Annotated in this window: 71 protein-coding genes and 1 pseudogene (2 of these 72 only partly in view); 42 read left to right on the top strand and 30 right to left on the bottom strand. The window is 47.0% G+C overall.

Annotated features, from left to right (window positions below):
- From V6C93_RS14725 to V6C93_RS14710, 4 genes are all read left to right on the top strand, one after another.
- Positions 1–242 carry the 3' portion of a hypothetical protein gene (locus tag V6C93_RS14725; protein ID WP_333477416.1) on the top strand. It extends 274 nt beyond the left edge of the window, so only the last 242 of its 516 coding nucleotides appear in the window; the start codon falls outside the window, past its left edge; its stop codon occupies positions 240–242.
- 50 nt (positions 243–292) lie between these two features.
- Positions 293–1810 (top strand): hypothetical protein, encoded by a 1518-nt coding sequence (locus tag V6C93_RS14720; RefSeq protein ID WP_333477415.1) that lies wholly within the window; start codon positions 293–295, stop codon positions 1808–1810.
- 109 nt (positions 1811–1919) lie between these two features.
- A complete protein-coding gene (locus V6C93_RS14715) occupies positions 1920–2066 on the top strand; it encodes a hypothetical protein (RefSeq protein WP_333477414.1) in 147 nt (48 codons plus the stop codon).
- Positions 2067–2120: 54 nt separating this feature from the next.
- The gene (locus V6C93_RS14710) at positions 2121–2513 is read left to right on the top strand and encodes a hypothetical protein (protein WP_333477413.1); all 393 of its coding nucleotides are present in this window, start codon (positions 2121–2123) and stop codon (positions 2511–2513) included.
- Between the two features lie 52 nt (positions 2514–2565).
- Here V6C93_RS14710 and V6C93_RS14705 read toward each other — a convergent pair whose 3' ends face one another.
- The 19 genes from V6C93_RS14705 to V6C93_RS14615 all read right to left on the bottom strand — a co-directional run bounded on the left by V6C93_RS14705 (position 2566) and on the right by V6C93_RS14615 (position 14708).
- Positions 2566–3171: a hypothetical protein gene (locus V6C93_RS14705; RefSeq protein WP_333477412.1), complete on the bottom strand. Its 606-nt coding sequence runs from the start codon at positions 3169–3171 to the stop codon at positions 2566–2568.
- Positions 3172–3420: 249 nt separating this feature from the next.
- On the bottom strand, positions 3421–3981 hold the full coding sequence (locus V6C93_RS14700; protein WP_333477411.1) for a hypothetical protein: 561 nt from the start codon (positions 3979–3981) through the stop codon (positions 3421–3423).
- Between the two features lie 19 nt (positions 3982–4000).
- On the bottom strand, positions 4001–4228 hold the full coding sequence (locus V6C93_RS14695; RefSeq protein ID WP_333477410.1) for a hypothetical protein: 228 nt from the start codon (positions 4226–4228) through the stop codon (positions 4001–4003).
- Positions 4229–4262: 34 nt separating this feature from the next.
- On the bottom strand, positions 4263–5063 hold the full coding sequence (locus V6C93_RS14690) for a hypothetical protein (protein WP_333477409.1): 801 nt from the start codon (positions 5061–5063) through the stop codon (positions 4263–4265).
- Entirely contained in the window at positions 5060–5338 is a 279-nt protein-coding gene (locus V6C93_RS14685) for a hypothetical protein (RefSeq protein WP_333477408.1), read from the bottom strand. Before V6C93_RS14685 ends, V6C93_RS14690 begins: the two co-directional genes overlap by 4 nt.
- Before the next feature lie 2 nt (positions 5339–5340).
- Entirely contained in the window at positions 5341–5904 is a 564-nt protein-coding gene (locus V6C93_RS14680; RefSeq protein ID WP_333477407.1) for a hypothetical protein, read from the bottom strand.
- A complete protein-coding gene (locus V6C93_RS14675; protein WP_333477406.1) occupies positions 5901–6272 on the bottom strand; it encodes a hypothetical protein in 372 nt (123 codons plus the stop codon). Before V6C93_RS14675 ends, V6C93_RS14680 begins: the two co-directional genes overlap by 4 nt.
- The gene (locus tag V6C93_RS14670; protein WP_333477405.1) at positions 6259–6762 is read right to left on the bottom strand and encodes a hypothetical protein; all 504 of its coding nucleotides are present in this window, start codon (positions 6760–6762) and stop codon (positions 6259–6261) included. Before V6C93_RS14670 ends, V6C93_RS14675 begins: the two co-directional genes overlap by 14 nt.
- Entirely contained in the window at positions 6762–7328 is a 567-nt protein-coding gene (locus V6C93_RS14665) for a hypothetical protein (RefSeq protein ID WP_333477404.1), read from the bottom strand. The genes V6C93_RS14670 and V6C93_RS14665 overlap by 1 nt, the downstream gene beginning before the upstream one ends.
- Positions 7329–7450: 122 nt before the next feature.
- A complete protein-coding gene (locus V6C93_RS14660; RefSeq protein ID WP_333477403.1) occupies positions 7451–8044 on the bottom strand; it encodes a hypothetical protein in 594 nt (197 codons plus the stop codon).
- 65 nt (positions 8045–8109) lie between these two features.
- The gene (locus V6C93_RS14655) at positions 8110–8736 is read right to left on the bottom strand and encodes a hypothetical protein (protein ID WP_333477402.1); all 627 of its coding nucleotides are present in this window, start codon (positions 8734–8736) and stop codon (positions 8110–8112) included.
- Positions 8733–9215: a hypothetical protein gene (locus V6C93_RS14650; RefSeq protein WP_333477401.1), complete on the bottom strand. Its 483-nt coding sequence runs from the start codon at positions 9213–9215 to the stop codon at positions 8733–8735. The genes V6C93_RS14655 and V6C93_RS14650 overlap by 4 nt, the downstream gene beginning before the upstream one ends.
- A gap of 3 nt (positions 9216–9218) precedes the next feature.
- Positions 9219–9638: a hypothetical protein gene (locus tag V6C93_RS14645; RefSeq protein WP_333477400.1), complete on the bottom strand. Its 420-nt coding sequence runs from the start codon at positions 9636–9638 to the stop codon at positions 9219–9221.
- 21 nt (positions 9639–9659) lie between these two features.
- Complete coding sequence (locus V6C93_RS14640) at positions 9660–9923, bottom strand: hypothetical protein (protein ID WP_333477399.1); 264 nt, start codon at positions 9921–9923, stop codon at positions 9660–9662.
- 1 nt (position 9924) lies between these two features.
- Positions 9925–11133: a hypothetical protein gene (locus V6C93_RS14635; RefSeq protein ID WP_333477398.1), complete on the bottom strand. Its 1209-nt coding sequence runs from the start codon at positions 11131–11133 to the stop codon at positions 9925–9927.
- A 74-nt stretch (positions 11134–11207) separates the two neighbouring features.
- Entirely contained in the window at positions 11208–12080 is an 873-nt protein-coding gene (locus tag V6C93_RS14630) for a hypothetical protein (RefSeq protein WP_333477397.1), read from the bottom strand.
- Between the two features lie 34 nt (positions 12081–12114).
- Positions 12115–13272 carry a hypothetical protein gene (locus tag V6C93_RS14625; protein ID WP_333477396.1) on the bottom strand — a complete coding sequence of 386 codons (1158 nt, stop codon included), beginning with the start codon at positions 13270–13272 and terminating at the stop codon, positions 12115–12117.
- A 9-nt stretch (positions 13273–13281) separates the two neighbouring features.
- Entirely contained in the window at positions 13282–13692 is a 411-nt protein-coding gene (locus V6C93_RS14620; protein WP_333477395.1) for a hypothetical protein, read from the bottom strand.
- Complete coding sequence (locus V6C93_RS14615) at positions 13683–14708, bottom strand: hypothetical protein (RefSeq protein WP_333477394.1); 1026 nt, start codon at positions 14706–14708, stop codon at positions 13683–13685. Before V6C93_RS14615 ends, V6C93_RS14620 begins: the two co-directional genes overlap by 10 nt.
- Positions 14709–14806: 98 nt before the next feature.
- Between V6C93_RS14615 and V6C93_RS14610 the strand changes: the two genes are divergently transcribed.
- From V6C93_RS14610 to V6C93_RS14555, 12 genes are all read left to right on the top strand, one after another.
- On the top strand, positions 14807–15058 hold the full coding sequence (locus V6C93_RS14610; RefSeq protein WP_333477393.1) for a helix-turn-helix transcriptional regulator: 252 nt from the start codon (positions 14807–14809) through the stop codon (positions 15056–15058).
- A gap of 382 nt (positions 15059–15440) precedes the next feature.
- Entirely contained in the window at positions 15441–15815 is a 375-nt protein-coding gene (locus tag V6C93_RS14605; protein WP_333477392.1) for a hypothetical protein, read from the top strand.
- Entirely contained in the window at positions 15812–17284 is a 1473-nt protein-coding gene (locus V6C93_RS14600) for a phage portal protein family protein (protein ID WP_333477391.1), read from the top strand. Before V6C93_RS14605 ends, V6C93_RS14600 begins: the two co-directional genes overlap by 4 nt.
- A gap of 30 nt (positions 17285–17314) precedes the next feature.
- A complete protein-coding gene (locus tag V6C93_RS14595) occupies positions 17315–17854 on the top strand; it encodes a hypothetical protein (protein ID WP_333477390.1) in 540 nt (179 codons plus the stop codon).
- Between the two features lie 3 nt (positions 17855–17857).
- On the top strand, positions 17858–18163 hold the full coding sequence (locus V6C93_RS14590; RefSeq protein WP_333477389.1) for a hypothetical protein: 306 nt from the start codon (positions 17858–17860) through the stop codon (positions 18161–18163).
- A 14-nt stretch (positions 18164–18177) separates the two neighbouring features.
- On the top strand, positions 18178–18387 hold the full coding sequence (locus V6C93_RS14585) for a hypothetical protein (RefSeq protein ID WP_333477388.1): 210 nt from the start codon (positions 18178–18180) through the stop codon (positions 18385–18387).
- Positions 18388–18570: 183 nt separating this feature from the next.
- On the top strand, positions 18571–19035 hold the full coding sequence (locus V6C93_RS14580) for a hypothetical protein (protein WP_333477387.1): 465 nt from the start codon (positions 18571–18573) through the stop codon (positions 19033–19035).
- A 13-nt stretch (positions 19036–19048) separates the two neighbouring features.
- Entirely contained in the window at positions 19049–19300 is a 252-nt protein-coding gene (locus V6C93_RS14575) for a hypothetical protein (protein WP_333477386.1), read from the top strand.
- The gene (locus V6C93_RS14570; protein ID WP_333477385.1) at positions 19293–20021 is read left to right on the top strand and encodes a hypothetical protein; all 729 of its coding nucleotides are present in this window, start codon (positions 19293–19295) and stop codon (positions 20019–20021) included. Before V6C93_RS14575 ends, V6C93_RS14570 begins: the two co-directional genes overlap by 8 nt.
- Positions 20014–20382 carry a hypothetical protein gene (locus V6C93_RS14565; RefSeq protein WP_333477384.1) on the top strand — a complete coding sequence of 123 codons (369 nt, stop codon included), beginning with the start codon at positions 20014–20016 and terminating at the stop codon, positions 20380–20382. Before V6C93_RS14570 ends, V6C93_RS14565 begins: the two co-directional genes overlap by 8 nt.
- Complete coding sequence (locus V6C93_RS14560) at positions 20379–20798, top strand: hypothetical protein (RefSeq protein ID WP_333477383.1); 420 nt, start codon at positions 20379–20381, stop codon at positions 20796–20798. The genes V6C93_RS14565 and V6C93_RS14560 overlap by 4 nt, the downstream gene beginning before the upstream one ends.
- Positions 20799–20929: 131 nt before the next feature.
- Positions 20930–21199 (top strand): hypothetical protein, encoded by a 270-nt coding sequence (locus V6C93_RS14555; protein WP_333477382.1) that lies wholly within the window; start codon positions 20930–20932, stop codon positions 21197–21199.
- On the opposite strand, the gene V6C93_RS14550 is transcribed toward V6C93_RS14555, so the two are convergent.
- Genes V6C93_RS14550 through V6C93_RS14535 form a run of 4 tightly spaced genes read right to left on the bottom strand, consistent with a single transcriptional unit; the run spans position 21171 to position 23095 of the window.
- Positions 21171–21938, bottom strand: coding sequence for an endo-1,4-beta-xylanase (locus V6C93_RS14550; protein WP_333477381.1), 768 nt, complete (start codon positions 21936–21938; stop codon positions 21171–21173). The two genes, V6C93_RS14555 and V6C93_RS14550, sit on opposite strands and share 29 nt — an antisense overlap.
- A gap of 55 nt (positions 21939–21993) precedes the next feature.
- Positions 21994–22386: a hypothetical protein gene (locus V6C93_RS14545; protein ID WP_333477380.1), complete on the bottom strand. Its 393-nt coding sequence runs from the start codon at positions 22384–22386 to the stop codon at positions 21994–21996.
- Positions 22371–22721 (bottom strand): hypothetical protein, encoded by a 351-nt coding sequence (locus V6C93_RS14540; protein WP_333477379.1) that lies wholly within the window; start codon positions 22719–22721, stop codon positions 22371–22373. Before V6C93_RS14540 ends, V6C93_RS14545 begins: the two co-directional genes overlap by 16 nt.
- Positions 22721–23095: a hypothetical protein gene (locus tag V6C93_RS14535; RefSeq protein ID WP_333477378.1), complete on the bottom strand. Its 375-nt coding sequence runs from the start codon at positions 23093–23095 to the stop codon at positions 22721–22723. Before V6C93_RS14535 ends, V6C93_RS14540 begins: the two co-directional genes overlap by 1 nt.
- A 363-nt stretch (positions 23096–23458) precedes the next feature.
- On the opposite strand from V6C93_RS14535, the gene V6C93_RS14530 reads away from it, so the two are divergent.
- The 9 genes from V6C93_RS14530 (at position 23459) to V6C93_RS14490 (ending at position 32519) form a co-directional block, all read left to right on the top strand.
- Complete coding sequence (locus tag V6C93_RS14530; protein WP_333477377.1) at positions 23459–24046, top strand: hypothetical protein; 588 nt, start codon at positions 23459–23461, stop codon at positions 24044–24046.
- A complete protein-coding gene (locus V6C93_RS14525) occupies positions 24043–24228 on the top strand; it encodes a hypothetical protein (RefSeq protein WP_333477376.1) in 186 nt (61 codons plus the stop codon). The genes V6C93_RS14530 and V6C93_RS14525 overlap by 4 nt, the downstream gene beginning before the upstream one ends.
- A gap of 8 nt (positions 24229–24236) precedes the next feature.
- Positions 24237–24728, top strand: a complete 492-nt coding sequence (locus tag V6C93_RS14520; RefSeq protein WP_333477375.1) for a hypothetical protein — start codon at positions 24237–24239, stop codon at positions 24726–24728.
- A 183-nt stretch (positions 24729–24911) separates the two neighbouring features.
- Positions 24912–25310: a hypothetical protein gene (locus V6C93_RS14515; RefSeq protein ID WP_333477374.1), complete on the top strand. Its 399-nt coding sequence runs from the start codon at positions 24912–24914 to the stop codon at positions 25308–25310.
- Positions 25311–25722: 412 nt separating this feature from the next.
- Entirely contained in the window at positions 25723–28446 is a 2724-nt protein-coding gene (locus V6C93_RS14510) for a hypothetical protein (RefSeq protein WP_333477373.1), read from the top strand.
- A 117-nt stretch (positions 28447–28563) separates the two neighbouring features.
- Positions 28564–29394, top strand: a complete 831-nt coding sequence (locus V6C93_RS14505; protein WP_333477372.1) for a hypothetical protein — start codon at positions 28564–28566, stop codon at positions 29392–29394.
- Positions 29394–31313 (top strand): hypothetical protein, encoded by a 1920-nt coding sequence (locus V6C93_RS14500; RefSeq protein ID WP_333477371.1) that lies wholly within the window; start codon positions 29394–29396, stop codon positions 31311–31313. The genes V6C93_RS14505 and V6C93_RS14500 overlap by 1 nt, the downstream gene beginning before the upstream one ends.
- A 28-nt stretch (positions 31314–31341) precedes the next feature.
- Positions 31342–32139 (top strand): hypothetical protein, encoded by a 798-nt coding sequence (locus V6C93_RS14495; protein ID WP_333477370.1) that lies wholly within the window; start codon positions 31342–31344, stop codon positions 32137–32139.
- Between the two features lie 5 nt (positions 32140–32144).
- Positions 32145–32519: a hypothetical protein gene (locus V6C93_RS14490; protein ID WP_333477369.1), complete on the top strand. Its 375-nt coding sequence runs from the start codon at positions 32145–32147 to the stop codon at positions 32517–32519.
- A gap of 58 nt (positions 32520–32577) precedes the next feature.
- Here the strand turns inward: V6C93_RS14490 and V6C93_RS14485 are convergent, their stop codons facing one another.
- Together V6C93_RS14485 and V6C93_RS38740 are read right to left on the bottom strand one after the other, a co-directional pair.
- Positions 32578–33315: a hypothetical protein gene (locus V6C93_RS14485; protein WP_333477368.1), complete on the bottom strand. Its 738-nt coding sequence runs from the start codon at positions 33313–33315 to the stop codon at positions 32578–32580.
- A 95-nt stretch (positions 33316–33410) separates the two neighbouring features.
- A complete protein-coding gene (locus tag V6C93_RS38740) occupies positions 33411–33650 on the bottom strand; it encodes a helix-turn-helix domain-containing protein (protein ID WP_414644178.1) in 240 nt (79 codons plus the stop codon).
- 63 nt (positions 33651–33713) lie between these two features.
- Here V6C93_RS38740 and V6C93_RS14480 point away from each other — a divergent pair, with 63 nt between their 5' ends.
- From V6C93_RS14480 to holA, 4 genes are read left to right on the top strand one after another with little or no spacing between them, the layout of a single operon-like run.
- A complete protein-coding gene (locus tag V6C93_RS14480) occupies positions 33714–33857 on the top strand; it encodes a hypothetical protein (protein ID WP_333477367.1) in 144 nt (47 codons plus the stop codon).
- The gene (locus tag V6C93_RS14475) at positions 33836–34012 is read left to right on the top strand and encodes a hypothetical protein (protein ID WP_333477366.1); all 177 of its coding nucleotides are present in this window, start codon (positions 33836–33838) and stop codon (positions 34010–34012) included. The genes V6C93_RS14480 and V6C93_RS14475 overlap by 22 nt, the downstream gene beginning before the upstream one ends.
- Before the next feature lie 3 nt (positions 34013–34015).
- The gene (dnaX, locus tag V6C93_RS14470) at positions 34016–35119 is read left to right on the top strand and encodes a DNA polymerase III subunit gamma/tau (protein WP_333477365.1); all 1104 of its coding nucleotides are present in this window, start codon (positions 34016–34018) and stop codon (positions 35117–35119) included.
- Positions 35119–36042: a DNA polymerase III subunit delta gene (gene holA / locus V6C93_RS14465; protein WP_333477364.1), complete on the top strand. Its 924-nt coding sequence runs from the start codon at positions 35119–35121 to the stop codon at positions 36040–36042. The genes dnaX and holA overlap by 1 nt, the downstream gene beginning before the upstream one ends.
- Before the next feature lie 52 nt (positions 36043–36094).
- Here the strand turns inward: holA and V6C93_RS14460 are convergent, their stop codons facing one another.
- The gene (locus tag V6C93_RS14460) at positions 36095–36682 is read right to left on the bottom strand and encodes a response regulator transcription factor (protein WP_333477363.1); all 588 of its coding nucleotides are present in this window, start codon (positions 36680–36682) and stop codon (positions 36095–36097) included.
- Positions 36683–36703: 21 nt separating this feature from the next.
- Positions 36704–37144 carry a toll/interleukin-1 receptor domain-containing protein gene (locus V6C93_RS14455; RefSeq protein WP_333477362.1) on the bottom strand — a complete coding sequence of 147 codons (441 nt, stop codon included), beginning with the start codon at positions 37142–37144 and terminating at the stop codon, positions 36704–36706.
- A gap of 123 nt (positions 37145–37267) precedes the next feature.
- Between V6C93_RS14455 and V6C93_RS14450 the strand changes: the two genes are divergently transcribed.
- From V6C93_RS14450 to V6C93_RS14440, 3 genes are read left to right on the top strand one after another with little or no spacing between them, the layout of a single operon-like run.
- Positions 37268–38050: a response regulator gene (locus V6C93_RS14450; RefSeq protein WP_333477361.1), complete on the top strand. Its 783-nt coding sequence runs from the start codon at positions 37268–37270 to the stop codon at positions 38048–38050.
- Entirely contained in the window at positions 38025–38453 is a 429-nt protein-coding gene (locus V6C93_RS14445; RefSeq protein WP_333477360.1) for a hypothetical protein, read from the top strand. The genes V6C93_RS14450 and V6C93_RS14445 overlap by 26 nt, the downstream gene beginning before the upstream one ends.
- Positions 38454–38467: 14 nt before the next feature.
- Positions 38468–39508 carry a hypothetical protein gene (locus tag V6C93_RS14440; protein ID WP_333477359.1) on the top strand — a complete coding sequence of 347 codons (1041 nt, stop codon included), beginning with the start codon at positions 38468–38470 and terminating at the stop codon, positions 39506–39508.
- A gap of 55 nt (positions 39509–39563) precedes the next feature.
- Here V6C93_RS14440 and V6C93_RS14435 read toward each other — a convergent pair whose 3' ends face one another.
- Positions 39564–39977 carry a hypothetical protein gene (locus V6C93_RS14435; protein ID WP_333477358.1) on the bottom strand — a complete coding sequence of 138 codons (414 nt, stop codon included), beginning with the start codon at positions 39975–39977 and terminating at the stop codon, positions 39564–39566.
- Complete coding sequence (locus V6C93_RS14430; protein ID WP_333477357.1) at positions 39961–40290, bottom strand: hypothetical protein; 330 nt, start codon at positions 40288–40290, stop codon at positions 39961–39963. The genes V6C93_RS14435 and V6C93_RS14430 overlap by 17 nt, the downstream gene beginning before the upstream one ends.
- 61 nt (positions 40291–40351) lie before the next feature.
- On the opposite strand from V6C93_RS14430, the gene V6C93_RS14425 reads away from it, so the two are divergent.
- The 5 genes from V6C93_RS14425 to V6C93_RS14410 all read left to right on the top strand — a co-directional run bounded on the left by V6C93_RS14425 (position 40352) and on the right by V6C93_RS14410 (position 43264).
- Positions 40352–40567, top strand: coding sequence for a helix-turn-helix transcriptional regulator (locus V6C93_RS14425; RefSeq protein WP_333477356.1), 216 nt, complete (start codon positions 40352–40354; stop codon positions 40565–40567).
- Positions 40564–41088, top strand: a complete 525-nt coding sequence (locus tag V6C93_RS38255) for a helix-turn-helix domain-containing protein (RefSeq protein WP_414644176.1) — start codon at positions 40564–40566, stop codon at positions 41086–41088. The genes V6C93_RS14425 and V6C93_RS38255 overlap by 4 nt, the downstream gene beginning before the upstream one ends.
- Positions 41089–41174: 86 nt before the next feature.
- The gene (locus tag V6C93_RS14420; protein WP_333477355.1) at positions 41175–42056 is read left to right on the top strand and encodes a hypothetical protein; all 882 of its coding nucleotides are present in this window, start codon (positions 41175–41177) and stop codon (positions 42054–42056) included.
- Between the two features lie 161 nt (positions 42057–42217).
- Positions 42218–42664: a hypothetical protein gene (locus tag V6C93_RS14415; RefSeq protein WP_333477354.1), complete on the top strand. Its 447-nt coding sequence runs from the start codon at positions 42218–42220 to the stop codon at positions 42662–42664.
- A 48-nt stretch (positions 42665–42712) separates the two neighbouring features.
- Positions 42713–43264 carry a hypothetical protein gene (locus V6C93_RS14410; protein WP_333477353.1) on the top strand — a complete coding sequence of 184 codons (552 nt, stop codon included), beginning with the start codon at positions 42713–42715 and terminating at the stop codon, positions 43262–43264.
- 13 nt (positions 43265–43277) lie between these two features.
- Here V6C93_RS14410 and V6C93_RS14405 read toward each other — a convergent pair whose 3' ends face one another.
- Positions 43278–43745, bottom strand: a complete 468-nt coding sequence (locus tag V6C93_RS14405; protein ID WP_333477352.1) for a helix-turn-helix transcriptional regulator — start codon at positions 43743–43745, stop codon at positions 43278–43280.
- 49 nt (positions 43746–43794) lie between these two features.
- Between V6C93_RS14405 and V6C93_RS14400 the strand changes: the two genes are divergently transcribed.
- From V6C93_RS14400 to V6C93_RS14380, 5 genes and pseudogenes are all read left to right on the top strand, one after another.
- Positions 43795–45930 carry a hypothetical protein gene (locus V6C93_RS14400; protein ID WP_333477351.1) on the top strand — a complete coding sequence of 712 codons (2136 nt, stop codon included), beginning with the start codon at positions 43795–43797 and terminating at the stop codon, positions 45928–45930.
- An 89-nt stretch (positions 45931–46019) separates the two neighbouring features.
- Positions 46020–46637, top strand: a pseudogene (locus tag V6C93_RS14395) (family 16 glycosylhydrolase); the annotation flags it as partial.
- 24 nt (positions 46638–46661) lie between these two features.
- Entirely contained in the window at positions 46662–47126 is a 465-nt protein-coding gene (locus V6C93_RS14390; RefSeq protein ID WP_333477350.1) for a hypothetical protein, read from the top strand.
- A 14-nt stretch (positions 47127–47140) separates the two neighbouring features.
- Complete coding sequence (locus V6C93_RS14385) at positions 47141–47743, top strand: SGNH/GDSL hydrolase family protein (protein ID WP_333477451.1); 603 nt, start codon at positions 47141–47143, stop codon at positions 47741–47743.
- A gap of 65 nt (positions 47744–47808) precedes the next feature.
- Positions 47809–54311, top strand: partial view of a hypothetical protein gene (locus V6C93_RS14380; RefSeq protein ID WP_333477349.1) — the 5' portion only. Its footprint extends 1987 nt past the window's final position; only the first 6503 of its 8490 coding nucleotides appear in the window; the start codon lies at positions 47809–47811; its stop codon lies off the right edge, out of view.

The following is a 54311-nucleotide window of genomic DNA, read 5'->3' as shown; positions in this document are numbered from 1 at the left end:
GGGCTTTAACCCAATACCTAGAAATGGCAGACATTGAATGGATTAAAAAGAGACGACCCATCATTTACGCTTGGGAGTTTTCTATTATATTCCTACATTTTCCTCCCTATGAAGGAGGTTACACAGCCCTAGCAGAAGACTTCCCCTACTGGAGTCCAGACTCAGTGCTGTGGTGGAATTTAGTCCTTTCAGTCATTACCGCTTTTGCGTTTGAGTTTATCTACAAAATACTCAAGAAGTGATTACTTCAACTGTTGTTTAGCCGCCCCTTAATAGGGGCTTTTTACTACTTATGTCTAACCTACAAAAGATGGATGATTTGCTGAACAATCTGGAATTTGAGAATGATTTTGGAGAATCTCCAATCCTGCTGGGGAGGCTGACACAGGATAAGGCGTTCATCACAGTTGCCTCCCTTGGTCTGGGATTTGCGGCTTGGGCGATCGCGCAAGCACCACTGGCGATTGTGGTAGGACTAATAGCCTGGAACGACCTGGTGAGCTTGGGTGAGGGGAAAACTAAAACCAAGAAGACTCCTCCCGTTGTAGACACGCAGGCAGAAACCGTCTACAACGACGAGGAAAGAGAGGGATACGAGTACGAGGAAGAAGTACCTGTCAGACACTCGCAGAAGCCTCCTAGACAGGAGGAAACCAAGGTTCAAAGCAAATCATCAAGAACAACTAGACAAGAGCCTCCAGAAGCTGTTTATCCCCCTAAAGAGACAGAAGATGAGCAGTCTACTGGATGGACATTCTATGGCGACAGACAACCCACTGGAGATGAGGATATGCTTCGACAACGTAGCCCCCGCACAACCAAGAGTGAATCGAAGCAACAGTCTGGTTTTACCCCACAGCTTCCCCAGGTGACCAACCGAGCCAAGCGGGATTTGATCGACAAGCTTAAAGGGGAATGCCCAGGAATGCTTCGACTAGTGAAGAGTCATCCAGCTCGGTTGGTGGGGAAACAGCGAACCGGGAAAAGCACAATGGCAAAACTTATGTGTCTGCTTAGGATGGTTTTAATCGATGACCATCGCGTCATTGCCAGCACGCCGCACTACGAACCCGCAAACCCCTACCCAGACGTTTTCAAAGTTGTAGGAGTTACTCCCACAGGACAGCGCGATTACGATGCTATCTACCGAGAGTGGAGAGGATTAGCAGATAGAGTTCATGCTTGCCGGATTAATTCCAACACTACTGTCTGGGATGAGTTTGGATTATTCGATCAGGTGATGCCCGAAGATGAAATTAAATCTGTTTTGACGAGCTGCCTAAGAGAAACAATGAAGTTCGGAGAATATCCGATTTTTATTGTTCATGGTGAAACCGCAGCTTTTCTCCCTGGTTCTAAAGGACTCGTAACGGTATTTCTAAACGGCACAGTGCGAGTTGAAACAATTGGTGAATTAGTAGAGGACGAAGATGGATTAGAAACAATCCGTCCCACTGGGAAATTCCATATTACCTGGCTAGATGGCTCTCAAGAAGAAGGTCAAATTCCTGAGTGGTTAACCGAGAAGTACTTGCTAGATTTGTTGGGCAATCCTGTTGTTACTCATTCAGAATCTGAACCAGAGGAAGAATGCAGATTACAAGAACCACTTAAAACCATTTACCTCTACGCCAAGAAGCAAAATGAATGGGTAACGGTGCGAGAGGTGCAGCGAAAAGACTTTACTGTCCTCAAAGGGAAAGGAGCCAAAAACATCCGCCAATATTTTGGTTTGTTGGCAGATACAGGATTAGGAGAAATCGAGGAAGAAGGCAAATCTGACTCTGCTGTCAGTTTTCTCGCTAAGTGAAGACGCATTCGTCAGGAGTCGAGCTGACAAGGCTTCTGGCTCCTGACTGACATCCAGACACCAGACAAATCTGACAGACTGACACACAAACGTTATCACAGGAGAAAGTATGGATAGCTTTTACGAGTGGGCAAAAAAGGTTAATGAATTAATGCTGGAAGCTGATTATGACTGTCTATTTTCTGATGAGGAGTTTGAGGAACTTAAAAAAGGGAACGAAGTGAAACAACAACTTTTACTCAAGAAGATGCCTTGAACTGGTTTATGTGCGGAGAACCTCCAGAAGAATTCGTTTATTCGCTAATCTAAAATGAAAGTTAATTACAGTCACTACATTCAATCTAATGAATGGTACAGAAAACACAAGCACTGGCTACTAGAGTCCAACTATCGCTGTTCAATGTTCCCTTGGATTCAGTGTGGCAAAGGCAAGCCTTACCGAGTGCATCATAAAACTTACGACAACGTAGGTGATGAAGAGTTATGGAAAGACGTAATTGTTCTGAGTCCTTTTGCCCATGACTTCATCATTCACGGCATCCTTTCAGGATTCAAGAGCGCTGGGAAACAGAAAGGGAAATATCCTAATAGATACCAAAAATTTGCACACCACTGGTGTTGTCTGCCAATGATGTGCAAGCTACTTATAATTGCGGTAATTAGTTTTGTGGCTGCTTATTTTGCCGTAAGTTGCATTCGCTAAGGTACTGCTGATGTGCGATCGCGCATAACAATACGCTGACAACTAACAGTTGTCAAACGGCAATAATCTTCCCCGCCATCCCCAACAGCACCAGCGCCAAAATGTACTTGGTTTGTCCGGTTAGCTGCTGGGGATTTTCCAATTCAGGAAAACATCGCGCGATCGCGTCACACAACACCGCCACAGCTTTCTCGTCGCTGTGCATGTGAAACGAGAGTGCTTCCTGTTCCTCGTAGTCTTGATCAATGGCGTACTCTAAATCTGTAATTAAAGTCGCCATGCGATCGCGCAACACCAACAGCTCCGAATTCTTCACCCCACCCACTTCTTCCAAAACGCTAGCCGTTCGCTGCTGTAGTGCCACTTTCTTGATATAGGCGCTTAGGGAGACAAACTTCGCTTTCCCCAGTTCCAACAGTTCTTCATCCGTTAACTTTGTCGGCGCAAGGGTGGCACGAGTGACGTGGATGATGTAGCTATCCAATGCGGCTTTTACCTCATCATCCGGCTCTACAAAATCCAACTCAATATCTAGCCCTAACTGTGGGGATTGAATGGGCAGGGACTTGGGTTTTGGTTTCTGGTACAGCCCCGATAAATCTTTCTTAGGCTTTCCGTTAGTGGATGCTGACTTCGGTGGTTTCTGGGCTACTGGCATAATTTCGTTTCCATTTACTGGGGTCAAACCCTAATTCCGCTATTTCGTTAGCAAATAAATCTTCAACCAATTCAGGATTCTCGGTAACAAACTTCTCGTGGTCTTCCTGAATAGCTTCCGCCTCACGCTGCTTAGTAGACTTCCGCCATTCTACGGTTTCCTCTACGCAATCATCTATTGTTTGCTGGTCAAACGTTTCCCATAAAAATTTAGCTCCATCCGCCCCATAGATTTCAATAAGCTGGGTAATTAAGACGGCATCGGGGTTGCCAGTTCTACCGATTCCGGTTCTTTGACTTTTCCGTTGGTTTCCAGCTTCTTTTCTTCTATCTTGTCCTCCTCCCGCACCCAGTTGTTCGCCATCTCCAGACCGATGCCGTATATCCCCCGGCATTTCTGGTGATAGTCTAAAAAATTGAATCCATGGAGTGCCGTAATCTTCCCTGGCTTAAATCGCTTCACACCTTCCTCGTCAGGTTGCTCCTCCACCCGCCCCCGAACTTCTACCACATCATCAGTGAAGAAGATTTCTAGGATTTGGATGTCGTCAATTCTGTCCAAGTCCAACGCCCCACCCCCATCTAAAGGCAGCATTTCTGCCACCTTTCTAATGTCACTCCAGACACGATCATTAGAAGCATCGCACAATTCTCCACGAGAGCATCCAAAATACAAGAAATTTGCCATCAATTTAGATAGCAAACCTTTCAACTCTGAGTAACGCGATCGCGCAACACGACGAACAATCACCGACTCTTGGCGATCGGCATTTGGTTTATCTTTGTCGTAAAATACTTCAAAACAATCCATGTCAATTTGGGATTAGGCGTTAGTCTACTTGCTCCAAAGTCATTTTGTAAGTTTTACCTGGCTCGAATTGACTAAAAGCCGCAGCGTTCAATATCCCCATTTGTAAGCTAGCGAAAGGAGTATGAACAAAGTATTCTTTACCTATTTCGCTTTCGCTAGTAACTCCTCTTAGACCCACTTGACCTTGGTTTGGTGTTTGTGAATCATGTTCCTTGTTTTCGCAAATAAGCATTGCTATGACAGTCATAACTTTCTCCGATATTTAGCTCAATTCCAAATTCTTAGCACGCCACCTTCTGCATAGACCTCTTGAGTTTGTAACTGTAACAGCTACCCGGCTCTTGGTCTAAACGTAGCTTGACAGGTGTTTCTGCGGCGTTCATGTCCAGCGAGTTACCCGCAACCGACACTGCACCATTCCCCGCTGTCAGGATTAAACGGTTTCCGGTGGTGTAGGTGAAAAGGATAACCACGCTATAGCTTCCCGTAGGTTCTTCTCCCAACTCTAAGTAGCTGGTCTGTGGTACGGAGCTAATTACAGTAACCACCTCGCGTTTAGCTGCAAGGTTTGGGGCAAACCGCATGGCGAAATTTGGTCCCTGCATCCACTCATCTTCCGCTAACGGAGCTGTGGGTTCAGCCGCCCAAGGCACTCTTTTTAAAGGTAGGGTCATGCGAAAAGCCCCAATTTTAGATGCCTTGCTATTGGGGTTATCCACCAGCATCCCAAAGCCTTCCGTTCCTGTTCCTACAGGTGGAACAATTCCAGAACTCGGCACGGTAATTTGCTTGGCGAGGTCGATCTCCCCACTGGATAACTTCCACTTCCGTCCCGTCACCATCTCAATGACTTCAGGTGCTTTGTGAGTGAAAGTGAGGTTAAGCATGGCGCGTTCGGCGGTTTGGTAGCTACCAGCTGTTCCTTTTAGTCCCGTAGGACCAATCACTTCTTGCACCGCTTCTTCAATGCCGAGGTCAAATGTCATTTGGAAAGGGGGGAGGTCAAAAGGGATACCCGTTTCATTGGAGATTAAAACCCCTGAACCCGAAACAATTGTTTCCTGAAAATTCTTAAGTGTCATTTTTTATCCTTTGCGTCAGCAGTAGTTTCGCCCTTGGGTAAAATCTCCGGTGGTGGAGCTGTGGGAGTGGCGAACAGGATTGGTGGGGTGTTTGGATTAACAGGGGACGTTTCAACGTCTTCCGGTTTTATCTCCCTTACAAAACCCGCCACGATCGCGCAATCGGGAACCTCCTTCAGTTTGTATATCCCCGCAGGTAAATCTCCTGCGGCAATAAGTAGCTCAACATCCCCTTCTTCCCCACCTTGAAAATCTTCTCGTTTTGTATAAGGCATGTTTATTTACTCCTAGAACCTGTAGCGTAAAAATCAAAATCAGAGCGATAAACCAGTTCTTGACGCCCTCCTACCATCTCAAACCTAGGTGCGTGGTCAGCGCTAAAGCTAGTATCTTTCTCTATGTTGAAAGTACAGCCTTGGTGGGAAAGCCAATACGCCTCCAATATTTCTTTTACTTCCCATGTCAACCACTCTTGCAGCCCCGGTAATCGGTGGATTTCAATAAGCTTTGATATATGGGAAATTCGGATACGCGATCGCATAATGGGATTAAATAGCGTTCCGCTACCATCCGTCCTATAAACCTTGAGTCTAGGAAATTCTAAAATACTGCCGTCATAAGCATCAGAGTCCCTGCGAGATTTAACGATGTATTCTTGGAAACCACCCGCCTCGATCACTGCCACCATCGGTATTGCCGCAGGGTCATCCCGACTGATGCCATTTTTGTGAAGTTCATGCGCGATCGCGAAACTACTATTCAAATGATCGGCAGCAAATCGCATCAAAGTACGGCAGAAGCTATCGACGAGAATGGGTTCAGTGGCGGGCGAATAGGTCATCGGATTCGCACCCCTCGTCCTTTCAAAGCTCTATGTCCTATATATTTACGCTTGCTTCTATATACGCCACCTCTTATATCTGGATTCACAACTCCAGCCGCACTTCCGCCAGCTAAAACTGAGCCTATGACCGCGCCACCGAGAGCCGCTTGTCTAGCCGCAGAACGCATCGCATAGCCGTGGTCGTAACCTCTTCGCTTGGCATCGAGATATCCTAAAACCCCGGCGACCCCTGCACTGCCCAATGTGGATTTAATTACCCCTGGACTAAAAGCTTTCTTAGCTAAGCGTCGAAGCCTCTTTTTTCTACCAAAATTAGCCCTACGACTAAATTGAATTAATCTCCTTACCCGTTCAGCGGAGTGCATTTTTCTTCCCCTCCCACACCGCGATCGCGTATTCCAAAACAGCTTTTCCCATCTCTTCTAACAACTCTTCGTGCCAGAACAAAATGGGACGCCCAAATTTTTCCTGTAAATCAGGTGCGCGATCGTCTGTTAATTCATAGGTAAACTCTGGGCCATCTACGTCGTATCTGTTTCCCGCACCCCCTTCTTGAATAGCGCCTTTCCACAAACGCCCGGTGTCAATATGAATTTGCCCATTGGCTCTCTGGGGGTGAAGACGTAAGGTGTAGGGGGAGAGGGGAGCGTGATACTCTCCCCCATACACCATTCCACCTGTCAGCGTGGAAGGCTCACTCAAAAATAAGGGGTTGAGGTGTTTGTCTCGCACCACTTCCGCCAATTCCCGTGAGATGGGGGAGAGGTCATCTACCAACATGGAAATAGAGGAGGCGCGATCGCGTAAGTCCCCAAAATCAATTCCCGTTACTTCAATTGAAATATCAATGGGCATCAGTCACCCCTCCTAATTCGCTTGGCACCATAAGTGGCAGCCCCTAGCGTTCCACCGGTGAGCGCGCCACTTAGAGTGCCCTGAACCCCACCTAATGCCCCACCAACAATTCCAGCCCCAAGAGCGGCACCGCGAGACATCCCCATTTTTCGAGCGGCGTGGTAAGTTCCCGCGCCACCTAACGCCGCCCCTGTAGCAGCACCTGTAGCAGCACCATACGCAGCCCCTTTACCAGCATGTCCGCCAAACGTGGGCTTCCGTCTACGTCTCAATCTAGACCCTAGGCGACGGCGACGAAACTCTACCAAACGATTAGAAGCGCTAAAGCCTGTTTTTTGCCTTGCCCAGTTACCAGCTGTGCTTGCCGCACCTTTTGTCCAACCTACGGCATGACCCGCCGCACTCCCAACACTGTTCATGGCTTTTTGAATTCCAGGTCGTGCTAGCAGATTCTTTGCGCGACGCTTCAACCCCCCAAAAGCACTCTTTACTCGTCCACCTATTGTGGGGCGAGTCCAGCTTGTAGTTGGGCGTATGGCTAAAGCCCCAGCTTGAAATCGCGCCAATTCGGAATTGCGAATTCGGAATTTGGAATTAAATTTTCTCTTTCCTTTTCTTCTTGCCTGCATTAGGTTCGTTAAACCTCATCTAGATCTAAATTCCGAACTGCGAATTCCGAATTCCGAATTTACCTTCTCCCAAACCCTTGACCACCACCAAGACGGCGACTAGAGAGCATTTCCCTTACTCGTTCTCGGCTACTGGTTCCACGTCTTGATTTCTTGGGTGCTGAGACTAATTCTTCTTCCCCGTAGTCCTCATCTTCCTCCTCGTTTTCCTCCACAACAGTGCGATGTCCGTTTTTAGGAGCTGAAAGCTGCGCCACTTGACCTTGAAGCTGTTCGATGAGGGCAGCGTACTTCTGACGTTCTTGCTCCCATTGCATAACCGATGTGTCGTAGGCTTCCTCTAACTCCTCAACATTCCGATACAGTGCTTCAATTTCTTCAGGGTCATTTACTGGGCGTGCAGCAATTCCAATGGAAACACCAACCCGACCGTTTTCACCCGTGTGTGCCATAGAAAGCGATCGCGCCGCCTCTAACGTCATTGAGATACCGGGTAGGAAAGCCAAAAGCTGATCGGGGGTAGCGCCGAATTTAGCTAACGTGATCGCGTCTTCCAATAATTCCGGAACTGTGGTTCGGAGAATAGATTCGCTGGCTTTGTTGGTTGTGTCGAGGATTTGATTGTTGTTCGGCTGCATGGCAATTTTTTTCATTACAAATTTTAATTAATACGTCTTTGTTGGTGGCGCTTTTGCCGCACTTGGAGCAGATGAAAGTCTCAGCTATAAATATCGAAGTCCTCTGCATAATTTAATCGACGCTCCTGGCCTCTAGCAGAAGTAGATTCCCCTAATCTGGAAGTGGTTTGATTTTTGAAATTTCCAAACACCATAATTCTGTTATTAACTGTATCTAAACTATTACGCGATCGCGGTACTTCCCCTTCTAAAAATACAGGCTGCATCGGCTCTATGCCTTGAGGTGACGGTAATCCAGGGATTACTATATTGTGTCCAACGGTGTACATAAGAAGTAAGTTATTAGCAATATTATCGTTACTTCCAGAACCTGCACCTTGAGCAGAACCCATATTAGGGGTAGGGTCTAATTCCAGTAGCCGACGTTTTAATTCTGCCGCAATCTTGTTGTTGGTTATTTTAGCTAAAGCCGCTTTTGTTGAATCAACGGTTAATTTTAATGGGAGTTCGTATATCTGCCCAAAGATGCGCGTAATCTCTGCCTCTTCCTGCCAAGCCACATCATCAATGAGCGATCGCTTAACGACTTTTTTCCCGTAGTGGTCAAACGCCTCATCGCCGTTAAATTGTGGCCCACCTTCTAAAAATAGGTTGGGCAACATATTGGCGATTTGTTCAATAGTGGTGTATTTGAATTGGTAGGTCATCTAAACCCCCTCCTTGCCCGACCCGCGATCGCGCTTAACCGATCCAAACGCCTTAACCCAGAATCCGTTCGTCCCACCTTTTGAACATACTCTTTAGCCGCAGCCAAGCTTCTCACGCCTCCTGCATAGCTTCTAAATATCTTGGCGGCAGTTTCCCCGCGTCTTAGATGCTGGTCGATGTTGCTTTGACCTTTTAAAGAGGCACTAATCCGGGCACGATGTTGTTTGCTGAGGTGTTTTTTCTTAAATGTCACCAATCGACCACCACGACTAAAAGGTCTAGGGGTTGGGACTTTTGGCATTAACCCTCTTGCTTTAGCCAACCCTCCGGTTATTAATCCAACGCCAGCGGTTTCAACCAATCCGTCTTTTATGCGCTCCATCGCATACCCCCCAGCACCCTTCGCACGACGACCTAACCGTCTTAGTCTGCGACGGTTTTTAAATCGTTGAATGCGCGATCGGATGGGGTTGAACAAGAGTTAAAACCTCCAAACGTGATTGGGGTCGTTTAATGCGCGTCTTACATCAGCTGCGCTCATATATCCATGTCCACCGCCTCTGGCTACACTCGACTCTATTTGCTGTAGTCGCTGCCTAAGTTGTTCGCCGTAAGCTGCCCCTGCGCGATTTCCAGCTTCTCTTGCGCGTTGTCTCATTGCGGTTGCTTCTGCTGGTGTTGGAGCTTTGGGATAATGTCCCGCACCCCCACTTTTCGATCCACCGCTACGGCGTCCTGATGCACCGTATGCCCCTAACCCAGCAGCCAGCAAACCTGCGCCCAAAGTCCCGTACAGTAAGGCGTTGCTTTTCTTTTTCCTGCGAAACGGATTTTTTAGTCGCCTGCGGCTGCGACGAGCAAACAAAACTAAATTGTGAAGGCGCTCTTGATTACTTGTCATACAGAATACGCAAAAGACGTATTAGCTTTTCTTGGTTGCTGTTGTAGCCGCAGGAGTAGCTTCACTGGTGATGACGGTTCCTCCTCCATACATTGGTGGCATCCAATCTTTTTGAACCTTGGGCTTAGGACGCTCTCGAACAAATTCTGGCGTTCTAAAGTCAGAGGGGATTTGTCCTAATCGGTAAGGGAAATCGCCGCTAGGGTAATAGTTATAGGCGCTTCCAGATTTGGCGTAAAACCCTTTTTGAATAACAACAACTTCGTTTTCGTTATTTAAATCCATATCACGCAGCTCGACTTTGACGATATTCGGGTAGGTTTAAGACTTCTCGGCTGTAGAGTTTTTGTGGTTTCAAAAACACGGGTAAAACGCTACCAATCCCTTCGGTCTGGTCGCGCACTGGGCGCATCTGTTTCTCATAGGTAATGACATTGAAGCCTGAAACAAAATCACCTTCAACAGTGGGACCAATGAGCTGTTCGCCCATATTCTTTTGAAGGAAGATGATGCGACCATCATGGGTGAAGCGAACCTTACGTTTCTTCTGTTTTTGCACTCCACCTTCCATTACCCAATGGGTTTCGGTGAACTGCTCATCGTTCTCAATGAATCCCGCTAACTCCAACTGTTCCAATAGGTTACGGAGCTGGGGCTTGGTTACCATGTCCACGCCCTGGATTCTTAAGCCTTGCATGTTGATGGTGCTTATCTTTTGCAACACCGAGCGACAGTTCATAATCTTAGTGGTAATCGCACCTGACCACATATATTGGTCAGGCTTGTTACCGTCGTTGGAATCTTTGTAAATTTCGCCCCACTCCTGCAAGTCTTCGAGCGGCGTGGCGGTTTCTGGCTGATCCCAAGCTTTAGCGATTCCTGCAAGAGAGGGTGGAAAATGGGCTAATTTTCCTTGCGGTTCGTGCCCCCAGTCTGCATTTTGATCGCGGTAGTCAATGCTTTGAGAGACATTAGTTAATGGGGAAACGTAACCGGAAATATGCCCGTACTGCAAGCACTGGTAAGTGAGGAATTTGAGGGCGTCGAATAAGCCTTTGGTAATGGTTTCGTAGTTCCCAAACAGCATCTTGGCAAAGGCTGGGGCGCTACCTCTTACTACACCCCCTGTAGCCGTTACTTCATCAAAGAACTCAATACCTCTAGCCTGCGCCATTTGCAGGGCTTTACGCATCTCGATCTGTTTTTGTTTGTCGTAGGCAATACCTAGAGCAATTTCAAACAAGCTATACGCCAGCTTACGCAGTTCACCTTGCTCAATTAACGGTACCTCCTGACCCACGCCCAGCATCTGCGCGATCGGGGCTGACTGTTCAATTAAATACGCCAGCTCATCAAAATCGTCCAAGTAGCGGATGGGAACATACGGAGAGAGATGGTCTTCCCGTTTCAGGATGGCTGACGCTGTTTCATCAACCGTCATCTGCGCCATCCGGCTTTCTTTATGTTGCTCTAGCACTGTGGCGATTAAGCCCATTTACTCTCTCCTTACTCCTCTCGCTAACAAATGTTTTGTGTACAGCTCTAATTTGACAACTAACAGTTGTCAGCCTAATTAAAAGCTGGGATAAAGCTAGTATCTGGACGTAGATTAGATAAGTGATTAATCCTTATCCCTTCCCGCCAGTGGGGCATGTCTTTGACATAAATACTGGCCTGCTCGATCGCGGTTAAAGCTTTGCTATCCGCATGTATCCAGCTTTCAGCATGGGGGTGGTAGCCGATGATGCGTGCTACTGGCATCCCAACGTTGACGCCAACCGGAACCGGGAAGGGTACGTTCTCTTCTAGGGTTACTGTCCCGTCACGCCCAATACTGGCGATTTTGCCAATCTTGGTTAACGGTGCCATGCCCTGAGTTGGGGTTTTGGTTACCGTGCCGGTACTCACCGTCACCTGTAAGTTGTAGTTAGCTTCGGTGTCCTTGGCAAAGGCGTAAAGCTCCGACTCACGGTTTGTCACCATCAGGTGAGAACCTAGATACGGGTCTTTGTGGATGAACTCACGCACATCAATGGCTAACTGCTGGGGCGATAAGCCAAAGATACCTTCCCAGGTGTAAGTCGTTTCGTAGCCATTCAGTTGGAATCTGAAAGACGCCCCTTGAGTAACAGACGCGATCGCGAGTCGCACCATTGGTTCGATGAAATAAAGCTCATCACCTTTGGCAAATACCTGTTCCAAAACCAGCTTCCCGGTTTTCTCCTTAAACTCTTCTTCAACTTTGGATTCTGGGAGATAGGCTCCTCGTCCATCTTTGAGGTAACAAACAAATAAATGAGACGGATATTCCCAATTTCCTTGACGGTTAAGAGAGATGCGGTCATCCTTCATAATAGTGACCGCATTCGGTGTGCGCCACCCTTCACCTCTAGCGGCAGGTGGTGGACCGGAGTAACTTTCGCGATGACGGGAGAAAGACATAATCAATTCGTAATTGGGAATTCGGAATTTGGAATTAATTGCGACCTAATAAATGCAAGACGTTGCGACGAGCTTGGACATCTAAGGCGTCCATCTCACTCAGTTCATCAGCACTAAATTCGGCTTCGTAGCTGAGCATTTCTGGGGAGTACAACGGTGCGCCACCTTCGGCAAACTCGGCAAACATCTCGATGGTTCGCTGTTTGTGAGCAAGTTCCGAAGCGTAGTCTGTGCCATTTTGTTCGCAGCACATGGAAAAGCCAGCAAAGCGATCGCGCTCAGACTCCCATTGCCCAAATTCCCGCTCAAACACGGCATAGGGCATAACACCCATTTGCACCAAGTTGGAGGCTTGGCGCTCTAGGTCATCGAGGGTATCACTAACATCTTGGGCGGTACGGGCTTGGCTAAATTCAGCTTGTAAGCGTTGGTTTTGGCGGCGTTGATACAGCACCTCTTCTTCCAGCGCCCCAACCGCATCTACAATGGGGTCTTCTTCGTAGTAGTCCTCTTCGTCATACCCTTCGGTTAAGGCGTAGTAATCCTCTTCCAAACCTTGGTATGCTAAGGCGACTTGCTCAAAAAGTTCCTCAGCTTCTTCCTCGGTGATGTTGCCCGCTTCGAGTTCGGCTTCAATGGAATCACTGTCTTCTTCTAGTTCCGCGATCGCGACATCAACGACTTCATCTAACTCTTCAGGAGAAAGCTGCTCTAAAATTGCAATCCCTTCTTCCTCAATCGCTTCGATGTCCTCGTCATAGTCATCCGCGTCGTTGTACTCTTCGTACTCATCAACGAGTTCATCCTCTGGAATCTCCTCAAGGTCAGCCACTTCATCCAGCAGTGCCTCTAAGTATTCCCGCTCTCCCTCGTAAAGGTCTTCAGCCTCTTCTTGGGTGAGGATGCCTTCTTCTACATCGTCAAGTAATGAGTCTTCAACCGTGCCGAGGATAGCCTCAAGGGATTCGATGTCACCCGCGATCGCGAGTTCCTCAATAATCGCATCACCCTCATCCTCCTCTTCAGGAGTCAGCGCATAATACTCATCCTCAGCACTTTCGTGCTTATCTAACTCTGGGTCAGCAACGGCAGCGTCAAAATTAGCGGTGCGGGAGAAAGTGGCTAAGCTATTACGCGATCGCGAAGCGCTACTGCTTGCATCAGATCGGGAGTGTTTCCTTTTGATTCCCATCGTGCCCCCCTAATCAATAGCGATATTTCGCATAACACGTTTACCCGCATTTCTCCGTTGTTTGGGTGCAATTCGTTCCGCAGCCCTGTTTAAGCCAATTGCGGCTCTGCCTCCAACGTTGGCAATACTATTACCCGTTCCTCGTATACCTCCGGCTAAGCCTCTACGAACATGCCCAATATCCGCACCAAGACGACGTGTATTAACCCCAATACTGCCGCCTCCTATCTTCCCGTAACGAGAAGCTGCCAACCCTGCCGCAGCTACTCCTGCTAAACCCCCAATTCGAGCGGCTCTACCTGCGGCTGTACGACCAATAACTGCATTACCTTTACCTTTGCCCCGTCTGCGCTTCCTAGCAAAGTTAGCCGTACCACCGCCATACATGGCAAACGCTGCTTGCGCCATTGTTATTGCCACAAAGCATTCCTCCTAAATTTCCGCTTAATTTGACAACGCTTAAATGAGGCAAGAATTGAAGCTCTTGCCATTTGCACGGGTTTATTGGCTAGTGCATTAGCTTTCCCCTTGGGTGGTGCGCCAACAGCCGGGGCTTCTTCTGGGATTTCAGGTTCCGACAACCCAACCACATCAGCCAGTTTTGCCATTAACCCTTGCAGGGCTTCAACTTGCAACTGCTCAGGGTCGCGCCCTTGTAATTCCTCGTCTGATGCCGCTGAAATTTGAGACGCCATTCCCCACCACGTATCGAAGTGGTTCATCGCATCCTCATAGGCTGCATCTTCATCAAAGCTTTCCTGTTCCGCTTCGTCCCAAGTCAGTGCGAAACGTGCGTTTCGCGAATTCGGAATTGAGAATTCGGAATTCGGAATTTTTCTTGAACTCCGAATTCCAAATTCCGAATTCCGAATTGGTCTTCTAAAGATTCTCAGTCCCGCGATCGCAGGTGTTGGAGTCGCACTAATTTCCTTAATCACATCGACGGCAACATCCAACCCTGGTGACAAGGTGGAGATAATACCATCGGTAATCTTTTGTACTACATCTTTCCCCTTCCCGATTAAGCGATCTGCAAAAATTGCCAGTTTGCCTACCAAGTGCGGCAAACCGGGCACATCTTCTGGGCGAACTTTACGAACTTCTAAATGACCGTCTAAATCTCCAATCGTTGACCACTGCGTTTTTTGGTGGTCAGTGAGCCAAGGGATACGATTACCCTTGCTAAACCAAGTGTTGGTGTTTTCAGCAATCCGAAACACTCGGTCTTTGGAGAAATAGTGAGGACGCCCTTGACTATCCTCGTGGTGCCCCTCCACCAGAATCATCGCCTTTTTAACCGCGATCGCGTCCTCCCCTTCCGGTTCAAAGTCCAAAGGGTCTAGCGATGCTGATTCAAAATAGCGAACGTCTTCCCGTCTTTGGGTAGAGAAAGATACTCGATCTCTACCCTTTCCACGTCTGGTAAGGGTAGCCACAATGGTTTATCCATAAGGATTACAGGGCTATACTAAACTTGAGCTAAAGTGAGAGAAACGTTCAACGCAAAAAATCCACGAGATTCGCTAAATTTGCGATGCATACCTCAATTCCATCTCCCGTCTTATTAACCGAAGAGAGACGTAAGGCATTTTTAAAAAAAGTTGGGATAAATTTAAAAGCCGCCCGTTTGCGTGCGAATTTTGAAAAGCAAACTGAAGCCGCCCAAGCTATAGGATGCTATCACGATCGCATTTCTCGTGCTGAGGCGGGGAAGGATATTAGGATTTCAGATTTATTTGAGTACGCGATCGCATATGGTTGTGACATCAAGCGTTTTTTTGATTAGGTAAGCAACCCACGGCTAAAAGCCAATGGGTTTCTCGGAGTTTTCTATGACTAGCACTTTTAATACAAGACAAAGAGTCAAGGATTTACAGCAGCTCGCCTCACGGAGAAGGGCTGAGTTTGCATTTGGGAGGAAAAAACGTCAAAGAGCAAAAACTCGACGTAGGTTGTTAACAGCCACCGGTATTGGGTTAGGTGGGGCGGCAGCGATAGCTGCACTAGCAGGGGGACGAGGGGGTTCAAAAGGTAGATCCAGTATTACAGCTCCTGCGATGTCAAGTGTAGCGCCGAAAAATGTAACAACGCAGTCTTCGATATCAAGTGTCAAGCCCCCACAACCAGCACCACGACCCTTAACCAAACGAGAACTCAATTCAAAACGAGTGGCATCAGATCGGCAATCTTTCCTTCAAGGGAGAAGTGTTGCTGATGTTAGGTTGGCAAACAAAAAGTATGCTAAACAACAAAAAACACTTAGTCGGGTGCGTGAATTAGGTAATCCTTTGTATGATTTAGCTAATGCTCAAAAAAATAAAATAGCTTTGTCTCGTGCATTGTCTAAAAAACAGTTTACGAACAAAAAGGAACGGCAAAAAATAGGTGGTGATTACACACAATCAATTCGCGATGTTGCTGAAGCTAAAAAGCGGATGAGTTTAGCACGAGCTTATGGTAGTGGGTTACCAACTGGAGGGTACTCATTAATGGCAAATCCAATGATGAAAAGGTCAAAAGCTCGTTATTATTCCGGAACGTGACATATTCTTACCTCACTCACAGAAACCAGCGCAAGGGCAATATTCTCCGACATCCCGCCAGTAGTGCGATGTCGGCAGGGTTGTACAGCAATCCTATCGCCCGACTTACCGCCGAAACCGTAAGTGAGTTGGCGTGGCGTCCGGCGAAAGATAAGTTACGGGGGAAAGAGTTCAAGAAGCACACCTTAGAAGACATGGCTGAGGTGTTGTTGTTAGATGAGGTGATTGGGTTTTGTTTTAAGTTGGTGGAACTACGGGCTAGGGAAGCTTTTGGTACCTACACCCATAGCGATGAGAAAATCACCGAACTTATTAGAAATATCTTTGCCGACATGGACGGCACCTTGGAAGAATTTGTAGGAATTGCCTGCGCGATCGCGTTCTTCTTTGGCTTTTTTACGGCAGAAATTGGTTGGAAGTATAACTCCCCTGGTTTTTACCGCCAGATGCGACTTAAACAGTTACTTCCTCACTCCCCATTAACCACCCGATTTAAGGGAAATCGCAACGGATTACATTGGGTGGTTGACCGTTCTGGGGGAGGTAAACCTATTGATATCCCTTATTTAAAATGTATTCACATTCTTAATCGTGACCCCATTGACCCGACCAACCCTTATGGTAATGGGGCAGGCTCTAAAACTATAGGACTATTCAAAGCTAAACGCACTTGTTTAACCGAATGGGTAATAGCTGGAAAAAACCAAAGTTCAGGACTTTGGATTGTCCAAGCTAACACGTCAGATAGTGTGGTGCTTACTGACCATAACGGTAGAGCATTGCAGGAAAATGGACGCGATCGCGTAGTGTCCGCTATTGAAAATGCCCGTTCTCAACTTGAAGAATTTGATAAAAATAATTTTCTGGTAATGGATAAAGCCTACAGTATTAACTGGCAGGCTATGCCCACTGATAGCAACTTTTTCCAGACGGTTTTAGACGCGGTTGATAGGCGTTTATTTATGGCGATGAACGTCCCCTACCTTGTAGCAAATGAAGGTGTTGGGGGTGGGTTTGGTTATAGTGGCGTGGCGTCTTTACAAAGTATTAACTTGGATAGTCAGATTAGCGCGATCGTGAAACAGGTGCGCGATCAGATTCTGGAAAAGGTTGTTAAACCATTATTGTTTAGAAATTTTGCATTGAAGCCTAAGCAGGGGTGGGGTAAGTTTGATGTAGAGAAGACCAACGACCCCAGCCAAGCTTCGATGAAGATTCAAAATATTCTTACCGCTGTTGGGGCAGGGGCACTGCCGCTAGATAATAGCGTAGCTAATATGTTGCGTGACTTACTGGGACTGCCTAATCAAACTGAAGAGGAACGGTTGGTAGCAATTCAAAAGGCTGTAGAAATGCAGCAGATGCAGCAACAGGCGGGACAGCAACAAAATGATAGCGAAGCGGTAGCGAGTCTTCGAGCGTCGCCTGCACCAACTGGTGACCAAGCAGCTCAGCAAAACTACCCATGACAACTGATAGTTGTCATTTAGTGATCGCGTATGGGAAATCTCTTCAAGCCAAAACTCGTATTCTTGTGTCCCCCAGACTTTGGGCAATTTTGGCGATCGCATGGGTTGGAGGATTTGTTTGTGGGTGACACCCAAATTGTGTTGCGGTGCGATCGCGAAGACTATCAGACGCCGGTGCAAGGCGATCGGAATGTGTTCGTGGATTATTTTGGGGGAGTGCGGGTACAGGTGGGGACGCAGCGTTTAACATTCAAGGCGTCGATTAAAGACCCACGGGAAAAGGCTCTGATTATGATGACAGAGCTTGCCAAGCCCCCATCCACGAACCAACAAGTTATCCTTACCTGTTACGACTACCACCGTCGCATTGACAGAGAAGATATGTTACGTGGGTTTCGGATTCGTCGAGGCATCCTCCACGTTGACAGTGGCACGGGTACGTTGAGTCAAGGCTACATTTATTGCCCAACCCGCACAGAAGTTGTTCCCAAAAATAGACAATATTACACCCAAGGGTTTGGGTTAGAGTTTTTAGAGAAGGATAGGGATATTTGGAATTTTGGAGGGTGACGCTTGAGTAGTGAAGAACACTCAAAAAAAGTGGTTTTTGTAAAACCTTATTCCATAGAAAGACAAATAGAGGGTGGTACGAAGCTGGCATCTATTTGCATTCCCACGGGGACAACCGGACGGGTGTCAAACGTTATACCACCAAAGATTGGTAAAAACCAATCGAACTCAGCTGCCGTTTACGTTTGGTTGGATACGCCCTTGCCTGAAAACGTATTTGGTGTTTGGGTTAAAGAAGAAAATTTTAATTGCTTGTTGACAACAAGAAACCCAGCAAAGAACTTTAGTAGACGCGATCGCACACTATAATTACTTTTTGGCTTATGTACGTTGCTGGAATATTAATTCAACCGTCAAAAAACTCAGACGATCCGGTTATTCTCCATCGATACGACAACGGTAATGTCATACCTGTAGAAACAAAAATTTACAGTCCAGAACGCATAAGTGAGGCAATCGAGTATGCAGAAATCCTAGCACAGCAAAACAACTGGATTCGATTAAACAAGTACAATTGGCAGGAAGCAAAATAAACGCGATCGCATGAGACTATTTCTTTTTTTGGTATTTAATATTAGTGCGCTTTTGCTTTTGTTGGCGTTTTTCTTTGACAATCAGCATTTGCTACCAAACACTACAAGTGCTGCATTGTTGTGCGTGATCGGAGGATTTACACAGCTTTCTGGAGTGACCTGAGTCAATAAAGGAGCGATCGCATGACTGAAGAGGAAGAAGATAATTTTTATCAATGGGAGAGGTGTGGACATAATTCCTCATCTCCAGGGAAAGGGCTTCCAGAAAGAATTCAGTACAAAGGATACTGGATTGGTTCAGCCCCTAACGACTTCGAGCTAGTTTGGTACACAAGGGAAGACGTTAATCGTCACGACCAGAACCTGATAATTCAAATGTTGGCAGTGATACTGCATGACAATGGTTATCGGGTTGGATGGCAAAAAGACTTGTATGACTCAGACGCGATCGCATTAGTTATTGAATTGCCCCAAGGGCGAATTGACTATTCAATCCCTATATCCGAGAAAATTGTAGAGTTGCCCGAATACGAAGGGGAGTGGCTCAAGCAAACTGGAGGAGCAACTATCTCTCAAAAGCATGAACGCATTATTGAGTTTATTCGTAACTTTCAATCCTCCTCTACCATAGAACCATTTGAAGCTTAGGAGGCGCGATCGCGTGAGTGAAATTGATAATATTGCTCAAAAACTCAGTGAAATTAGTGGAGTCCCATCAAGGGATATTCAGCAAACGTGGGCGCGTGTTAAACAGAACGGTGCAATACTTGATGGGTGTGGTCGTCATGACTTTAGTATCGACTTGCGCCCTGAAAAGGTAGCAGGAAAACGCTGGAAATGTGCTAATTGCGGCGGTGAAGTCAACAGCGAAAATAAATATTGGTATGAATTAGGTTTAGAACATAATGACTAATCCTTTCCCAGAACAGCCGTTATATTTTATAGACGCCGAATTTATTGAAGATAGCAGAAGGCGAACAATCGACCTAATCAGTATCGGGATTGTTTGTGACGATGGTCGTGAGTACTACGCCTGCAACGATGAATGTGATTTATCCAAGGCTAACGATTGGGTAAAGGCAAGCGTTATTCCAAGCTTACCGTCCAAGCATATCGGCGTTAATCCTGGCAATCCCGATGTTTCTCCCAGTGTTCGTCAGGATATCTTGCGGTGGAAAACTAGGGATATGATCGCTGCCGATATCTTGGAGTTTTGTAGCCCCAAAAAATACGGAAATCCCATCTACTGGGGTGAGTGGAGCTCATTCGACTGGGTAGTATTTTGCTGGATTTTTGGCGACATGATAGACCTGCCCGAAGGGTTCCCCATGCGATGTCGAGATGTCATCCAGTGGGCAGAAGACCACCTTGGGATAGGTGAGGAGGAATTGCCGCCAAGCTTGGAGACTGAAGGGAATCGCAATGCGTTGTTGGGTGCGCGATCTGTGAAGCGGAAGTGGCAGCACTGCTGGGAAATTGAAGTCTTCGGGGAAACCCAAAAAGATGCCTTGTATAGCGCGTTAATGGACAGGTGCGATCGCGTAACTCATCTCCTCCAAGGCGAAAACGTTGGTGCTGCTTTGGCTGAGGTAGCTGAACTTAGAAAAGAAGTGGAGCGACTCGCCAATGCCTGACACATCTCGTGTTCAACGATTAGGCGGAGGGAGAGTTCGCTATCGTGGGCGGGTATTTCCAGGTTTCAACAAACCCCGCACCATCAGTCACCCCAAATACAAACGGGAAGTACTAGCCAAACAAGGTAACACGATCGCGCTGTTGCGCTTCGGGGCACGGGGGTTCAGGCACAACTACTCTCCCAGTGCTAAACGAAATTATCTAACGCGATCGGCTGGGATTAGGGATAGATCTGGGCGGCTGACTAAAGACAATAAATTGAGCAAAAATTACTGGGCACGTCGAGTACTCTGGCCTCAGAACAAACCCACGACTTCTCAGAAACGAGTGTCGGCACTGAGACGGAGGATGCGACGGTGAGTGTGTATACCAAGCCAAGGTTACGCGATCACATAAAACAAAGCGTCCTCAATAGCAGCAGTGGAGGACGCCCAGGACAATGGTCTGCTCGCAAAGCTCAACTGGTTGCAATTCGGTACAGGCAATCTGGGGGCGGGTATATGAAAGGAGGATTGCGAGGTCATCAGAAAAGTCTCAAACGCTGGACAAGGGAAAAATGGCGCACTAACTCTGGCAGACCCAGCTTGCTGACGGGCGAGAGATATCTTCCAGATCGCGCATGGCGACGTCTCTCCCCAGCTCAAAAAGCCGCAACCAATCGAGCTAAGCGATCTGGTATGCGCGTCGGACGACAGTTCGTCCCCAATCCACCTGCTGCTAAACGGGCTTCACGACGCGCTAGAGTGGAAAAATTGAGGCGGTTGCGACAACGCTAAAACATGCCAGAAATCATTCACAAAATCATCAGACTGATTGATATGACCTTCGCTGAGCATGAGCGATATCGAAGGTTTAGAGGTGGAACGTGGCGATATGTAGAAGTCAGGGAGCGAACAGGCTATAAATTATGGACACCAAAAGCTTTACCCAAGAACGATTACTTTGTATTGGAAACCAAGGAATATCGTGGATTGCTAGATTTGTTTTGGGCGCGATCGAGATAGTCGCGGCTGATTACCTCGCTTATCGACGTTTAAGGAAAGGGCGATGGTACAAGGTGCAAAATATCCATGACCCCAGATGTTTTGAATGGGTTCATGAGTCTAATCTATTCCACCGAGGACTGGAATGGGACGAAGAAGAAATTGTCAGTCTAGATGACCACGCCAGTAAGTGAAAGAGGAGACGCCTTCATCCCTAGCGATGTTTTCCAAAGAGCGGTAAAAGTTCTGAGTGAGTTGCTCAGCATTGGGAATCGGCAATCCCTCATCCACAACAGAATTTTCTGTGAATTCACAGATAAATCCGGCTTCAACAATTTTCTTCGCGATCGCGCGTGACTGTTTCCAACCCAGCACCCCTTCCACCAAAACCTTACGCAGTCGGTGATGATGCTGAACGCCTATTCCATGAATAGGAACACCTCTATCTTTAGCCTCTTGACACCAACTAAGAAGACTATCCCACTTGTGAGTCAATGTGGGTCTGTAGTCATTAACAAATAACTGCGCGTCGGGGTTTGCCTCATGCGCCCAGTGGAAAGCTTTTTCTATATAAGGGGTAATGGGTGAAAATCTAAAATCACCATTATCTGCCATCGGTTCGTTCACTACATCCCAAGCGTAAACACGGGGATATCGCGATACCAGCGTTTGTACAAAGTTCTTTAGAACGCCCTCAATGTCATCCGACTGAAGCACCCAGTCGGGAAGATTTCGGTGCCACAGCAGGCAATGTCCCCTAGGTTTTTTGCCCCACGTCTCGCATAAATTAACAAAGCGATCGGGCAGTTCCCACTTCCATTCGTTCTCAAACTCCACAATGTGCATAATCTTAAATGCATTGTGGGGTGTGACGATTTGATATTTGTCAAAGTTTTCTGGAGTGGTTCTACCAACCGATGTTCCTAATAGCATTATCAACTACGAATTACGAATTACGAATTACGAATTACGAATTACGAACTACGAATTATAATCCCGTCCCTGCGCCATTGCCTGTAATATTTATCCAGTCGGAAGACGTTCCCGCATTGTTAACGGACAGGTAAACCGATTGCGATACCGCATCTATCGCAATCATTCCAATTAAAAAAGCACCTCCCGATGGTGGCTGGTAACCCACTGCTGGCGTCCCGCCCATCGCAATCCATCGTCTTGAGGTGTCTGTTCCTGTCATTACGTTAACTGAGAATTCTGCGAGCGAGGAAGACACCCAAACATGATTAGTTGGCGGAACAGCAAACAAGTTGTAGGGTCTTGCCACAATCATATTGGCGTTATTCGGCAGGCTTGCTCTTTGCCTCAGTGCCGATAAATTTGAGACGGAATAACTGGCGATCGCTGACATTAAATTTGCTTCCAATCTGAAGTGCTACTGGTACCCGTCGAGACAAAAATTGTTCTAGGGCTTACCCCAGAGTTAACCCAAAAATACCCAACAAATGGAGGTACCACGTTGGGTGCATAAGTAAATACACCAAAAGCACCCGCTTGAGCTACCCATAACCTTGTAGTGTAGGCATTTGGTCGAACAATTAGAGGCTGAAGTTCAGTCAATGTAGAAGGGATAAGGGTGTACCAGCAAGGTGGTAGTCCTGTACCAGGCGTCACCACCGTCATCCTGGCATTGGTTGGTAATGCTAGGACATTCAATGCTTTTAAGGCAGTAACTGTGTCAACGGTAAACGCTGTGGTCATTATTTCGTCAAAATAGAAATATCGATATTAACGTTCAATTCTAAAGGCAGCGATTCTTCTGGATTATGCCAGTTGGGGTTGGTTTGCCAATCTGGTAGAGTCTGCCAGTCGGCACTGACGCGATCCATTGCTTTAGCCTGCAATGATTCGGCAGCATTCATAATAATTTTATGAGGCTGCTTTTGTGGAACCCCTGCGAATAGACGGACAAAGGCTAGCAGCGTGGACGTTGTCCCGTTCAAGCGGTACAGGTACACATTGGAATCCACGTCACAGTTTAATAGCAGTGAGAAAATGTTTTCCTCTGCTGTTGCTGCGGTATAAATTGTGGTTAGCGTACCACCAACCTGTATGAAAACTCTGCTGAAAGGCATGAAGATACCATAATTCACCGATATTATATCGTTTGCCCAAAGTTGAGATGCGATGATTTCTCAAATGACAACTATTAGTTGTCAAACAACGTCAAAGCGATCGCGTAGATTAATTTCAGCGTGATCGCTTAATATTAAAAGACGCCCCCTCTCGCCACGATTCGGCACATGTCGGTTCGTCCCAACTCCCCTCTTTTCTTCTCATCTCAACAAAAACGATCTTCTTTGACTTTGCTCGAAGGAGATCGCTTAACATTTAGAAACTACACCACTCATCACTCCACATCTCAACTCAACTCGACAAAACCTAGGTGCAAATCCTAGGTTTTTACGTATCATATATCTATAGATTTCTTAGAAAATATGACCAAGCTTGCAATAGTAAAGCTCAAGGGTGTGTCGCCTTACTCCCAATCTCGGTTTCACAACACACCAAAGCTCAATAAAGAGTTGGCGGATGACTACGAAAAGCGAACTTGGAAGGAGCGTTTACATACCACCGAGGAGGGTGAGGTAGTAATTCCAGCGTTGGCGTTTAAAAACTGCATTGCTGAAGCGGCAAAGTTTTTAGGTTTGCAAATTCCGGGAAAAGGTAAATCTACTTATACCAAACACTTTGAGGCTGGGGTTTTGGTGGTAGATGACATTCCGCTTGGTATCTACAAGAATGATGTTGCTGGCAACTGGATGCACGTTCCTGCTGATGGAGTACGGGGGTCAGGTAAACGCGTACTCAAATGTTATCCCTTCATTAAGCCTGGTTGGGAAGCGTTGGTAACGTTTTATATCTTTGATGAAACGATTACCCAAGAGGTGTTCCTTTATCACCTCAAGCAGGCTGGTCAGCTTATTGGTGTGGGGACGTTCCGTGTCAGGAATAACGGTACGTTTGGCAGGTTTAAGGTGTTAGACCTTCAGTGGAAAGAAATTGAGGAGGACGCGATCGCATGAATGAGAATCAGTACAATTTTGTGGATAGCTATAGTCACCGAACATGGAGAAACGAGACCGATATCGAGGGATTGCTTTCGACCGCAGACAAGAAGCGCATCTTGATCGAAACGGCTAGATTCTTACTCAATCAACAGATGAAAAGCAAATCTGAGGACTTTAATCCTTTTGGTCAAAACTAGGAGGTCGCGTGAAGAAGCTTTCCTACGAAACAAGCACCTTAATTAAATACCTCAAAGACTGTGCGGATTCGGGTAAAGATGCGACATTCGAGGAGATGAGTCGATTACTAAAAGGTAACGTTCAATACAAGTTTAGAAATAATTTGTATCGAGCGCTGGGAATAGTGCGACGAGACTACCAGATGTTGTTTGTTTCCATCCCAAATGAAGGGTATAGACCGCTATTAGCTGATGTTGCCAAGAGTGTCACCACTAAGCGCCAGAAACGCATTCAGTCGGAGACAAACCACTGGGAGGTAGAGCTAAGTACCATTGACACGACAAAGTTAGATGAGAAAGAGTTTAAGTCCTATATGACAGCCTCTCTTAAGTTAGGGGTTCAGGCGTTTATCCTCACCGAAGATGTGAATGAGAAGTTGGAACTACAAGGGCAGAAAACTCGCAGTACTGGGTTGGAGTATGCAAAGCACGCGATTCGAGAGTTGATTGATGTAAAATAGTGGTTCAGTCCAGCCCAACTTGCCACTACTCGTCACTGTTCGGGTCTTTTCGTCTCGGCACAGCCCATCTCATTTCATCTCAGTACAGCTCTCCTCTGCTCTACTCCACTCATCTCATCTCAACAGAAGCGATCCCGTAGGGTTGAAGCTACGTGATCGCTTACTATTAAGCAACGGAAGTTCATGAATTCAACGCGAATAACTATAACTATTTCACCAGATGTTAAAGGATGGCTCCAGAAACACAAAGAGTATATTAATATCTCAGGAGTTTGTCAGTCTGCTATTCTTTTTGCTGTGACACGACAGGAATTTAAAGATTCTGGTAATTTTATGGCGCGGTTAGCGCTAGAAAAGCTGGGAGAACCTCACGCTAAAGGCTTTAAAGATGCTTTTGATGATGTTGTTGGGATGACATACCAAGATTTTACCGCGATTCAAAACGGCAGCTTTCCCGAATTCATGCTAGAGGAGCGATTTTCAACACACGCTTTTTGCGATTGGTGGAATCATTACTACCTAATGGGGTGGAAATCAGCATTAAGATTAATTTGGGACAAATATATCAAAACGCAATTATAGGCGCGATCTCTTAATATTAAGAGACATCTCCACTCGACTCCTCGCTACCCTGTTCTCCTCGCATCACGTCCCCTCGCCTCCACTCGACTCGCCCCAACGCATCTCAACAGGCGATCGCGTAGATTAAGTTCTGCGCGATCGCTTAATATTAGGAAACAACACTACTCGGCACTGCTCTGATCTTCTCGGCTCTTTTCATCACTCTTTACCACAACTCATCACAACAGGCGATCGCGTAGATTAAGTTCTGCGCGATCGCTTAATATTAAAAAACAACTCCGCTCCGCGCACCTCGTTTCGTCTCCGCTCTGCTTTTCACAACTCGATTCAACACGATTCAACAGGCGATCTGTTGCTTGCAGCAGATCGCGCCAAACTTTTCTACTGACAACTAACAGTTGTCAATTCCAAAATGCCTCTTATCACCCTAATTGGCGACTTCCAAGACAGTGTTATCGCGCCTCTACCAACCCCAACCAACAACACCGCTGTAGTGAATTTAGGTGTGGTGCCGGAGCAAGTCACAATTGCCGGAACCACCTATATCCAATCGCCCAACCCCACGCCTCAACCTGGGGAATATTTAGTGTTACCGTCGGGCGAAATTCAAATCGCTTTATCACCTGGGGTGGAAGCTGGAGACTTGGTGGTAGCCTCTGGGGCAGAAAGCATTAGGACAGACTACCTCGCACCGCCTTACCCTGCAATCTTTTACCAACTTCCCATTCAAGGGAGTTTTAGCTGGACGGATAACTTCGAGGGACATCCGTCGGGAAGCTTGAATTTCACCACTTGGGCTGGGATGCGCGATCGCGTAGTCTCTTTGCTATGTGAAGGGGCTGAGTTTAGCGCATTTGGGATTGGATTTCGGGTGTCATCCCTGAGCTTCACCGAAAGTTCCAACGGGATTCATGAGATATCGGTACAGGTGGGGTTAGGGGGGCGGCATGAGAATTACGACTTTGACGTACCCCTAAAAGGTGGGGGTACGGTAAGCACCCAAAGTCCAGCGTTGGAATTAGACCCCAATTGTGCTGGACAGATACCTGATGGAGCACAGAAAAAAGCCACCCCTACCTACACCAGTGTGCAGGCATTAGCCGCTAAGGTTGGTGATGCGTTCAGTGGGCCGTTTATGAAAGTTCCGATCGCAGCTGAAGGAAATGAATCAGGGAACTTCATGAACTTGGCGCAACAGCAGGTAAGGATGTTTGGCTGCTTTTTGGACTACTCCAACTTTGGATCGGTGAGTGCGCGATCGTTTTATGGGGTAGCACATCATCATTTAGACACTTGGCAAATTAAATCCGATATCTCCACCTCTGTAGCAGGTCGAAAGCGACGTAACTTAGGGGTAGGGAATGCTTTTCAACATCCCGATTTGGTAGAACGTGAAACAATTGATAGCTTTCAACCTTCAACCTTCAACCTTCAACCTTCACATGAAAACACTTCAATCTACCCGTGGGTAGCAACCTACGACCCGAAGCGAAAGCTAGAAGGGAAGTTTAGCGAACCACCTGAAGCGGTAGACAAGGAAGATACAACCGCCAATTCTGAATATCAACAACCTCGATGGAAAGCTCATGTTCCAGTGAGAAAAGTTGTACCAAAACCTGTGGATGACCCCAGCATTCCCCCTGCTGGCACTGGGGCATTAAAAGATATTTCCCTAACCTTTGATAACTCCGGCCCCACTAAAGAACAGGAAATTGAAATTACTGAAGATGACCAACCTGTTGAGAGTTCATACAAAAAGTACGGGTTTGTGTTTTATGGCAAGAACATGTTTACTGACGGGGGTAGGCTGGTCGGTGCAACTCAAACAGACGCCATCGACGATCGCGGTGGGGTGGCACCGGGGTGCTGGCAACCCGTAGAACAGTGGACTAAAAAACATTTCTGGGACATGGATGGGGCGTTTAGCGTGTCTCGCGATACAGGATATTACTTGGGTTGGGACTTGGTTGGGGAAATATTGGGGCGTTATAAGGTGGAGAGTACCAGCTTAGAAACAACCAAGCTAGACCCCAAAGACAGCATTGAAGGGGCGGTATTAAACTGTCATTACTTTCAGTGGATTCCCAATCTTGGTGCCGAGCGCTACTACCTAGAAGCCAAGCGCGACTACTACAACGACATGCCACCCCGTCCGGTGGAGACCTATAAAATTTGCCTTCCCAACGGCACATCTCAATACGCGCAAGTCGAAGACCCCAGTTGGGTGGAAGAGTTTTTTGTAGTGAGAAAAACCACTAGGGAAAATGCCTTCAGCGCCAGACCCGACCCGGAAAATTCCCCACCGGATGAATTGCGGCAACCGTTAACACGGGGTCAAGAACGGTATCACGAGGAGTGGGTGACGGTACTCCCCAGCGTTAACACACGCACTGATAACTTTAATATCCCTAATCCTTCCCTCCAAGTCTCACAACCCCTGTTAGACGAGCAGGATTCCTACATCGTCACTCAAAGAGACTACTCATCAGGCGATGCCCAGTTTGCCAACTCGTTAGCTATGAGTACTGGGGAAAAGAACTACGGTAGGCCACCCACCCATTTACGCCGCACCTTATGGGACAAGGTGGAACCAGAAGCGGATAACGGCAGTAGCAATAAAAGTAGTCCCACGGCGCAAAATCAAATTGAGCATTATCTCAGCAGTGGGGGGATTAACCCGGATGCCAGAGTGGAAGGAGGGAGTTTAAGTTATCCATTCGCCACAACTCTTAGTCAAGCACTAACCGCTGCACAAACAGATCTCACAATTCAAAACCTTACAGGGGGAACAAAAGATAGTTTTAGTATTGATTTCAACCTCAACATGAAAGCCGGCGACACTTTAACGTATGTCGCTTGCAATACCGTTAGACCCCGACGAATACTAAGCATTTCCAGAGAAGTGTTGATAGATTCTAAAGGAGGAGCGCCTATTTTATTAGGCAGAAATTGTAATATTAACTTAGGGATAGAACGCGCTGCTCCAATGGTGTATTCAAGTCGGAAGGCTCCTGTTGCGGCACCAGAACGCAAACCTAAAGGCCAAACTCTGCAACGGTTATATATCCCAGATAGATACCCCTTAGGGGAAATATTAGACCCCAATTTACCCAGTAGAAGGAATTTTAACTTGTGACCAAGGACCAGTTAATTAAACATATTGCTGAATCGCTAAAGAAAAACGATGCTGCATTAATGGCAGACGTAAAAAAACAGTTAAAATCGGTACCTGTAAACGCAACCCGAAGCTTCCGTGGGCGATAAAGAACAGTTAGTAAAAACGATCGCGGACACTCTAAAAAAAGAGCTGACGATTGACGCGCCACCACAACGCGTAACCAGTAGCGTTAATACAAGGAAGACGCGATCACGTCCCGTTCCTGTAACGACTGGTTATAATACCGTATTTCTGCTTGATGGTAATATATGGGATGATAGCTCTACACTATTTTTTAATAATCCAGCTTACATAAAAGAAACGTTTAAGGGTAATATTGAGTTTCTTCAAGGTGTTTTTAAAACTCTTGGTGCCGATAAAAGCAAGAAAATTTACACGGGAACAGGAACTACATTTTTAGGTACACCACTCCCTGCCACAGGAAATCCTCTACTTAATTCACAATTTTTAAAAGACTATGTTCTTTCTCCTTTAGGTATTGAGCTTAAGTCAATAACGTCAAATGAATTAGAAAGTATTGATTCTGTTTTTTGGATGCCTTTTTTTCAGTATGACTGGTTTAATGTTAATCAAGAGATACTTAAATTTTCAGATACCGACATTAAAGTTTTAACCGCAAAAGCTAAAAAATACGGGTTAATTTTACAGGGAGAACTGGGCTTTTATTATATGGCGAATAATTATTATTTACAAAACTTTTATAAGCAAACAGACTGGCGTTTTACAACTTATTATTACCTACAAAACTGGATTAGTGTTGACAAACCAAGTAAAGGCGCAGTTGTAAAGACTGCTTCAGGGAGTGGGATACCCGTTTCTGAGTTGAAAGATAAACGACACGCTATTGCTACGTTTGATTTTCAAGGTACAAGTTATGCCGGCGCGATCGCGTGGAGAATGCTGTAATGCCTTGTGAGTTTGCCTACGGATTAACGAAGTTAGATTTTGTGCCAAGTGTCGTCGCTCTTATCAGCGGGGGTCAGTTTAGTGCGCCAGGAAGCTTAAAACTAACTCTATATGGACAAAATCGGGCAGGATTTACGATCGCGTCTGACACTGTAGAAGTCACCTACAGCGCAAGTCAGGCAATTCAAATTACTTTTCCTTCTACCAATAAAACCGAGGCCACAGACTTTCATTGGTACTGGCTGTGCCACAACGGCATGGTATTAGCGGGGTGGAAGGTTTATGCTTACGCGGTAGACCAAGATGGGCGCGTGATTGGGGTGAGTGAGCGAACGCTAACCCCTATTGTTTTAAGTCGCGATGCTCATGTTGCCGTCGCACCATCTGTCAACACCTCGGCACAGTTGCCGACGGGAAGCGACTTACTTTTAGGAATGGTGCGCCTGATTTCTGATAAAGGCGCATTTTATTATTACGACCCAGGGGACTATCGCCCGGTAGATGGAACGCAAATTTTAACCCCATCAGGACGCCCAACAGAGAAGTGGGTGCGGATGGCAGGTAACCCGCTACTTAGTTCGGTAACTGACCCTTACGGAAGTAGTGGGTGCGCCGCTGATGTAACGGCTGTGGCGTTAGATGCAGTACTACCTCCGCCTAAATATCCAATGGACGGGTCACGCAGTGTAATGCCCATTAAGCTTTATTGGCGCAATGATGGCTCAATGGCGATGCCCGCTGGGACAACGTTTGGGGTGGAAATTCGGCAAGAAGGGATAATTAGAAGTCAACTTTACGACCAGTTGTTAGTGGTGCGTCCTAGGGGGATAGTCAATTTAGCAACTGGGGCATTAGTTATCACTGATAGTAACGGCACGACCATTGATGAATTGGGGGCTGTCCGGATTTGGGAATATGGGGTTAGAGGCTTACTAACCATTAGAACGGACTTACCCGTAGGTTGGGCATATTTTGTAGAGGTCTACTTGCAGTTTCGCCCTGAACAGGTACAGCGACGTGTTACAGAAGGAACACGACTGAGTATCATACTTTACCCTTTTGCCCAAGCTGGGAACTTTGCTGGGGACTTGTGGGAGTTTGCTGGGGGGAAGGATATCGTGTTCTACTCCAGCGATCGCATGAGGGTAGTGCCCAACAATGGGGGTGGGGTGGATGTGTTGGAAGGTAGTGCTCTGGTGCAGCGCTTTAGTTTTCCGACCAAAGCTAGGCATCGAGTGTACGGAATTGCGCCGAATAAAACTGGGCAGAAAGTTACGGTTGATGGGAATGGGGGGATATTTTTAAGAGGGAGTACAGTACCAGGGACTGAAGCGGTTCGGGCTATTGTCGATTGTGCTGCCGGATATTCTAAAGTTGGGAGTTGGGGAAGTGTGACGGTTACGGCAAACCAAGCCATTTCTCTGACCTGCACTTATCCCGTAGCAATTCGAGCAGACTACCCTACCATTGGGGGAAACACCAAAGGGAGTTTTAATTTAATTACACTCGCGGTGTTTATTCGATTTGGGGGGAAGATTTATCGAGCTACAGTACCCGCGATCACGTCTCCTCAAATTGCAAGTTTGACAGGATTGACGGAGATTACGGCATTGCCTACACCACCCAGTAGCGACTACTGTTTGTTTGACCCGCCAGGGGTAACACTAAATGGGATCGTGGGAGGTAGTTTGGTAGCCGGGACTTATGAAGTGGCGGTTGGGTATTATTTAGATGGCTCGGTTGTATCACGGATTTCCCATGACCCCGTTGAAGGGTGTATCGCGGAAGTGCCGGGAAGTTTTGTGGATGTGTTTAACCACATTACCAACAAAAACAACCCCCACAACGTCACCCCTGCTCAATTGGGAGTGCCAACAACGGAAAACGCGATCGCGTTAATCCTAGCGCTTACAGACTAAACTTAATAAAAACGCCACAACAAAAATTATGCTAACCGCCACATATCCAGAACTTAAGGTTAACGTTGCCCCTAACGTTAAGGAACATGTCATTGGTATTGGTGAAGAAACCCGCGCGATCGCAGTAGAAATCATGAACATGGGGCAGAAGCCCTTAAAATTCCTCACCATGAAGTACCAAGCGGGAATGGGAGGACAGTGGTTCGACCTTATCACCAATGCCAAAGGGTATACCACCCAAACCACTGTTTTGCGGAAGTGGAATGGTGAGAACCCGTATAACCTAGGTGCCGGGAAAAAAGCGGTGCTGTATTTCGATGTGTCGGAAATTTGGGCTTTAAAAATCGACATGCAGTGCGAAGGCGATCGTAACTCTTTCCCGCTGCCAGAAACCAAGGTGGCGATTAACGCTTACGCTTTGAAAAATTTGGGTATCATTGGTGGTGCCGTTGCGCCAGTTAGTCAAACTGGAGTTGGGGGGACGGTATCAACCCCTAATTTTGTCAATACCTCTGATACGGGGCGGGTTGGTAAGGGGTCTATTACCAAGGCATCTAGTATCACGGTTATGAATATTGGAACAAAAATTGGTACCATTCAAACCACGCAAGGGGTTGAGAATCTACCCGCAGGGGCTACGGTAGGTTGGTCAGCCAATGCCGGTGAGATTGTAGGCGACATCTATTACGATGCTACTGGGACTAACTTTCTCATCACCTTCCTTGACGGAACCCACACTGAAGGGACAAACACGTTAGCTGAACCGATTTCGGATGAGTCTGGACAGTCGCTTACAGATGAATCTGACCAACCCTTAACAATGTAGTTGCGATGCCCACAAGTCTTGGTTTTAATCCCCCAGGAGGTGCGGGGTACTACGAAATTTATGAGGAAGGAGAAATCCTTCCTCTAATGACTTGGGTATTTGTACCTCTACGAAACGGGGTAGTGTTTAAAAACCAGCAATATACTTACACGGTTTTTCAAATCCCCACAGAAGTAGGACATCCCCGAATTCAAATCGGGGACTGTTGGGAAATCAATGGTGATGGCTTCGCCGGTTCGCAAAGCGACCATCGCGCACGCTTGGGCTTTATCCCTGCCAAAATGGTTGGTACAGAAGGGGATATCGTTGAAGTTACGTTTTGTGATACTCATCAGGTTCAGGATGACGTGATCGGGATTTGGTTATTTGCTTTGCCGTAAAGCTAAAAAAACGGGGTGTTACCCCGCTTGGAACAAATATTTTTACTGGACTAAACTATCAGGCGAACAAATCGTCAGCTACGGCGTACAATTCCTCTACAAGACCCAGATCTTCAGCAATATCCAAGGGCTTCTTCTTGCCACTGTTCTTCGCACGCTGGCGCAAATCGGTGTGATAGCGATCGCGGAACTCTCGATATAGCTGCGCATATGCTTCTTGATACCCCAACCCTTTTGCAACAACAAAGTCTGTGACCCGTCGTCTGATTTTCGCTCTTGTGCTAAGTTCTTCCGCTTCCACAGACGGGGGTTCGAGGGTATTGAGATCCGCAATCGCTTCATCCCGAATTTGCTCGAATTGAGTTAAACGAGATTCCAACTCTTTGGTTAGACGCTCCTGCTCCACCATCTGCTGAGCAATCAAAAGAAATATCTCGGCTTGGCTTTTTGGTTGTGGCTGAATAGCTTCAGAGCTAACCTTGTAGCCAGCTGCTTTGTGCAAATATACTCGAACCCCAGCCCTGAGAAGCTGTTTGGCAATCACAGGATTATCATCAACTATCCACTCTGAAATTAAATCCTCCGAAACAATTGCAACGGTTCTTAACCCTTTTACTGTTTGAATTTCAGCCGTTTTAGATTGCGTCGATGCAACGGTTCCCATGCGGCGTGAAATTGTAGACTTATCCTTGCCACTCATTCGAGCGTAGCCAGATACTGAGCAAAAACTCTCCCCAGTATCATTGTCTATGATGATTTCGAGTCCATCTTTGTTGAAAACTGATAAATTAGACATTCGTTCTTCTTTTTGTTAGATGAGATGAACAGCAATCGCTTCCTGAAGTTGTCCAGACTGGTAGGAGGCGATTTGTTTATTTGCTTCAAACCTGACTAAGCTTTTCTGCGCCTTCCCGGTCTACCCTTTTGTCGATTTAGCATAGACTCTCGACACGCTTCAGAAAGCTGAGAAGGACTACACCGTAACAAAGTCAAAAGCGTCTCGTATTTACTCGGTGTTAATGTTGGCTCTGTTCGACCTCCTATCCAATTACGTATAGTGGTTTCGCTCATTTGTAGCGATTCAGCTAACGCCTCTCTTGTGATACCTGCGCTAGCTAGTAAAGCTTCCATGTCCATCCCTTAAACTTGTACTCCTATATAGTAAATTAGTTTTCAAAAATTGATTGACAAAAATTGAAAAATGATTTGCAATATGAGTATGCCCTAACTTTTAGGGATAAAGCAAAAGCGATCGCGCCTGTCCGCAAAAACTTACGCGATCGCTGCCTATCACCCCGTAAAGGGGTTAATTTATTATGCCAAATGACCCGACTTTAGATAGTCGATGGGAAGATCTTGGGGGCTTTGAGCAATCTGTACACGCAGCCCAAGACGATGATGCTTATCAGGATTTCGCGTCGGCTGAACGAGAATTGCAAGCCGATCAGCACGATGAAGATATCAGGCAAGCTTTCGCGCCACCGGAGTACTAAAAGATGCACATACCATTTCACCTTAAATACCGCCCATCAAAAATTGCAGACTTGATTGGTCAGCCATTAATTCAGACCACCTTAGGTAACGCCATTGAACGCGATCGCATAGCCAATGCCTACTTATTAGAGGGCGGTCGAGGAACTGGGAAAACCTCAACCGCTCGGATACTGGCAAAGTCGCTAAACTGCCTTAGCTATGATAAACCTACCGTATCCCCTTGTGGGGCTTGTAGTAACTGTAAAACCATAGAGTCGGGTAACTCTCTGGACGTTTTTGAGCTAGACGCTGCCAGCAACAACGGCGTGGATGACATTCGTAAGCTGATTGAGTCTGCGCAGTTTTCCAAGATGCAGGCACGGTATCGTGTTTTCCTACTCGATGAGTGTCATTTTGTCAGCAAGGCTGGGCAGGCGTCACTCCTGAAAACGCTTGAGGAACCCCCCGCAGGTGTGGTGTTCCTGTTGTGTACCACAGACCCAGAAAAACTCAGTGAACCGATTATCAGTCGATGCTTGCATCTCCGGTTTGGTCGCATTGGTGTGGCTGATATTGCGCATCGGCTTACTGAGATCGCGCAGTTGGAAAATATTGTTATTAGCCAAGATGCAATCACCGCGATCGCGTCATTGTCAAAAGGGGGTATGCGAGACGCCTTGCAAACTTTAGAACAGTTGACCGCGTTGGGTAAACCCATAGTGCCAGACGACGTGCGGACGTTGTTCAAACAGGCATCTACTGAACAGTTGTGGAAATTGGTGCAAGGGATTTTATCGGGGGATGTGGGGCTTTTGATGATGGAGTCTCATGCTGTTCTAGAACAAGGATTAGACCCTCAAGCCATCCTACAAGACCTGTTGGCGGTCTATCGGGATTTGTACGTCCTAGATTTGTGTGGGAGGGAAGGGAGTAAGGCAAAAATTCCGCTAATCAGTAGCCTTGACCGTACCCTGCTGGAGAAGTTGCTCCCATACGGCTCACACGAACAAATTGAAGCTGGGCTTAAGGGTTTGCAGAAGTCTGAATCAGAGCTTCAGTTTTCCCCTAATCCAGCTATTTGGCTAGAAATCTGCCTACTTCGCCTAGCATCGTCGGGGGTATTCTGATGTTGATTTGGCTAACCGGAAACGATGCTTACAAGTGCGATCGCGTAGTGGCGGAACACAGGAGCAAACTTGACCCTAACTGGCAAGCCTTCAACTTCCATCGCTATGGTGTGGAGGAGTTGGAGCAGGTGGTCTCTGAAGCCAATACCATGCCATTCGGTAGTACCACTAAGGTGCTGGTAGTGCAGGGAGACTTAAAGTCTGACCACGAGGCTTATATCAAGCAGTTAGTGGATGTCCCAGATTATTGTGTTGTGATTCTGCGGGTAGTGCTGGATGCCAGAACCAAGGTCGGTAAGTTGGTAAAGTCCAAGGCTAAAGTGTTGGATTACAACTTACCTTCGATTTGGAAAGCTGGGGCATTGTCCCGATACATTCAGCAGGAAGCCACTGATTTGGAGTTGCGGCTATCTAATCCAGTTGCCGACTATTTAGCCGAGGCCATCGGTGAGGATGCCTACCGCATCCACAGTGAGCTAGAGAAATTGTCGCTCTCTCGACACTTGCTTCGAGGGGGTAGTAATCCACACTTAAGTTGGGTGCAAGAACTGGTTCCCAATCTAAACCAAAACGCGATCGCGCTAGCCAATGCCATCCGGTATCACAACCACACAGAAGTACTATCCCTAACCTCTGAACTTCTGGCACGAGGTGAACATCCGTTGAAAATCAATGCCGCGTTGTTAACCATGTTCCGTCGCTGGCTAACTGTAAAAACCGCCCGTGTTGTTTCTGATGAGGTGTTAGCGCAGAGGCTCAACCTTGGTAATCCCAAGCGGTTGTATTACCTGCGCCAGGAAGTAGCACCCTTAGATGTGGAATGGTTAAGACGAGGCGCGATCGCGTTGTTTGAGTTGGAGTGCAAACTGAAGCGTAGTTTAGACGAGGAAGGCTTCACTCTTGCTCTACTTGCGCTGACTTGACAACTAACAGTTGTCAATCAACAGAACCCCGCCGCAAGGTGGGGTTTTGCTATCAGTAGGGAGCTTTTGGCACCAATGCTGCTATCAACTTCTCCAACTTAACCGTTACCAAAAGTGTCGCATTCCAAGCGTCAGAAAACTCCTCATTTTGCAATACGTTGGGATTATCTTGACGATACAACTCTAAGTTGCCATAAATATGGTTGAGCTGAGTACGAAGCGCCTCACTAATAACCGCGATTTTAGACTTTGTATCAGCCGCTCTAGACTTGGCTTTTTCCAACTGGGCGTAAATAGCCGCTAACAAATCAAATCGGCTGAAAGGCTTGGAAAGATAATCATCAGCCCCTTCATTCATCCCCTCTCGAACATCATTGTGTGCCGCCATTGCCGTCAGGAAGATGAAAGGGATTTGAGATGTTGTATTGTTACCACGAATGGTGCGCAACACGTAAGTACCATCACCAGGACGCATCATGCGATCGCACAAAATTAAGTCAGGTAGTTCCGCGATCGCTTTGGCAACACCTTCATAACCATCTTTTGCTGTAATTACAGCAAAACTTTCAGCCTTTAAAATATCCTCTAAATTTTCCCGGATGTCCGGCTCATCCTCAATCACCAATATTTTTACAACCATATGTTTGACAACTAATAGTTGTCAGATTAGTAACGCCACAACCAGCGCGATCGCTTCCAGTAGGCATAGCATCTGCCACAGCCAAGCCCGTGCAGGTCGATTGGAAAGTGCGCCTAGTAATTCACACAACCCCGTTTCAAAATCTTCTAAAAATACCCATTGAAGCTTAGCTAAATGCGGTGGGAGTAGGGTGTTTTCCAGCATTAATGGGATAACGGTCTTCTTCTGCTGAATTGCCGCTTTAACTTCGTAAGCACAATACGTGGAGCCTAGGGAATTTGGGGAGACTAAGAATAACAGTACATCGCAGTGATTGATACCTTGTTTTATCTTTAAGCTCCAATCATCGCCTGCTAAAATGTCTTGCTTGTCAAACCAGATATTATGGTACTTGTTGAGGAAATTGGCTAATTTATGAGCTATTTCCTCATCGTGGCGGGAATAACTAAGAAAGAGTTTCACGTCTGAATGGGCAAAACATACTAAAAAAGTATCACTTGAGAAAAAAAAGCACATCCGCAAGTTCACGGATTTCGCCCAACAACGACCTGTGTTAGGCTTGAAGTAATATTTCTCAACAGTCCAATGAACGACTACATATTAGTCGTAGATGACGAAGAAAGCATTCGTGAAAACATCCAGGACTCCCTGGAGCTAGAGGGTTACACGGTAAAGATTGCGGCGTCTGCCGAAGAAGCGTTGTACATGGCATTTGCCGAAACACCCAGCCTCATACTTTGCGATGTCCGTATGGGCGATCGCGATTCAGGGTTTCGCGTACTAGAACGCATTCGCCTCAATGACTCTACCAAAAATACACCTTTTGTTTTCATTTCAGCGGCTGTGGAAAAAGCTGCCATCCGCAAAGGGATGAATCTAGGTGCCGATGACTATCTAACTAAGCCTTACACCAGAGATGAGCTTCTAGAAACCGTCCGCGTAAGGCTCAATCGTGTAAAAGAGCAACCCGCACCAAAGCCCCTAATACCCTATATCCTTCTCAAATCCCGGGATTTTCCAGAAGAGGGACAGAAATTTGAGCTGAGCGGCTATCTAATTATTGGTAGGAAGAAAGAGTGCAACGTCAGAGTTAGTGACCCCTATACCAGCGCAATCGCGTGTACCATTATTCCCAAAGTGGCGGGAGAAGAAAAGTCAGCCGCATGGATTCACGATGGTGCGATTGTGAAAAAACCCACCCAAGACACGCGATCGCGTTATGGTGTATGGGTTAACGGCTATAAAATTGACGGACAAGCTGAGCTTCGCGGCGGGGAAGTTGTAGTTTTATCCCCTGCCACCTGTTTTGAGTATCACGTCCCAAGCGCGGAGGAAAAAATTGATGCAACCCAGTCCTCCGAACAATGAGGAGCGTATTCAAAAACTCAAAGGGAACCCTAGACTTTGGTTGTGGTTTTTGGTTGCCATTTGTGGGGTTGTGCTAGGAGAGCGCCTGTTGTGGTGGGTAATGGCACAACTTAAATCCCCAAAAGGATTTGGCGGTATTGACCTACCTACTTTACTTTCAATCGCGGGTACCATCTACGCCGTGGTGGCTTGGCTGATTCGCAAAATTCAAGGGGTATTGGCGGTTGTGGAAGGGCTAAATAGTCGCGTTGTGATCGCGGAGGTGGGTCTTAAAGAAGCGCAGACTCAGATCAACGCTTTGGAAAAAACCGCCGATACCCACAACGCCAAATTGGATTACCACGAGCTGCGGATTGATTACAATGATGCACGGGTTTCGGCAATTGAACGCGATCGTAATTAGAAAGGGGTTGGTAGATGAATGACGAAGGTAGAGAACGGGTGATGGAGAGCCTTGATTTTCGAGGTGTTCCCAATCCTGTAGCAAATCCTGCTACACAAAGTAATGAGATTGCAGTTTTATCGCAAGTTACAGGCGCGATCGCGTCTCACAAGGCTGAAGGTAATCCCCACACCCAATACGCCCTAGCCTCATCATTGGGTACCGCTTCGACTAAGGCGATTGGCGATTTTGACGCGGCTGGTGCTGCAACTAACGCAATAACGACGCACAAGGCTGAAACGAACCCACATTCGCAATACGCTCTAACGGCATCGTTGGGTACAGCCTCAACTAAGGCAATCACAGATTTTGATGCGGCTGGCGCTGCATCGAGCGCGATCACGTCTCACGAATCATCTACAAACCACCCCTTAGCTACACCCTTAGCGCCAGGGTTGATGAGTGCGACTGACAAAAATAAACTCAATAGCTTATCTACCGATGTTTTGAGCAAAAGCGGAAACCTAACTGATGTTCCGGATAAAGTCGCCGCTCGAACTAATTTAGGGTTAGGTAGTGCCGCGATCGCAAACAGTAACAGTTTTGAACCTGCGGGGGCGGTTAACACCCATGCCGCAAAATACAGCAACGGGTTTCATATCCCAACGACGGGAATTACAGATACTGAAGTGGCAAGTAACGCCGCGATCTCTGAGTCCAAGCTTGGCTTCACCATCCCAGCTTGGACGCCCGTCACCTATGCCTCTAACTGGGGCACGTTAACTGGTGGTGAAGCGGTAGCCTATCGGAAGTTTGCTGATAAGTTAGTGCAGTTGTCAGGGACGGCGGTTAAAGCGATCGCGTTGGTTAACAGCGATCTAATTTGCACCCTACCTACAGGGTTTCGCCCAGACCGATTGGCGCGATTTGCGATTTATGGGTCATCCGCCACCGGTACTCTTGTTTCAGCTTTTCTCACTATCTCCACTATTGGGGAGGTGCGATTGCTGTTGGGTGCTACTAACCCCACACAGTACATCGCTATCCCTAATAACACCGTGTTTTTTGCCGCATAGAAAAACCCCTCTTTGTGGGAGGGGTTTTGTTGGATGACATCTAGTAGTTGTCAGTCTAGTCAAGCGATATCAAGTGTTCAAGCATCTCAATGCGCTCAAGTTGTTCCTTGTATTCTTGCGCTAAATCATCCCCCATGTGTTTCTTGATTGTTAGATAAGGGTTTAATGCGGCATAGTACAAAATCACCACGGCCTCATGAACATTGTCATTAGGTGTACACACCTGCCACGTTTGAAGCGTATAAATATCAGCCTCATCGCCTGATTCGTAAAACTCCCAGACATACGCGTAGTATTTTCCGACTTGACGCTTCAAATCCCTTTGTAAATCCTCAAGGTAGCGATGCAGAGGCATACGTGCAGTCCCACCACCTGTCAACGGAAGCTCCGGAGAATCAGGCATAGGCTGACTAATAGAGAAAATTGTTGGTGGGTTACTGCCCCATGCACGTTTAAGTATTTCGCTCATTTTTAGCCCCACAATTTAAATTTGCAATCGAACAAACCTTTATCAACCCGTTCAACATTCGGCTCTGTACCACCGTATGTCGTTGCAATCGCGTCACACTCTTTTTCTGCAATTTTTCGGGTTGGTGCTTGAATCCTTTCGCTTTGCTCGTATTGTTGTTCTCCACCATCGGGTAGATAATCCCCCAGCTCGTTACTGCTGGATTTCTGTCTAGACCGAAACCAGTCCATAATTGAGATGCTCCATGTACTTGGGCAGCGATCGCGTGAGTTCTGTAGGCTGTGCGCGATCGCTTTTGATTTGACTCTTCCACTCTACAGAATTCCGTGCGGAATCGCAAGCGGAATGATATTATTTAGGAGAAGAGTCATTACATGAATATGAGAGAACTACGAGAAAGTTTGGGACTAACAATAACCCAAGTGGGTGCTGCAACAGGGGTTTCTGCCTCAACCGTTCGAGACTGGGAGGCCGGGAAGTATGAACCCCGCTACACAAACATCAAGGAACTGATGCGGCTGTTCGAGCGGTCATTCGATGAGATCGGAGAAGCAATCGAACAATCAATGCACAAAGGAGGGAAGAAGTGATACAACCTTGCCAGATAAACGTTTCTCAACTTCCTTCTATTCCTTTTGTTTGGTGCAAATCCCTCCCATCTGCTTCAGGGATATATATAGCCCTATCAGAAGATGATCAAGTTTTATACGTTGGGCAGTCCGGAAACATGCGTATGCGTTGGCGCAGTCATCACAAACGAACAGCGCTAATAGCGCACAATTGCTCAAAACTTTGCTGGATAGATGTTTCCGACACTTCCCTTTTGGCTGGAATTGAAAAAGCCTTAATTGAGTGGTTCAAGCCACCCTTAAACAAAGAGTCAAAACTCCCAGTACCTAGTGAACAGGTAGAAAATACACCGTTGATTAGACTTAGAGAGTCTTTGGGGATGACCCAAAGAGAGTTAGGGAATGCAATTGGCGTAACAGATCAAACAATCTCAAACTGGGAAAGGAGTACACATTCTCCCCGTTTAACCTTAGAACAGTGGGCTAATCTTTGTGACGTTAGTAAAAGAAGCCCACGAGAACTGGCGGATTTACTGAAATAACTATTTGTTGCGACCACACCCTGCGCGTCTGGACAACCTCAGGGATGCGATCGCTGCCCACCACAAACATAGAGGACTAATCAATTATGACAGAACCTAAAGTTCTAGAAGTAGGAAACCTCAACTTATCTATTGTTGATAAGAGCAAAATCAAGGACTACATCAACGAGTGCATACAAGAGGATAAATGGGGACAGGATTCGGATCTAGTTCAAATTTGCATCGACTTCATCGGCAAACCGTTAAAAGTTTATGCCTCTTGGCTGACCCTTCAGTGTATTTTTCTAGATTTGTCTCACCCAGAAATGTCAGTACTAGAAATGCGGACTTTTGGTTTAGATTATGCCACAGAACGCATGGAGATGGGCAAGGCAAGTATCTTAAGCGCAATCGATCATTGCCTAATAGCGCCATCTGAGATAATCGATACCGCTACTGATTGTTGCTTACCAATACCACTAGCACTTATGAATGTCTCTGACACAATGCTAAAGTGGAAAACTTTTGGAACCCTGCCAGCTTTACTTGTTGAAAGCGCTGTTTTAATCGAAATGGGGTTTTCTGAATTAATCAAGAAAAAAGCGTTCTGGAGATTTGAGCAGTTTTTGGCAAACCGTACAGCTAAGTGGCTAAGCGATCAAACAGTAAATACGCCCTTGGTTGGTCGTCGCAGTTATGTATCACCAGAGAAAAAAGTGCAAAAACGTTTAGCAATTCAGTTGGCAGGGAGAACCGAGGTTTCAACGCCAAGCGGTAGTATCGACATCTTGACAGCAACAGATGTTATAGAAATAAAACATTTTAGTCAGTGGAAATCCGCTGTCGGACAGGTTTTAGCATACCAGTTGCATTTTCCTGATAGAGGTCGTCGAATACATTTATTTGGTGCAAAAGAAATCAACACAAATACCAAAAACACAATAGCACTGGTGTGTGACAACTTAGACATTGTTGTTACATATGAGTAAGAAAATCTGGCAATATACGACTGGTAGCACAAGTTCTGTTGATTCCCGTCTAAAGTCGAAAGTCGATTAACAACTAATAGTTGTCATCGTGATCGCGGCTGCTAGCCTAAAAACGCAGTACGCGATCGCGGCAACAAAAGCAAAAAGGAGCGCGAGTCGAAATGGATATTAATCGTTTAGAGCAGTTAGGCGCAACAATTCAAAGACAATCGTCTTATTACGATTTTGAAGGCCCAATTGGCAATTATTATTTCTGGTTCCACGTTAGGGGTGTAGAGGCTGAGTGGTTATTCTCGCTAGTACCAATAGAAGGGTTTGAGGAGTTTGACTACTTCAAGCCTGATAAGCAGGTCTACTACAATACCGAACATCTAGAGGAGTTTTCGGACTTCAATGATTGCGCACCCAAGCTCGACATAGCGCTGCAAATTATCGAGCGCTGTTTGGTGGAATTCCAGCTACTACAGCTAGCAAGAGAACAAGGCTTTAACCAAGATTTTGTAGAACCGCTAGTGCATGTCCTGGGGAAGTTTGGGTTTGAGAAAATCAAAGACGCGATCACGGTACTTGAATTGTGGGAAAAATCTCAACCCGATCGCGGCTGCTAGTCTAAACGCAGTACGCGATCGCAATTTGTTTTTTTTTGAGGTAACACAATGTCAACCTACACTGAAATCCAACAACAATTACAAGCGGCACAAAAAATAACTGACGCCGCAGTTGAAAAGATAACGACGGCAAAAGAAGTTACGGACGAGATGCGAAATGCTCTAACAGGCGCGGTGGCGTATGGCGTTCAGTTAAGATCTAGACTTTCTCAATTACTTGAAAAGGAGGCTAAGGCGTTAGCACAACAAATAAACCTTAAGCGCGTAGATGTTTTATACCGAGGCAGACGCTACTCAGTTGGTGGTGAATGGTATGTCTATTACGAAAAATGCCACATTGTTGAGCGAAAGCCGAATTATGTGACAGTTGAATCTAAAGATTTTGGTATTTCTGGATTTTATAAGGGGGGACGGTTTCGGATTAAGTGTGAAGAAATACAGTATTGGGGTAAAGCATATCACAGCAGGCATGGCGACTTTTTCTACCTATCACCTTTAAGCGACAGCTCGCCTCTACCCGGTAGCGTCGTAATTGGTGGCGGATTACAGCCGCGATCGCAAGACGTTGTTTTAGGGACACCCCATCGGAATGTTGGTTGACAACTATTCGATGTCAACCCGATCGCAACAGGCTATAAAACGTCACCAACAAGTTGCAAGTCTGCGGGTAGTAATTATCCTTTAGGTAGGACTGAATTTCGACAACATCCTGCATAGAACATATAGGCTTCGTGCGAACAATTTCGCGCGAGCCTTTTATTATGCACTTTCCTGTTTTGTTAAACCCTTCAAACACTACAAAGTAGGTGTAGAGAATAAGCCAACGTTTTACATCTACATCTAAGACATGCGCGATCGCCTTAAGCTGAGGAACCGTGGGCCACTGCTTCCCTCTCTCAATTTCCGAAACGGCTTTAAAATACAGACCGTTGCTTGCTCTTTGGGCTAACTCCGCTTGAGATAACCCTTGTTTTTTACGCTCATTTCTAATTTCTTCGCCTAGTTTTTTTGCTGCAATCCCGTTGGGGTCAAGTGTGTGCCCAGCATCCAGCACTCCCGATTCGATCTGGCATTCAGGCATCTTTACTCATTCAGGAAACGCCCTCTTCAACAATTCTAAAACCCATAGCATGAGCTTGAGTATTGTCGAAACTACGGAATTTATGGCGCAGGTACTTGACGGGCGGCAAAAGGCGTGGGTTAGCCTAGATTTTACAACGGTACCCAACCCGATCGCAAAAGAGGGTGTGGCTGCCAACGAGATGGTGGTTGTCAGTCAGCTCACCAAAGCGGTGCAGGAGCAAACAGCGGCTAGAGAAGCGGCTGTTGCGGCACTGAATACAGCATTAAATACCGAAACACAAGCGCGTATCAATGGTGACACGCTAGCAGAACAAAGGTTACAGCAGGCGATTGAAGGGGTTAGTAAGCGGACGGTAGCTGATAGGTATGCAGGGAGTACCGCACCAACCCCATCATCTGTCCCTGGCGTTAACACTTCAGCCCCTGCTACAGATTGGCATAGCTGGTTTTTGTGGGACCAAGGGGCATCTAATCCCGATACTGGAATTTACTATTTCAACAACGGTACCCCTACAAGAGTTCTTTCTGTACAAATGGCAGCGGGGCTACTGGTTTACAGCGATCGCGAAAATACCTTTTGGTTGATGATCGACGACCCCAGTGGGGGTAGCGCCGATTTCGTGCCATTTGGTCGTAGCTCTGACCTCGGTTCTGCCCCTCCCATTTACACCACTGGAAATACCATCCGGCTGGCGTTTGAAAATGGCTGGTTGGCAACCAAAGTCAACTCAACCACCGGGGAAACTGAACTCACGATCGCGCAGAGTTTTAGGGACAGAGTTTCCACGCTTGAAACCAATGTTACCGACTTACAAACGCGCCTTACCAGTAACGAGCAGCTAGACCAAGCTCAAAACACCCGATTGGGTGCAATTGAGGCGGTTAATACGGCGCAAGATGGCGCTATTTCCAGTCTCAATACCCGTCTAACGGCTAACGAGCAGTTAGACGCGACTCAAACCACTCGGTTAGATGGGCTAGATACCACAACAGCTAGACTTCGGGTCGATGTAGATGCGGCGACGGCAAAAAATACGCAGCAAGATGGCCTACTAACAGGGCTTCGTACTGACGTTGACGCGAACACGGCAAAAAATACGCAGCAAGATGGCTTACTAACAGGGCTGCGAACGGATGTTAACAGTGCTATTGCTACTAATAACCAGCAAAATACGCAAATTGCTGGCTTAAGAACAGACGTTGATGGCGCGATCGCACGGAACACGCAGCAAGATGCCTTACTGGCAGGGTTAAGAACTGATGTTGATGGTGCCGTTGCCCGGAATACGCAGCAGGATGGGCTGCTCACCGGGTTGCGTACTGACGTTGATGCGAATACAACCAAGAACAACGCCCAAGATGGGTTGTTAGCTGGACTTCGCACAGACGTTGATGCCAACACGGCCAAAAATAATACCCAAGATGGGCTACTGGCAGGGTTAAGAACTGACGTTGATAGCGCGATCGCGGTTAACACCCAGCAGACTACGGCTATTACCGACCTGCAAAATACGCGCCAAACCGCTCAGCAAGTATCAGACGCGATTTTGGCGCAGTTCAAATCCAATAATCCCATCAAGACATTGGTTAATGGGGTTGTGACTCAAGTCACCAGAGCTGGAGCGACTTACACCCAAACCACTTTTACGGTGGATTTAGGGCAGGCTGACTTTGCTCGCACTCGGTTCAGTGAAAATGCCTCACCCTTTGCCGCGATCGCACCACCCGACGAAACCTATCCCGGCACTACTTATGTGGTGAGTTTCTTGGGGATGCCAGGAGTCGCAACAACGGTGATGAATGCCGATGGCTCTGTTAAGAGTGGCGTGATTGACGTGTGGTTCCATCGTGGCTATCGAGGAAGTGGTACATCAGGTGGTAGCAATACCCCTGCAATTACGGCCACATTGTCACCCCTAAATCCCTCACTTGCCGCTAATGATGTTGTTACCTTTGCAGTAACAGGCGGTGGAAGTGCTAATGCCAATAAGTCATTCACATACCAGTGGTTTAATGGTAGCGATGTGAACTTCGCCACTTTCAACTTGGCACTAGATGCGTCTGGAAACTTCTCTTCCAGCGCACCGTTGTCAGCCCTAGGATTCAGTGCTGGGGATTACTACTTCAAAGCTGTAATTGATAATCAGACCATTACCTCTAACAAGATTACGGTAAAGGCGTAGCGTCTGATACCGCCCCTGTATCAGGCGCTTCTAGCGGTTGGACAGGCTGGACAAAGAGTGATGGTTGGACAAATGGCAGTCCCTTTAATGTTGGTTGGACTGCTGACTCCGTGAGTTTCTCCGGTGATACTACAACCCTCACTCTGACGAATAATCCAGCTTCTGGAAAACCGTACCGTAGCGGGGAATATCGTACCGAGCAACTGGTTGAACCTTATGGGTATTACAGCGTTGATATGAAAGCTGCCCCAGGTGCGGGATTGATGTCTTCGTTCTTCACCTACACTGGGTCAACTGACGGACAGCAGCATGATGAAAACGACATCGTGGAAATTCTAGGACTTGACCCCTACACCTTGCGCACTAATTTTTGGATTAATGACGTAACACACGAGGAGTTCATACCCCTCTCGTTTGACGCAACTGCCGATTTTCACAATTACGCATTGGAGTGGCTTCCTAACTCCTTGAGGTGGTACGTGGATGGGCAATTGGTGCGGGAGTACCTTGGGCAAACTTCCAGTATTCCTCAAAGAATCCTAATTAACCTGTGGGCTGGAGATGCAGCTAATTCAAGCTGGATGGGTAGCTTTAATTACACCCAACCGGTGTCAGCTCAGTACAAAAACTACTCCTACCAACCTGCGGTATTGAGTGATGGAACAAACGCTCTAACCGACGAATCAGGCAATACCCTGGGCTTGTAAAAATCTCTCTAAAACCTTAGAAAAATGGCAATCAAAGCTTCCTCTATTACCCCAAAAACCGACCCTACACAATTTCAAAATCAAACCCTACTCGCTTGGAATCCAGACACCAAAAGTTTTGACTCTATTGCCAAAAGCGCGATCGCGCCCGGTAGTGCCAAGTGGACAAAAGTTACCACAATTGGTGGAGGTTGGGTTAACTCTGGTGCTGATTTTCCTGAATTGGCTTATTGTCTAGATGGCAATTTTATTCGGATTGCCGGAACACTTAAGAGTGGGACTCTTGGTGCTATCGTGTTGTTTACGCTTCCTCCCGATTGCAGACCTGATGTGGGCTGGAATATGCCAATTAGTTGCTCTGATGCCAGTGGGGCTGTGAAAACGGCTTACTTGTTTGTAGGTAAAGATGGCACGGTGGCACTTAATGCAACTGACAATGCGGCGGTTGGTCTGAATGTGTCTATCCCCAAAACGCGCTCTTTTTTCTAGATCGGGGGAAAGCAATATTTCTGGGTGATAGTGTCACTGAGGGATATTATGCCAGTACCCCACAAAAACGTTGGTCTACCTTGGTCGCTAGTGCCTTGGGATTAACAGAAATTAATGCAGGAATGGCTGGGACATCGTTGCAAAACTCCGACCCATCAGATTCCACTGTTGCCAATAATTTCCGCGATCGCTGTGCTTCTACGTCGTTTGGTAACAACGCTGGGCTCTTCTTTATCATGGGTGGTATTAACGACTGCTGGCATTCAGGCAGCATGAATGTTGATAACTTCCGAAATGATTTAGGCGAAATTGTCGAAGGGCGTTTAGCCTACGGTATGCGCCGAAACGACATCTTTGTTTTATCGCCTAGTTATGTTCGCCCCGGCATTTGGGCGACGCTAACAGGGGCGCTTGCTGGTGGTTCTGATGCGGAGTACGCTCAATTTCGTCAAGCTTCGGCAGCAATAGCGGCACAATACTCCACTAAATATGTGGATGTGTATAGCTTTATGGAGAGTAGAGGTGGTACTTCGCTGCTTCACAGTGACGGGATTCACCCTGTTGATGCTGGGCATCGTGCAATAGCAGATGCCGTAATAGCTGTGATGCAATCCTAATTTCACGTAATTATTCGCCTACACACTTTGGTCGTGTAGGCGAATTTTCTATTCTTATTTTTTTTATGGCTGAAACCAACGCAATCCTTAACTTCCAAGGAAAAGACGATGGCTTTTCCAAAATTCTTAATGCGGCGTCTGATGGATTCGATCGCCTAGCAGATGGCGTTGGTTCAGGTAAGGAAGAGTTAGCCAAATTAAGAGATGAATCGGGGTTATTTGAAAAAGCGTTTAAAGGGTTAACAGGTACCCTCCGAAAAGGTCAAGATACCTTTGACGCAGTTGGTGATGGGGCAGGCGCGATCGCGTCCTCATTTACTACTTCTGCCAAAGTCACTGATATCACCAACCAAGGGTTTGTCAAAATAGCCGCCTCGGCTCTGGGGTTGGGGAAGCAAGTTAGTTTTGTTAATACCGTCCTTGGTCCCTTGGGTGACCTGTGGCACGACGTTGACGATGCCCAGTCAGCAGTTGGTAAAGGTTTTGCGGTATTAAACGCGGTTAGCAAGCCGCTCATTGGTTCACTCAAAAGTGTTGCTGATTTTTCCGCCGATGTTGCCGATAAGTTAAGTGGTATGGGTGCGGCAGGTAGCGCCGCCGCCGGTGTATTTTTAGGCTTAAGTAAAACCCTAGGAAGTTTGGGGACTGGGGTCAAAATTGCCGACATTGCAGGTGATATGTATCGCCTCGTGGAGGCGACTAAAGAATTTGCCGAAGAACAGCTACCGGAACTCATTGACCAAGCCAAAAGTGCGGCGGAGATGTTTGACAAGCTTGGTGTCAAAACCATGCTATTTGGAGACAAGCTCAAAACCATCCGCACGATCGCGACTGCATTAAGCGCAGTAGGAAAAGGGGCGGTCAAGGAACTTGCACAACTCACTATTAAGTTTCTAGATTTCCGTGAACAGGTAAAGATGTTTACGGGCATGGCAACTGCCATACGTGATGCCTATTTACGCCTCAAGGGGTTAAATGAGGGGTTTGAAACCTTCCAGGCAATGGGGGTAGATACCTCAATGGCAGAACTTGCCGTACAAATTGGTGTTGTGGGGGAAGGGTTGCTCACCAATGCTGAAGCGGCAAAGAATTTCGCCAAGGTGACGGTTACAGCATTTGCCCAAGTTGAGGACAAATTGGCGTACCTCCAAACCCTAAGCACCGCTGCCGGCGAGGGAACTGGGAAGCTGTTTGCCAATATGCAGGTATTAACCAGTGGCCCACTCAAGAACCTCATTAGTAATGCCGATGCCGCGCAGGCAAGTTATTACGCGATGTCCGCTGGAGCCGACACCTTAGCCAAGTCCAATATGTTGATGACGGCGACCGGGAAAGCCGCTATTGCTGGACAAATTGACCAAGCCCAAGCCATTAATGCTGTTACCAACGCAATGGCTCCCATGAAAATCAACATGCGGGACACGGCGAAGGTATTAGGTCAGTTTGCGGCTACTACCGAAGTGGGTCAGCTGGATATGGGTAACCTCACCGGTGCCATTGGGGAACTATCCAGTGCGTCTTCAGCGGCAAATATTCCCTTGGAACAAACTTTGGGAATTTACGCCAAGCTCACCCAAACGGGACCCCCTGGGGAAGCGGCAACTCGGTTGGGAAATTTGCTACAAGACATCACCAACTTCTCCGGCCCTGCACAAGATGAGTTGGACAAGTTGGGGGTACGGATTGACAAATTCACCATCCAGCAGAAAGACTTACTCCCGGTATTGCAAGATTTGTACAAAAAAGCTGGCGGTAATATTCAAAGCCTGCGGAAAATCTTTGCCAATGATTACAGCTTTCAGGCGTTTTATAGCCTAGTACAGGATATCGAAGGTGCGGGGAAAACCATTGAGCAGGTCAGTGCAGCCGGTGCCGACAGTCTGGACAAGATGTTTGACAAGCGCCGTGAAAGCACCATGATGAAAGCTCAGGCGCTGATGAATGGCTTCAAGGGTGTTATGGAAGAGTTTGGGCAGCGCATGTTACCCATGCTCACCCCCTTTATCGACTTCCTCAATAACATGCTCGAACGGTTCAAGAATATGCCTGAGCCGATGAAGCAGTTTATTGCCGCATCAGCACTTACCGCGATCGGATTGAACAAGCTCACCGAGGTTGGGGGTACCTTCACCGGGATGCTATTCAACCTGGGGAAAATGTATCTCATGGCACGGGTGTCCTCCCTGTTGTGGTCGGGGCAACTGCTCAATGAGGGCAAAATCCTGCGGGATATGGTGGTCAACCAAAAAGACTACGCCGGCGCACTGATGCGGTTATTTGGCATCCAGCAGCAAGGTGCCAATGTGATGACCACTGTGGTAGCGGCTCAACAGGAGGCGGCTAAAGCTTCGGCATTAGGGAAACAGGCGGAAGATGCTCGTAGCAAAGCCACCACAGCCCAAGTGGCTGCCAGTAAGTTAGCCGAAAAAGCGGAAAAACTTAAAGCCACCGCAGTTACCCTATCTGCCGAAGCTGACCAAGCGGCAACAGTTGCCGCTGAACTAAGAGCTGAGGCAGAAGCGGCTGGGGGAGTGAATGCCAAACTGAATGCTGAAGCTGATGAAGCGGCAGCAGTATCTGCGCGATCGCGTGCGTTAGCTGATGAAGCAAGTGCTAAAGCGTCCCAAGCTCAAGCCGCCGCAGATTTAAAAACGGTAGAAGCTACTAAAGCTAACCAAGCGGCAAAAGACCTGGCTCATAACACCGACTTAGCTAATAAAAATGCTAGTATCCGTGCCTCCCAAGCGGCAGCGGCGGCTGAGGTGAGTTCGGCTAAACTTTCAGAAGCGGCTGTATTGGCACGGAGTAAAGCCAGTCAAGCGACTCAAGCCGCCTTAGATTTAGAAGCCGTTGCCGCAGAGAAAGCTGCGGTCGCAACAGCCGCCAAAGCCGCCGCTGATGAAGCTGGGGGAAATAATGCCCTACTTAATGCCAAAGCCATTGGAACTCAACAAGCCGCCCAAACAGCACAAGTTACAGCTAATAAGGCGGCAACGAAGGCGATTGAATTAAATAACGCTGCCACGATTGCTGAAACTCGTAGCATTGAAGCGGCAGCCTTGGCTCAAAGTACCAAAGCAGAGGCAGAACTCGCTACAGCTTTTGCCACCAAGAAAGCCACTGAAGCCACGGTGGAAAATACGGTTGTTACCGCCCAAAACAAAGCGGTAAGTCTTGCTGACGACACCTCAGTTACCACCATAGACTACGCTACTGGAGCTGTAGAAGCCAACTCTACTGCAACGGCTGCTAACACCGAAGTTAAAGCAGCTAACGCGGCAGTTTCCCTCGCTGATGATGACGAGTGGCAAACCCTGGAAGTGGTGAATGGGGTAGTTGAGGTAAACACGGCTCAAGTAGCGGCTAACACTGAAGTTAAAGCCGCTCATGCCGCTACCACGGCTGTTGACACCACCGCAGAAGCCGCAAGTTCTACCGCCACAGAGATTAATACTGAGGAAAAAGCCAAAAATACAACGGCTACCGTTGTTAATACCGAGGCACGAGGGTTATTAGGCAAGATAAATGCCTTTTTAACTGGAGAAATTAACTTACAAAACATTGCCATGTTTAAAAACACAATGGCAATGAAATCTAATGCTGGGGCAATTCAATCCACCTTAAAATTCACTGATATTTTTGCTAAGGGATTAAGTGCAGCGACAGATGGGCTAGCCGCTTTCACTGAAAAATTCAAAGCCATGCGCCAAGGTGCGGGTAAGTTTAGCCTTACTGACCTTGTGGCTGGGGGTAAACAGAATTTTACAGCCAGCATTGAAGCTGCTAAGACCGCTATCTCGTCTATCCCTGACTTAATTAAAGGGGGGTATACAAATGCTTTAGGTGCTGGCAAAAAAGCCACTGAGTTATTTGCAGGCTCCCTGAAAGGGGTTCAAGGTGGAGCTAAGGGATTTCTAGGTTTTTTGAACACCCTTCCCGGTTTATTAATTAATGGCGTTACTCCAGGGTTAGGGATGGCGGCCGGCGCAACCAGTTTTCTAACTGGTGCTATCTCAGCTTTATGGACAGCCTTAGCACCATTGCTCCCCATTGTTGTTGCCATTGGCGCTGCCATCACTGCATTTATGGTGTTCAAGGAAATTGGGCAAATGCTGGGTTGGGTAGGGTCTGAATTCTCCAAGACGGGCAAGGAGGTCAGCACTACCACAACAGAACTCCAGAAAATGCGGGAGGAACTGGGTAAGACTAAAGATGAGACAGCTAAGCCTGTTGAAAAAGATAAAGGTTGGCTTCACGAAACACTCAAGTATATTGGTCTAACTCGCGATGAAACCCAGAAATATACAGGGTTTTTAAATACGGTTGTATTCCCTTTATTAAACACAGCGGCTAACTTAATTACCCTCCCTTTTAGATTGGCTGGAGATGCCATTAAAGGGGTATTAAACCTATTCACAGGTGGTAAGGCTGGGAAAGCTATCGATGAACTTGGTAAAAAGGTCGGTGACGCAGGTAAGAAACTGGCTAACGCGATTACCTTTGGAAAGCTTGAAGAACAAATTAATAGCCTTGATGGTACAGTAAATGGCTTCTTCAAAATGGTCAAGGATGGCGCTCAAGAGATGATGGAGCGTCCCATGACTGAAGCGTTCCAAAAACAGGATGAATTTATCCAGAAGATGCTGTTAGACGGCAAAAAGCTGGAGTGGCAGACTGCTAAAGGTAAGATGGCTAGCGATAACGCTCAAAAGCTACTGGATAAAGCCAAAGAAGACGCAGTAAAGCGTGGAGCTAATGCGTTAGACAGTAAGATGTTTGACGATGTTACCAAGGCTAACAGAGAGGCGGTACAGGCGCAAACTAAGTTAAATGACGAAGCGGTACAACGGCTAACTAAACAACTCGAAGACCCTAAGATTAAAGAGGCGAGAAAAGCTCAGCTGCAAGTACAAGTTGACGCTTTAAATAAAGAAAGTGCAGCGTTAGACGAGAACCTTAAAAAGCAAGAGAAGTACCTACAAAACATCCAAGCGATCGCGGGTCGTATCGATGAAAACAACGCCAACTTAAGCAGTGACAATACCATCAAGAACCTCAAGACGCAGCAGGGGGACTTGATGAAATTAATGAAGGACTCTCCAGATGATTTAAAAGCTCGGTATAACGACTTATTTGGAGATATTGAGACGGGGATGAATAACACATCTACCATGCAGAGGAGGGTTAACAACCAATTAATAACCGGAATTAAAGACTTTTTAGATAACGCCAAAACCGCTAAGGATGTTTCTAGCGCCGAAGACTTGCAAAAAATGCAGCAAGAAGCCGATGCTGCCCAAGAACGGATTATGCAGGCGTTTGATAGTGGGGCTATTAGTCAGGAGTTGGCGCAAAAATTATTAAAGGAAATTGGGGATTTAGAGATAGATGTAGACACCCCAGATTTTAAATTTAAAGGCAGTATCTTAACCCCAGAGCAGCAACAATCTCTCATCGAAGCGGCGGGGAAAGTTGACCAAGGCATCATGGATCGCCGTGTGTCGGTCATTAATGAGGGGATTGAGAAGATTAATGCGGCTGAATCTCAGGGGTTGAAAACGGCTGGGCAAGCTCAAAAAGAGCGACTGAGACAACAAGCTGAAATTGACAAACTGCGGGTGGAAAATGCCAAAGCCACAGAAGCCCGGATATTGGAAGCGTATGGCGCAGAGTCCCCCCAGTACCTTAAGGCTCAGCAAGACCGCAGGGCAGCAGAACGGGCGTTAGATAAAACCAACTATGAGAAACGGCAGGCGGATGCTGACTACTACACCGATCGCAGGGTAAAAACAGAAGAACGCGCAATTGCCAAAATTAAATCCCTTGTTGACCAGCAAAAACTTACTGAAGGGCAAGGCGCGATCGCGACGGCTGAACGGGAAGCCAAAATCAACGACGAAAACGTTGCACGGCTCAAGAAACGTCTTGCTGATATGAGCGATACAACCAGTGACGCTTATAAAGACCTCCAAGCGCAACTGGAGCAGCTTGAAACAGACGGGGTAACCAAGCGCTTACAAATTCGCCGCCAGAAGGAAGACTATGCCTTAGAACGTCGAGTCAAGGTACACCAAGACGCGATCGCGGAACTCCAGCACGCGGAAACCACCTTCATGAAGACGCAAGGGGAGGTGCAAATTGCCACGCTTCAGAAGGAGCAGGAAATTTCCAAAGAGCGGTTAAAGCTTGCCCTACAACGCTTGGAAGAAATTCGTAAAGCCAGTGGGGAAAATAGCGATGTTTATAAAGACCAAGCGCGGGAGGTACGGGCGCTAGAGCGTGACATTGAGGCTAAAGCCTTCCAAGAGCGTAGGGCGAAGGAAGACTACGCCTTAGACCGCAGGGTGAAGAAACATGAAGAGGCGATTGAGAAAATCCAAGCAGCTGAGCAACTGTTCCTCAAAACCCAAGGTCAAGCCCAGCAGGAAACGTTAAAGCAAGAAATAGCCATTAACAACGAGCGCCTCAAGCTTGCCCGCACTCGACTGGCTGACATTGGTAAACGCGCTGGGGTGAAGAGTGATGTTTACCAAGACCAGTTGCGGGAGGTTAACAAGTTAGAGCGGGA

The organism is Allocoleopsis sp. (assembly GCF_036703385.1).
Classification (GTDB): Bacteria; Cyanobacteriota; Cyanobacteriia; order Cyanobacteriales; family Coleofasciculaceae; genus Allocoleopsis.
Note: the sequence above shows the minus strand (reverse complement) of the source record. Positions and strands in the feature narration are given on the sequence as shown.

What these genes read in the sequence shown, in the direction of transcription:
- V6C93_RS14720 (WP_333477415.1), top strand. Translation starts at nt 293, where the DNA reads ATGTCTAACCTACAAAAGATGGATGATTTGCTGAACAATCTGGAATTT.
- V6C93_RS14715 (WP_333477414.1), top strand. Translation starts at nt 1,920, where the DNA reads ATGGATAGCTTTTACGAGTGGGCAAAAAAGGTTAATGAATTAATGCTG.
- V6C93_RS14710 (WP_333477413.1), top strand. Translation starts at nt 2,121, where the DNA reads ATGAAAGTTAATTACAGTCACTACATTCAATCTAATGAATGGTACAGA.
- V6C93_RS14705 (WP_333477412.1), bottom strand. Translation starts at nt 3,171, where the DNA reads ATGCCAGTAGCCCAGAAACCACCGAAGTCAGCATCCACTAACGGAAAG.
- V6C93_RS14700 (WP_333477411.1), bottom strand. Translation starts at nt 3,981, where the DNA reads ATGGATTGTTTTGAAGTATTTTACGACAAAGATAAACCAAATGCCGAT.
- V6C93_RS14695 (WP_333477410.1), bottom strand. Translation starts at nt 4,228, where the DNA reads ATGACTGTCATAGCAATGCTTATTTGCGAAAACAAGGAACATGATTCA.
- V6C93_RS14690 (WP_333477409.1), bottom strand. Translation starts at nt 5,063, where the DNA reads ATGACACTTAAGAATTTTCAGGAAACAATTGTTTCGGGTTCAGGGGTT.
- V6C93_RS14685 (WP_333477408.1), bottom strand. Translation starts at nt 5,338, where the DNA reads ATGCCTTATACAAAACGAGAAGATTTTCAAGGTGGGGAAGAAGGGGAT.
- V6C93_RS14680 (WP_333477407.1), bottom strand. Translation starts at nt 5,904, where the DNA reads ATGACCTATTCGCCCGCCACTGAACCCATTCTCGTCGATAGCTTCTGC.
- V6C93_RS14675 (WP_333477406.1), bottom strand. Translation starts at nt 6,272, where the DNA reads ATGCACTCCGCTGAACGGGTAAGGAGATTAATTCAATTTAGTCGTAGG.
- V6C93_RS14670 (WP_333477405.1), bottom strand. Translation starts at nt 6,762, where the DNA reads ATGCCCATTGATATTTCAATTGAAGTAACGGGAATTGATTTTGGGGAC.
- V6C93_RS14660 (WP_333477403.1), bottom strand. Translation starts at nt 8,044, where the DNA reads ATGAAAAAAATTGCCATGCAGCCGAACAACAATCAAATCCTCGACACA.
- V6C93_RS14655 (WP_333477402.1), bottom strand. Translation starts at nt 8,736, where the DNA reads ATGACCTACCAATTCAAATACACCACTATTGAACAAATCGCCAATATG.
- V6C93_RS14645 (WP_333477400.1), bottom strand. Translation starts at nt 9,638, where the DNA reads ATGACAAGTAATCAAGAGCGCCTTCACAATTTAGTTTTGTTTGCTCGT.
- V6C93_RS14640 (WP_333477399.1), bottom strand. Translation starts at nt 9,923, where the DNA reads ATGGATTTAAATAACGAAAACGAAGTTGTTGTTATTCAAAAAGGGTTT.
- V6C93_RS14635 (WP_333477398.1), bottom strand. Translation starts at nt 11,133, where the DNA reads ATGGGCTTAATCGCCACAGTGCTAGAGCAACATAAAGAAAGCCGGATG.
- V6C93_RS14630 (WP_333477397.1), bottom strand. Translation starts at nt 12,080, where the DNA reads ATGTCTTTCTCCCGTCATCGCGAAAGTTACTCCGGTCCACCACCTGCC.
- V6C93_RS14625 (WP_333477396.1), bottom strand. Translation starts at nt 13,272, where the DNA reads ATGGGAATCAAAAGGAAACACTCCCGATCTGATGCAAGCAGTAGCGCT.
- V6C93_RS14610 (WP_333477393.1), top strand. Translation starts at nt 14,807, where the DNA reads ATGCATACCTCAATTCCATCTCCCGTCTTATTAACCGAAGAGAGACGT.
- V6C93_RS14595 (WP_333477390.1), top strand. Translation starts at nt 17,315, where the DNA reads ATGGGAAATCTCTTCAAGCCAAAACTCGTATTCTTGTGTCCCCCAGAC.
- V6C93_RS14585 (WP_333477388.1), top strand. Translation starts at nt 18,178, where the DNA reads ATGTACGTTGCTGGAATATTAATTCAACCGTCAAAAAACTCAGACGAT.
- V6C93_RS14580 (WP_333477387.1), top strand. Translation starts at nt 18,571, where the DNA reads ATGACTGAAGAGGAAGAAGATAATTTTTATCAATGGGAGAGGTGTGGA.
- V6C93_RS14570 (WP_333477385.1), top strand. Translation starts at nt 19,293, where the DNA reads ATGACTAATCCTTTCCCAGAACAGCCGTTATATTTTATAGACGCCGAA.
- V6C93_RS14565 (WP_333477384.1), top strand. Translation starts at nt 20,014, where the DNA reads ATGCCTGACACATCTCGTGTTCAACGATTAGGCGGAGGGAGAGTTCGC.
- V6C93_RS14555 (WP_333477382.1), top strand. Translation starts at nt 20,930, where the DNA reads ATGGACACCAAAAGCTTTACCCAAGAACGATTACTTTGTATTGGAAAC.
- V6C93_RS14550 (WP_333477381.1), bottom strand. Translation starts at nt 21,938, where the DNA reads ATGCTATTAGGAACATCGGTTGGTAGAACCACTCCAGAAAACTTTGAC.
- V6C93_RS14540 (WP_333477379.1), bottom strand. Translation starts at nt 22,721, where the DNA reads ATGACCACAGCGTTTACCGTTGACACAGTTACTGCCTTAAAAGCATTG.
- V6C93_RS14535 (WP_333477378.1), bottom strand. Translation starts at nt 23,095, where the DNA reads ATGCCTTTCAGCAGAGTTTTCATACAGGTTGGTGGTACGCTAACCACA.
- V6C93_RS14530 (WP_333477377.1), top strand. Translation starts at nt 23,459, where the DNA reads ATGACCAAGCTTGCAATAGTAAAGCTCAAGGGTGTGTCGCCTTACTCC.
- V6C93_RS14525 (WP_333477376.1), top strand. Translation starts at nt 24,043, where the DNA reads ATGAATGAGAATCAGTACAATTTTGTGGATAGCTATAGTCACCGAACA.
- V6C93_RS14515 (WP_333477374.1), top strand. Translation starts at nt 24,912, where the DNA reads ATGAATTCAACGCGAATAACTATAACTATTTCACCAGATGTTAAAGGA.
- V6C93_RS14510 (WP_333477373.1), top strand. Translation starts at nt 25,723, where the DNA reads ATGCCTCTTATCACCCTAATTGGCGACTTCCAAGACAGTGTTATCGCG.
- V6C93_RS14500 (WP_333477371.1), top strand. Translation starts at nt 29,394, where the DNA reads ATGCCTTGTGAGTTTGCCTACGGATTAACGAAGTTAGATTTTGTGCCA.
- V6C93_RS14495 (WP_333477370.1), top strand. Translation starts at nt 31,342, where the DNA reads ATGCTAACCGCCACATATCCAGAACTTAAGGTTAACGTTGCCCCTAAC.
- V6C93_RS14490 (WP_333477369.1), top strand. Translation starts at nt 32,145, where the DNA reads ATGCCCACAAGTCTTGGTTTTAATCCCCCAGGAGGTGCGGGGTACTAC.
- V6C93_RS14485 (WP_333477368.1), bottom strand. Translation starts at nt 33,315, where the DNA reads ATGTCTAATTTATCAGTTTTCAACAAAGATGGACTCGAAATCATCATA.
- V6C93_RS38740 (WP_414644178.1), bottom strand. Translation starts at nt 33,650, where the DNA reads ATGGAAGCTTTACTAGCTAGCGCAGGTATCACAAGAGAGGCGTTAGCT.
- V6C93_RS14475 (WP_333477366.1), top strand. Translation starts at nt 33,836, where the DNA reads ATGCCAAATGACCCGACTTTAGATAGTCGATGGGAAGATCTTGGGGGC.
- dnaX (WP_333477365.1), top strand. Translation starts at nt 34,016, where the DNA reads ATGCACATACCATTTCACCTTAAATACCGCCCATCAAAAATTGCAGAC.
- holA (WP_333477364.1), top strand. Translation starts at nt 35,119, where the DNA reads ATGTTGATTTGGCTAACCGGAAACGATGCTTACAAGTGCGATCGCGTA.
- V6C93_RS14460 (WP_333477363.1), bottom strand. Translation starts at nt 36,682, where the DNA reads ATGGTTGTAAAAATATTGGTGATTGAGGATGAGCCGGACATCCGGGAA.
- V6C93_RS14450 (WP_333477361.1), top strand. Translation starts at nt 37,268, where the DNA reads ATGAACGACTACATATTAGTCGTAGATGACGAAGAAAGCATTCGTGAA.
- V6C93_RS14445 (WP_333477360.1), top strand. Translation starts at nt 38,025, where the DNA reads ATGCAACCCAGTCCTCCGAACAATGAGGAGCGTATTCAAAAACTCAAA.
- V6C93_RS14440 (WP_333477359.1), top strand. Translation starts at nt 38,468, where the DNA reads ATGAATGACGAAGGTAGAGAACGGGTGATGGAGAGCCTTGATTTTCGA.
- V6C93_RS14435 (WP_333477358.1), bottom strand. Translation starts at nt 39,977, where the DNA reads ATGAGCGAAATACTTAAACGTGCATGGGGCAGTAACCCACCAACAATT.
- V6C93_RS14425 (WP_333477356.1), top strand. Translation starts at nt 40,352, where the DNA reads ATGAATATGAGAGAACTACGAGAAAGTTTGGGACTAACAATAACCCAA.
- V6C93_RS14420 (WP_333477355.1), top strand. Translation starts at nt 41,175, where the DNA reads ATGACAGAACCTAAAGTTCTAGAAGTAGGAAACCTCAACTTATCTATT.
- V6C93_RS14415 (WP_333477354.1), top strand. Translation starts at nt 42,218, where the DNA reads ATGGATATTAATCGTTTAGAGCAGTTAGGCGCAACAATTCAAAGACAA.
- V6C93_RS14410 (WP_333477353.1), top strand. Translation starts at nt 42,713, where the DNA reads ATGTCAACCTACACTGAAATCCAACAACAATTACAAGCGGCACAAAAA.
- V6C93_RS14405 (WP_333477352.1), bottom strand. Translation starts at nt 43,745, where the DNA reads ATGCCTGAATGCCAGATCGAATCGGGAGTGCTGGATGCTGGGCACACA.
- V6C93_RS14400 (WP_333477351.1), top strand. Translation starts at nt 43,795, where the DNA reads ATGAGCTTGAGTATTGTCGAAACTACGGAATTTATGGCGCAGGTACTT.
- V6C93_RS14390 (WP_333477350.1), top strand. Translation starts at nt 46,662, where the DNA reads ATGGCAATCAAAGCTTCCTCTATTACCCCAAAAACCGACCCTACACAA.